Origin of the sequence: Shinella sp. HY16 (assembly GCF_028534175.1) — a bacterium.
GTDB lineage: Bacteria > Pseudomonadota > Alphaproteobacteria > Rhizobiales > Rhizobiaceae > Shinella.
The window spans coordinates 169,460-225,520 of sequence record NZ_JAHYXL010000006.1 but is presented as its reverse complement, the minus strand read 5'-3'; the positions used below and the strand labels follow the sequence as shown (position 1 = coordinate 225,520).

The 56,061-nt window shown below is 64.8% G+C and carries 52 protein-coding genes (2 of these 52 only partly in view); 36 read left to right on the top strand and 16 right to left on the bottom strand.

Going from position 1 to position 56,061, the window contains the following annotated elements:
• Together K0P03_RS32720 and K0P03_RS32715 are read left to right on the top strand one after the other, a co-directional pair.
• On the top strand, positions 1 to 1,194 hold the 3' portion of the coding sequence (locus K0P03_RS32720) for a four-carbon acid sugar kinase family protein (protein WP_272791865.1). The gene continues 75 nt to the left of window position 1, outside the view; 1,194 of the gene's 1,269 nt are visible here — the last part of the coding sequence; the start codon falls outside the window, past its left edge; the stop codon is at positions 1,192 to 1,194.
• Positions 1,191 to 1,838, top strand: a complete 648-nt coding sequence (locus K0P03_RS32715) for a class II aldolase/adducin family protein (RefSeq protein WP_272791864.1) — start codon at positions 1,191 to 1,193, stop codon at positions 1,836 to 1,838. Before K0P03_RS32720 ends, K0P03_RS32715 begins: the two co-directional genes overlap by 4 nt.
• A gap of 3 nt (positions 1,839 to 1,841) precedes the next feature.
• Here the strand turns inward: K0P03_RS32715 and K0P03_RS32710 are convergent, their stop codons facing one another.
• Both K0P03_RS32710 and K0P03_RS32705 read right to left on the bottom strand, forming a co-directional pair.
• Complete coding sequence (locus K0P03_RS32710; RefSeq protein WP_272791863.1) at positions 1,842 to 3,131, bottom strand: acetoin dehydrogenase dihydrolipoyllysine-residue acetyltransferase subunit; 1,290 nt, start codon at positions 3,129 to 3,131, stop codon at positions 1,842 to 1,844.
• A 24-nt stretch (positions 3,132 to 3,155) separates the two neighbouring features.
• Positions 3,156 to 4,013 (bottom strand): IclR family transcriptional regulator, encoded by an 858-nt coding sequence (locus K0P03_RS32705; RefSeq protein WP_023516672.1) that lies wholly within the window; start codon positions 4,011 to 4,013, stop codon positions 3,156 to 3,158.
• A 184-nt stretch (positions 4,014 to 4,197) separates the two neighbouring features.
• Here K0P03_RS32705 and K0P03_RS32700 point away from each other — a divergent pair, with 184 nt between their 5' ends.
• The 14 genes from K0P03_RS32700 to K0P03_RS32635 all read left to right on the top strand — a co-directional run bounded on the left by K0P03_RS32700 (position 4,198) and on the right by K0P03_RS32635 (position 21,601).
• Positions 4,198 to 5,211, top strand: coding sequence for an ABC transporter permease (locus tag K0P03_RS32700; protein ID WP_023516671.1), 1,014 nt, complete (start codon positions 4,198 to 4,200; stop codon positions 5,209 to 5,211).
• 4 nt (positions 5,212 to 5,215) lie between these two features.
• Positions 5,216 to 6,052 carry an ABC transporter permease gene (locus K0P03_RS32695; protein WP_050745117.1) on the top strand — a complete coding sequence of 279 codons (837 nt, stop codon included), beginning with the start codon at positions 5,216 to 5,218 and terminating at the stop codon, positions 6,050 to 6,052.
• Entirely contained in the window at positions 6,049 to 7,047 is a 999-nt protein-coding gene (locus tag K0P03_RS32690; RefSeq protein ID WP_430441965.1) for an ABC transporter ATP-binding protein, read from the top strand. Before K0P03_RS32695 ends, K0P03_RS32690 begins: the two co-directional genes overlap by 4 nt.
• Positions 7,044 to 8,078 (top strand): ABC transporter ATP-binding protein, encoded by a 1,035-nt coding sequence (locus K0P03_RS32685; protein ID WP_023516668.1) that lies wholly within the window; start codon positions 7,044 to 7,046, stop codon positions 8,076 to 8,078. The genes K0P03_RS32690 and K0P03_RS32685 overlap by 4 nt, the downstream gene beginning before the upstream one ends.
• The gene (locus K0P03_RS32680; protein WP_272791861.1) at positions 8,075 to 9,334 is read left to right on the top strand and encodes a CaiB/BaiF CoA transferase family protein; all 1,260 of its coding nucleotides are present in this window, start codon (positions 8,075 to 8,077) and stop codon (positions 9,332 to 9,334) included. The genes K0P03_RS32685 and K0P03_RS32680 overlap by 4 nt, the downstream gene beginning before the upstream one ends.
• A gap of 43 nt (positions 9,335 to 9,377) precedes the next feature.
• Entirely contained in the window at positions 9,378 to 11,330 is a 1,953-nt protein-coding gene (locus K0P03_RS32675) for a 3-hydroxyacyl-CoA dehydrogenase NAD-binding domain-containing protein (RefSeq protein ID WP_272791860.1), read from the top strand.
• A gap of 19 nt (positions 11,331 to 11,349) precedes the next feature.
• Entirely contained in the window at positions 11,350 to 12,786 is a 1,437-nt protein-coding gene (locus K0P03_RS32670) for an NAD-dependent succinate-semialdehyde dehydrogenase (RefSeq protein WP_023516967.1), read from the top strand.
• 270 nt (positions 12,787 to 13,056) lie between these two features.
• Positions 13,057 to 14,496: a CYTH and CHAD domain-containing protein gene (locus K0P03_RS32665; protein ID WP_272791859.1), complete on the top strand. Its 1,440-nt coding sequence runs from the start codon at positions 13,057 to 13,059 to the stop codon at positions 14,494 to 14,496.
• Between the two features lie 158 nt (positions 14,497 to 14,654).
• Positions 14,655 to 15,317 carry a TetR/AcrR family transcriptional regulator gene (locus K0P03_RS32660; RefSeq protein ID WP_272791858.1) on the top strand — a complete coding sequence of 221 codons (663 nt, stop codon included), beginning with the start codon at positions 14,655 to 14,657 and terminating at the stop codon, positions 15,315 to 15,317.
• A gap of 232 nt (positions 15,318 to 15,549) precedes the next feature.
• Positions 15,550 to 16,803, top strand: a complete 1,254-nt coding sequence (locus tag K0P03_RS32655; protein WP_272791857.1) for a sarcosine oxidase subunit beta family protein — start codon at positions 15,550 to 15,552, stop codon at positions 16,801 to 16,803.
• Between the two features lie 10 nt (positions 16,804 to 16,813).
• Positions 16,814 to 17,098, top strand: a complete 285-nt coding sequence (locus tag K0P03_RS32650) for a sarcosine oxidase subunit delta (RefSeq protein WP_272791856.1) — start codon at positions 16,814 to 16,816, stop codon at positions 17,096 to 17,098.
• On the top strand, positions 17,079 to 19,886 hold the full coding sequence (locus K0P03_RS32645) for a 2Fe-2S iron-sulfur cluster-binding protein (RefSeq protein ID WP_272791855.1): 2,808 nt from the start codon (positions 17,079 to 17,081) through the stop codon (positions 19,884 to 19,886). The genes K0P03_RS32650 and K0P03_RS32645 overlap by 20 nt, the downstream gene beginning before the upstream one ends.
• Entirely contained in the window at positions 19,879 to 20,427 is a 549-nt protein-coding gene (locus K0P03_RS32640) for a hypothetical protein (protein ID WP_023512000.1), read from the top strand. The genes K0P03_RS32645 and K0P03_RS32640 overlap by 8 nt, the downstream gene beginning before the upstream one ends.
• A 100-nt stretch (positions 20,428 to 20,527) precedes the next feature.
• Positions 20,528 to 21,601: a branched-chain amino acid ABC transporter substrate-binding protein gene (locus K0P03_RS32635; protein WP_371260119.1), complete on the top strand. Its 1,074-nt coding sequence runs from the start codon at positions 20,528 to 20,530 to the stop codon at positions 21,599 to 21,601.
• Positions 21,602 to 21,720: 119 nt separating this feature from the next.
• Here the strand turns inward: K0P03_RS32635 and K0P03_RS32630 are convergent, their stop codons facing one another.
• From K0P03_RS32630 to K0P03_RS32615, 4 genes are all read right to left on the bottom strand, one after another.
• A complete protein-coding gene (locus K0P03_RS32630) occupies positions 21,721 to 22,101 on the bottom strand; it encodes a c-type cytochrome (protein ID WP_272791854.1) in 381 nt (126 codons plus the stop codon).
• Positions 22,102 to 22,221: 120 nt separating this feature from the next.
• Complete coding sequence (locus K0P03_RS32625; protein ID WP_023512003.1) at positions 22,222 to 23,793, bottom strand: GMC family oxidoreductase; 1,572 nt, start codon at positions 23,791 to 23,793, stop codon at positions 22,222 to 22,224.
• Between the two features lie 80 nt (positions 23,794 to 23,873).
• Positions 23,874 to 24,404 (bottom strand): twin-arginine translocation pathway signal, encoded by a 531-nt coding sequence (locus tag K0P03_RS32620; RefSeq protein WP_050745104.1) that lies wholly within the window; start codon positions 24,402 to 24,404, stop codon positions 23,874 to 23,876.
• 56 nt (positions 24,405 to 24,460) lie between these two features.
• Complete coding sequence (locus tag K0P03_RS32615; RefSeq protein WP_023512005.1) at positions 24,461 to 24,856, bottom strand: VOC family protein; 396 nt, start codon at positions 24,854 to 24,856, stop codon at positions 24,461 to 24,463.
• A gap of 212 nt (positions 24,857 to 25,068) precedes the next feature.
• Here K0P03_RS32615 and K0P03_RS32610 point away from each other — a divergent pair, with 212 nt between their 5' ends.
• Positions 25,069 to 25,377 (top strand): ribbon-helix-helix domain-containing protein, encoded by a 309-nt coding sequence (locus K0P03_RS32610; protein WP_023512006.1) that lies wholly within the window; start codon positions 25,069 to 25,071, stop codon positions 25,375 to 25,377.
• A gap of 164 nt (positions 25,378 to 25,541) precedes the next feature.
• On the opposite strand, the gene K0P03_RS32605 is transcribed toward K0P03_RS32610, so the two are convergent.
• Genes K0P03_RS32605 through K0P03_RS32595 form a run of 3 tightly spaced genes read right to left on the bottom strand, consistent with a single transcriptional unit; the run spans position 25,542 to position 29,957 of the window.
• Positions 25,542 to 26,696, bottom strand: coding sequence for an FAD-dependent monooxygenase (locus tag K0P03_RS32605; RefSeq protein WP_272791853.1), 1,155 nt, complete (start codon positions 26,694 to 26,696; stop codon positions 25,542 to 25,544).
• 10 nt (positions 26,697 to 26,706) lie between these two features.
• Positions 26,707 to 28,704, bottom strand: coding sequence for a TonB-dependent receptor (locus K0P03_RS32600; protein WP_272791852.1), 1,998 nt, complete (start codon positions 28,702 to 28,704; stop codon positions 26,707 to 26,709).
• Positions 28,701 to 29,957, bottom strand: coding sequence for an MFS transporter (locus tag K0P03_RS32595; protein WP_272791851.1), 1,257 nt, complete (start codon positions 29,955 to 29,957; stop codon positions 28,701 to 28,703). Before K0P03_RS32595 ends, K0P03_RS32600 begins: the two co-directional genes overlap by 4 nt.
• 107 nt (positions 29,958 to 30,064) lie before the next feature.
• On the opposite strand from K0P03_RS32595, the gene K0P03_RS32590 reads away from it, so the two are divergent.
• From K0P03_RS32590 to K0P03_RS32545, 10 genes are all read left to right on the top strand, one after another.
• Positions 30,065 to 31,063, top strand: coding sequence for a helix-turn-helix transcriptional regulator (locus K0P03_RS32590; RefSeq protein WP_050745101.1), 999 nt, complete (start codon positions 30,065 to 30,067; stop codon positions 31,061 to 31,063).
• Between the two features lie 174 nt (positions 31,064 to 31,237).
• Positions 31,238 to 31,963 (top strand): pentapeptide repeat-containing protein, encoded by a 726-nt coding sequence (locus K0P03_RS32585; RefSeq protein ID WP_081870616.1) that lies wholly within the window; start codon positions 31,238 to 31,240, stop codon positions 31,961 to 31,963.
• Between the two features lie 189 nt (positions 31,964 to 32,152).
• A complete protein-coding gene (locus K0P03_RS32580) occupies positions 32,153 to 34,564 on the top strand; it encodes a TonB-dependent receptor domain-containing protein (RefSeq protein WP_272791850.1) in 2,412 nt (803 codons plus the stop codon).
• Between the two features lie 66 nt (positions 34,565 to 34,630).
• Positions 34,631 to 35,554, top strand: coding sequence for an iron-siderophore ABC transporter substrate-binding protein (locus K0P03_RS32575; RefSeq protein WP_272791849.1), 924 nt, complete (start codon positions 34,631 to 34,633; stop codon positions 35,552 to 35,554).
• Between the two features lie 73 nt (positions 35,555 to 35,627).
• Positions 35,628 to 36,596 carry a FecCD family ABC transporter permease gene (locus K0P03_RS32570; RefSeq protein ID WP_443020637.1) on the top strand — a complete coding sequence of 323 codons (969 nt, stop codon included), beginning with the start codon at positions 35,628 to 35,630 and terminating at the stop codon, positions 36,594 to 36,596.
• A complete protein-coding gene (locus K0P03_RS32565) occupies positions 36,596 to 37,579 on the top strand; it encodes a FecCD family ABC transporter permease (protein ID WP_443020636.1) in 984 nt (327 codons plus the stop codon). The genes K0P03_RS32570 and K0P03_RS32565 overlap by 1 nt, the downstream gene beginning before the upstream one ends.
• Positions 37,566 to 38,363: an ABC transporter ATP-binding protein gene (locus K0P03_RS32560; RefSeq protein ID WP_023514742.1), complete on the top strand. Its 798-nt coding sequence runs from the start codon at positions 37,566 to 37,568 to the stop codon at positions 38,361 to 38,363. The genes K0P03_RS32565 and K0P03_RS32560 overlap by 14 nt, the downstream gene beginning before the upstream one ends.
• 284 nt (positions 38,364 to 38,647) lie before the next feature.
• Positions 38,648 to 39,193: an RNA polymerase sigma factor gene (locus K0P03_RS32555; protein ID WP_050745095.1), complete on the top strand. Its 546-nt coding sequence runs from the start codon at positions 38,648 to 38,650 to the stop codon at positions 39,191 to 39,193.
• A 62-nt stretch (positions 39,194 to 39,255) separates the two neighbouring features.
• On the top strand, positions 39,256 to 40,206 hold the full coding sequence (locus tag K0P03_RS32550; protein WP_272791846.1) for a FecR family protein: 951 nt from the start codon (positions 39,256 to 39,258) through the stop codon (positions 40,204 to 40,206).
• Positions 40,207 to 40,257: 51 nt separating this feature from the next.
• The gene (locus K0P03_RS32545) at positions 40,258 to 40,542 is read left to right on the top strand and encodes a DUF2218 domain-containing protein (RefSeq protein WP_272791845.1); all 285 of its coding nucleotides are present in this window, start codon (positions 40,258 to 40,260) and stop codon (positions 40,540 to 40,542) included.
• A gap of 16 nt (positions 40,543 to 40,558) precedes the next feature.
• On the opposite strand, the gene K0P03_RS32540 is transcribed toward K0P03_RS32545, so the two are convergent.
• The gene (locus K0P03_RS32540) at positions 40,559 to 41,083 is read right to left on the bottom strand and encodes a MarR family winged helix-turn-helix transcriptional regulator (protein ID WP_245462284.1); all 525 of its coding nucleotides are present in this window, start codon (positions 41,081 to 41,083) and stop codon (positions 40,559 to 40,561) included.
• A gap of 126 nt (positions 41,084 to 41,209) precedes the next feature.
• On the opposite strand from K0P03_RS32540, the gene K0P03_RS32535 reads away from it, so the two are divergent.
• The 3 genes from K0P03_RS32535 to K0P03_RS32525 all read left to right on the top strand — a co-directional run bounded on the left by K0P03_RS32535 (position 41,210) and on the right by K0P03_RS32525 (position 44,312).
• Positions 41,210 to 42,742, top strand: coding sequence for an MDR family MFS transporter (locus K0P03_RS32535; protein WP_272791844.1), 1,533 nt, complete (start codon positions 41,210 to 41,212; stop codon positions 42,740 to 42,742).
• A 161-nt stretch (positions 42,743 to 42,903) separates the two neighbouring features.
• Positions 42,904 to 43,902: a DUF808 domain-containing protein gene (locus tag K0P03_RS32530; RefSeq protein ID WP_272791843.1), complete on the top strand. Its 999-nt coding sequence runs from the start codon at positions 42,904 to 42,906 to the stop codon at positions 43,900 to 43,902.
• A 59-nt stretch (positions 43,903 to 43,961) separates the two neighbouring features.
• Positions 43,962 to 44,312 carry a DUF2200 domain-containing protein gene (locus K0P03_RS32525; protein ID WP_272791842.1) on the top strand — a complete coding sequence of 117 codons (351 nt, stop codon included), beginning with the start codon at positions 43,962 to 43,964 and terminating at the stop codon, positions 44,310 to 44,312.
• A 13-nt stretch (positions 44,313 to 44,325) separates the two neighbouring features.
• Here the strand turns inward: K0P03_RS32525 and K0P03_RS32520 are convergent, their stop codons facing one another.
• Complete coding sequence (locus K0P03_RS32520; RefSeq protein WP_272791841.1) at positions 44,326 to 45,024, bottom strand: TetR/AcrR family transcriptional regulator; 699 nt, start codon at positions 45,022 to 45,024, stop codon at positions 44,326 to 44,328.
• A 165-nt stretch (positions 45,025 to 45,189) separates the two neighbouring features.
• Between K0P03_RS32520 and K0P03_RS32515 the strand changes: the two genes are divergently transcribed.
• The 3 genes from K0P03_RS32515 (at position 45,190) to K0P03_RS32505 (ending at position 46,839) form a co-directional block, all read left to right on the top strand.
• Positions 45,190 to 45,678 carry a RidA family protein gene (locus K0P03_RS32515; protein ID WP_272791840.1) on the top strand — a complete coding sequence of 163 codons (489 nt, stop codon included), beginning with the start codon at positions 45,190 to 45,192 and terminating at the stop codon, positions 45,676 to 45,678.
• Between the two features lie 191 nt (positions 45,679 to 45,869).
• Entirely contained in the window at positions 45,870 to 46,106 is a 237-nt protein-coding gene (locus K0P03_RS32510) for a hypothetical protein (protein ID WP_023512431.1), read from the top strand.
• 28 nt (positions 46,107 to 46,134) lie between these two features.
• Complete coding sequence (locus K0P03_RS32505) at positions 46,135 to 46,839, top strand: glutamine amidotransferase (protein ID WP_023512430.1); 705 nt, start codon at positions 46,135 to 46,137, stop codon at positions 46,837 to 46,839.
• 70 nt (positions 46,840 to 46,909) lie between these two features.
• Here the strand turns inward: K0P03_RS32505 and K0P03_RS32500 are convergent, their stop codons facing one another.
• Both K0P03_RS32500 and pdxR read right to left on the bottom strand, forming a co-directional pair.
• Positions 46,910 to 47,608: a phosphatidylserine decarboxylase gene (locus K0P03_RS32500; RefSeq protein WP_023512429.1), complete on the bottom strand. Its 699-nt coding sequence runs from the start codon at positions 47,606 to 47,608 to the stop codon at positions 46,910 to 46,912.
• A gap of 246 nt (positions 47,609 to 47,854) precedes the next feature.
• A complete protein-coding gene (pdxR, locus tag K0P03_RS32495; protein WP_272791839.1) occupies positions 47,855 to 49,297 on the bottom strand; it encodes a MocR-like pyridoxine biosynthesis transcription factor PdxR in 1,443 nt (480 codons plus the stop codon).
• 296 nt (positions 49,298 to 49,593) lie between these two features.
• Here pdxR and K0P03_RS32490 point away from each other — a divergent pair, with 296 nt between their 5' ends.
• A complete protein-coding gene (locus tag K0P03_RS32490) occupies positions 49,594 to 51,033 on the top strand; it encodes a catalase (RefSeq protein ID WP_023512427.1) in 1,440 nt (479 codons plus the stop codon).
• A 99-nt stretch (positions 51,034 to 51,132) separates the two neighbouring features.
• On the opposite strand, the gene K0P03_RS32485 is transcribed toward K0P03_RS32490, so the two are convergent.
• Complete coding sequence (locus K0P03_RS32485; protein ID WP_023512426.1) at positions 51,133 to 52,029, bottom strand: LysR substrate-binding domain-containing protein; 897 nt, start codon at positions 52,027 to 52,029, stop codon at positions 51,133 to 51,135.
• Positions 52,030 to 52,339: 310 nt separating this feature from the next.
• Between K0P03_RS32485 and K0P03_RS32480 the strand changes: the two genes are divergently transcribed.
• The gene (locus tag K0P03_RS32480; RefSeq protein ID WP_272791838.1) at positions 52,340 to 53,023 is read left to right on the top strand and encodes a calcium-binding protein; all 684 of its coding nucleotides are present in this window, start codon (positions 52,340 to 52,342) and stop codon (positions 53,021 to 53,023) included.
• A 129-nt stretch (positions 53,024 to 53,152) separates the two neighbouring features.
• Here the strand turns inward: K0P03_RS32480 and K0P03_RS32475 are convergent, their stop codons facing one another.
• A complete protein-coding gene (locus K0P03_RS32475) occupies positions 53,153 to 53,674 on the bottom strand; it encodes a copper chaperone PCu(A)C (RefSeq protein ID WP_272791837.1) in 522 nt (173 codons plus the stop codon).
• A 210-nt stretch (positions 53,675 to 53,884) separates the two neighbouring features.
• Between K0P03_RS32475 and K0P03_RS32470 the strand changes: the two genes are divergently transcribed.
• Positions 53,885 to 54,805 carry a cation diffusion facilitator family transporter gene (locus K0P03_RS32470; protein WP_272791836.1) on the top strand — a complete coding sequence of 307 codons (921 nt, stop codon included), beginning with the start codon at positions 53,885 to 53,887 and terminating at the stop codon, positions 54,803 to 54,805.
• 13 nt (positions 54,806 to 54,818) lie between these two features.
• Here K0P03_RS32470 and K0P03_RS32465 read toward each other — a convergent pair whose 3' ends face one another.
• Positions 54,819 to 56,061, bottom strand: the 3' portion of a protein-coding gene (locus K0P03_RS32465; protein ID WP_443020635.1) for a DUF882 domain-containing protein. Its footprint extends 8 nt past the window's final position; only the last 1,243 of its 1,251 coding nucleotides appear in the window; its start codon lies off the right edge, out of view — the gene reads right to left on this strand; its stop codon occupies positions 54,819 to 54,821.

Below are 56,061 nucleotides of genomic sequence, written 5' to 3'. Positions count from 1 at the left end.
GGTATCCACTGTCCCGTACTGTTCCGTCCCGAGGGCGAAATCCCGCCCGCGGCCGTGGTGATGGCCGGCACGCGGACGCGCACGGTGCCCGTCGCGGAAGCGCTTGCCGAACTGGGCCGCTTCACCGACGCGTTTCTGCAGGCCGGCTGCAGGCGCGTCGCCTACAAGGCCTGCGCCACGTTCGATTCCACCGAAGACGGCAATATCGGCCCGGCGGCGGACTACCTCGCCGATCGTGCAGGCCAGCGGCCGGTGCTGATGAGCGCCGGCTTTCCCCGCTTCGGCACAACGGTCCATCAGGGCTACATGTTCTATCGCGGCCGCCTCGTTTCCGAATCGATCAAGCGCTTCGACCCGCTGACCCCGATGTCCGACCCCGATCTCGTCCGTTTCCTCGGGCGGCAGACGCCGCACCGGATCGCGCTCCTCAACCATGCCGCCCTTCGCAGTGGCACCGATGCGGCACGCACCGCCATCGAGGCTTTCGCGGCCGAGGGAATGGGCCACGTCTTCCTCGATACGACCGATGACGGCGACGTCGAGACTGCGGCCGAGGTCGCCGCATCGATGGACCGCGTCGTCGTCGCCAGCGACCCCCTGATCATCGCCTATGCGACCCGCCTCGGCCGTGCCATGCGGCCAGGCACGATGCCCGCACCGCGGCATGTCGATGGCTCCACGGCCGTGCTTGCCGGAAGCGTCGGGCCGATCGTCCTGGCGCAGCTTGCGGCTTTTTCAGCCGAGCACCCCTGCCTGTCGCTGGATCTGCTCGATCCGGCCGGGGAGGAGGGGCTTGTCTCTACAGCGCTCGACTGGGCCGCGAGGCGGATCGGCACGGCGCCCCTCGCCATTTCGACGGCAACCGGACCGGAAGGTGTTGCCGCGGTACAGGCCGCCTTCGGCCGCGTGGAGGCGGCCCGCCGGGCGGAGCGCATCCTTGGCGCCATCGCGAAGGGATTGTGTGATCGCGGCGTCCGACGGTTTGTCGTCGCGGTCGGAGAAACGTCGGGCGCGGTTGTCGATGCGCTCGGCATTACCGCCGTTCGGGCCCTGCCGGATGGCCCGCTCGGAACCGGCTTCTGCGTCTCCACCGGGCCAGTACCCCTTTCGCTATACCTCAAACCCGGCAAGCTGGGCGCCGACGACATCCTGCTCAGGGCCGTCGAGGCGATGAACCAAGGAAGTGCACGATGACGAACGAAGCGGTAGCGAGGATGGCCCTGGTCGAGGCGAGCCGGCGATCGGTGGCGATCGGCCTCAACAGCGGCACGGTCGGCAATTTCAGTCTGCGACACGGCGAAGGGATGCTGATCACGCCGACTGGCATCGCGCCCGACACCCTTGCGCCCGAGCAGATCGTTGCGATGGATCTCGACGGAGCCTGGATCGGCGACTGGCGGCCGTCCTCGGAATGGGCCATTCACGCCAGGCTCTACGCCACGACGAATGCGGGCGCCGTCGTCCACACCCACCCCGATCACTGCGTCGCCCTTGCCGCGCTGCGCCGGGCGATCCCGCTGTTCCACTATATGGTCGCCGGCTTCGGCGGCAGCGAGATACCCTGTGCGGACTACGCCTGCTTCGGCAGTGCCGCGCTTGCGGAAACGGTGGTCGCCGCCATGGGCACGACCTACTCCGCCTGCCTGATGGCCAATCACGGAGCAGTCACGATCGGCCCCGATGTCGGGACGGCTCTGGCGCGCGCGGAAAAGCTGGAAACGTTGGCGCGCCAATACGTGCTCGCCCGGTCGATCGGAGAGCCCGTTCTCCTGACGCAGGCGGAACTCGTCGATGTGCGCACCCGCTACGGCACCTATGGTCAGCAGGCGAAACGCTGACCGTCAGCCGCTTCTGCGGACTTCGCCGAGGATCTTCATTACCAGCGCCGGATATTCGAGATGCGGCATGTGCCCGCACGCATCGACGGCATGCAGGCCGACATTGCCGGGAAGGCCCACCGTGGCACTAAAGGGGAGAATACGGTCCTGCCGGCCGAAGACGATGCGCACCGGCTGGGACAGGCGAGCGAGATCGTCACGGATGGAGATCGACTGTGTTCCATCCGGGAAGAACCGCTCGGCAAAGGCCCCCATCGCCGCCGTCAGGCTCGTGTCGTCACGCTGCTGCACCACCGCCTGCAGGAAAGCCGGCGAGATGACGGCGGCATCGTGCACCAGAAGGTCGAGCCAGGGCTTCAGGCTCTCCCGCTGCCGCGCGCGTAACACGCCCGCAACGAAGGCGCCGTTGATCTCAGGCCCGAGGCCTGCGGGAGAGACAAGGCAGAGACCGCGGATATCCAGCTGCCCGCGGCTTGCCAGCCGCGCCGCCAGCGCCCCGCCGAAGGAATGACCGGCCAGCACGAGCGGGCCGTCATGCTCTGCCGCGACGGTCGCCTCGATGGTTGCCGCCATCCGGTCGAGGTCGTCGGGGATCGCATGCGGCGAGCGGCCGTGCGCAGGAAGGTCGACCGCCAGCGCCGGCCAGTCCGCGCGCGCGCCGGCGAGCATGCCGCGCCAGTTGTTGAGGTCTGCGCTGAAGCCATGGAGAAGCACGACAGGCAGGCCGTCGCCCTTGCGCAGCCAGGTCGCATTCAGCGGCGCGGGACTGCCATCCTTTCGGACCGCGGGCAGAACGGCGGGCATTTCGATTGTTGCCGGCCGGCGGGCATCGCCGACCCTCGCAACGACGTCTGTCTTCTGGATCCGCCCGCCCGGACCGGTACCGGTGAGGCCATCCAGCACGATACCATGTTCGCGCGCGATGCGGCGGGCGAGGGGAGTGGGGTTGGGGCCGCGCCCGCTTCGCCGCGCGCCCGGCAAGAGAATGGCTCGGCTCGCCTCGGTCACGGCTTCCCCGGTCTCGACTTCCTGTATTTCCATCCCGCCGTAGGCTTCGCCATCGCCATAGATGCGGGCGACATCCGCCCCGACATCCACCTCGATCTCGCTTTCAACAAGGGTGTGAATGACGCCGGACGCAGGGGATTCGACCTCGACGGCGGCCTTGTCGTTGTCGATCTCGAAAAGCACCTGCCCCTGCCGAACGGTTTCGCCCTCTGCAACAAGCCAGCGGGCGATACGGCCGCTCGACATTTCGAGACTGACCTTCGGATAGACGACATGGGTGGGCATTGGGGGATCCCTTGAGGCTTGAGCCTATTCGGCCGAGGTTTTCCAGGTGGGCGGTCGTTGCGAGGTGGGGAACGGATCGGGCTCCCCGGCAAGCCGCGCGCGCAGGCGGCGCGTAAGCCGGAGCAGCCCGGGACCGACGGTTTCCCGGCAATGGTTGCGCGACAGGATATCGACAATCCCGCCGCAGGTGAGGGCGACGAGGGGCGAGCCATCCGTCGGCCGGAAGGCGACGCCGACGGCATTGATGTAACTGTGCCAGCTACCGAACGCGCTGATGAACCCGTCGCGCCGGTAGTCCTCGATGGCGTTCGTCACAAGACGGTCGAGTTCCTCGGCCCTTTCGGGCTCGGCCACGACCAGTTGCCCGACGACGGACTGGCGAATGTCCGGTTGCATTTCGGCAAGATAGGCAAGGCCCATGGCCGTGCGGTAGATCGGCAGGCGCGAGCCGACATTGAGGCGCAGCGAAACCGGGCTCATCGAGCGGCAATTGGCAAGATAGACCATTTCCAGCCCGTCGCGCGTGCCGAGCGCCACGGCCGCTCCGGTCTGGTCCGCCAGCTCCTGCATCAGGGGCCTTGCCATATGGATGACGGCGCTGGAGCTGAGCGCCGAGTAGCCGAGGGACACCGTCGCGGGCCCGATGCTGTAGCGGCCGAGCATGTCGTCGTAGTGGAGATAGCCGAGGCCGACGAGCGTCGAGGTCAGGCGCGAGACGGTTGCTTTCGGCAAGCCCGTCCGTTCGATAAGGTCCTGGTTGCCGAGCGTGGCGTCGTCGGCGGTGAACGATCGCAGAATTTCCAGCCCGCGCGTCAGCGAAGCGGCGGAATTCCCGCCCTCCGCGCCTTCGCTGCCGTCTGCCGGTTTGGTCCGTTTACGCATGTCTTGCCTTTCGTGTCAGCGCTGCTGGAGCCATAGCGGATTTTCGCGATCTGTCGATCTACCGTAAATGGAATATAATTTCATTTATGTTGACGTCCGCTGCGCCTGTTGTCAATAATGCCTGCATCGATCTCCCCATACGCCAGTCGGCGCGGGATGGCACACGGGTTAAAGGACGCGATTTGTGACACGATACATTCTGCGACGCCTGGTCGCGATGCCCTTCCTGGTTCTCGGCATCGTGACGCTCGCCTTCCTGCTCACGACCGTGACGAAGGGCGACCCGCTGACGGCGATCGTGTCGGACCGGCAGATGAACGATCCGGTGGCAGTGGCCGCCGCGAAGGCGCGCTGGGGGCTCGATCGCAGCCTGCCGGAACGCTACGTCATCTATGTCGGCAATCTTCTGTCCGGCGACATGGGCACCTCCTTCATCACGCGCCGGCCCGTCGCGCAGGACGTGTTCTTCCGCCTGCCGGCCACGATGGAGCTCGTTCTTGCCGCGATGGTCATCGGTTCGGCGATCGGCATCACGCTGGGCGTTCTAGCGGCCTATTTCCGCAATACGGTCATCGACCATGCGGCGCGTTTCTTCGCCCTGTTCGGATCGTCCATTCCCGTCTTCTGGCTGGGACTGGCGCTGCTTTATGTCTTCTCGGTCAAATGGGGCGTCCTGCCCGGCCCCGGCCGGCTGGATCCGCGGGCGACCCCTCCGGCCTCCGTCACCGGCTTCATGACCATCGACACGCTGATCGCCGGGAACGTAAGGCTCTTTCTGGACGCGCTGTGGCATCTGATCCTGCCGGCCTTCGTGCTCGGCTGGGCCGTCGCAGGCACCATATCGCGGCTGGTGCGCGCCAACATGCTGGAGGTGCTGGACCGGGAATTCATCCTGACGGCGCGCGCGAAAGGGGCAGGAGAGCTTCGTGTCGTGGTGCGCCATGCGCTGCGCAACACGCTGGTGCCGACGCTGACCGTCATCGGCTACTCCTTCGCCTACCTGCTCACAGGAGCCGTCCTGACCGAGACGATCTTCTCCTGGCCGGGCATGGGGTCCTACGCGGTGGAGGCGGCGCGCGGCCTCGATTTTCCCGCCATCATCGGGGTCACCATCGTCGGGGGCGTCGTCTTCCTGCTGACGAACCTCATCACCGACATCGCCTATGTCATCGCCAATCCGCGCGTGCGCCTGGGGTAAGAACATGATCGCTGCGACCCTCGTTTCTTTCCGCCGGCCGGCATGGCTGTCGATCCCGCTCGCCATCGGCATCGCGATCGTGGTCTTCTGGCTCGCCGTCACGCTGCTCGCGCCGCTGATGAGCCCCTATGCCCCGCTCGACATGGTCGGCCGGCGGCTCCAGGCACCGAGCTGGAGCCATTGGTTGGGGACCGACGCGCTCGGGCGGGACGTCCTGAGCCGAACCCTCTACGGCGCACAGCACTCGATCCCGATCGCCATCGTCGTGGTCGCTCTCTCCGTCACGATCGGGGCCATGCTGGGCGCGATTTCCGGGTATGCCGGCGGCCTGCTCGGCTCGGCGATCATGCGGCTCGTCGACGTCACCCTGTCCTTCCCCCCGATGCTCCTCGCCATGGCCGTGGCGGCCTCGCTGGGCCCCGGCCTTGAAAATGCGACCGTCGCCATGGTGATCGTCTGGTGGCCTGTCTATGCCCGCCTGATGCGTGCGCAGGTTCTGGAGATCCGGGAGCGCGAGCATGTCGAGGCTGCGGTCGCGGCAGGTGCCGGCAAGGGCCGCATCCTCTTCAAGCACATCCTGCCGCTCTGTTGGACGCCGGTGCTGATCAGCGCGACGATGGATCTCGGCCAGGTGATCCTGCTTGCCGCCTCGCTCAGCTTCATCGGCCTCGGCGCCACGCCGCCAACGCCGGAATGGGGTTCGATGATCTCCGACGGTGCAGCGCAGTTTTATTCCTGGTGGGTCGCCCTCGGGCCGGGCCTTGCCATCCTGACCATCGTGCTCGGCTTCAACTTCATCGGTGACGGCCTGCACGACTACTTCGACCCGAAGTCGAAATGAGGCGCACCATGCAACAGGAACCGCTCTTTGCCGTTCGCGACCTTCGCGTCTCCTTCACCCGCCACGGGCAATCCTTTGAGGCCGTGCGCGGCATCAGCCTCGCGGTCGATCACGGCGAAGTGCTGGGCATCGTCGGTGAATCCGGCTCCGGCAAGTCGGTCGGCATGCTCTCCGCCCTCGGGCTGCAACCGAAGACCGCCTCCGTCAGCGGGTCGGCACGGTTCAAGGGGCGCGAGCTGGTCGGCATGCCCATGGCGCAATTGCGTGCCCTGCGCGGCTCACGCATCGCCATGATCTTCCAGGATCCGCTGTCCTCGCTCAATCCCGTGATGACGGTCGGCGCGCAGATCGCCGAAACGATCCGACTGCACAATGCCGGCGTCTCGAAGAAAGCTGCCATGGATCGCGCAGCCGAACTGCTCGCCCTCGTCGCCATTCCCCAGCCCGACCGGCGCATCCACCAGTACCCGCACGAATTTTCCGGCGGCATGCGCCAGCGCGTGATGATCGCCATGGCCGTGGCCAACGACCCCGATCTCCTGATTGCCGACGAGCCGACGACCGCCCTCGACGTGACCGTGCAGGCGCAGATCATGGACGTCCTCACGGACCTGCGGCGCAGGCTGAACCTGGGGCTCGTCCTGATCACCCACGATCTCGGCGTGCTCGCCGGGCATGCCGACAGGGTCGCTGTCGTCTATTCCGGCGAGGTCGTCGAACAGGCGAGCGTCGGTGCCCTCTTCGCGCGGCCGGCCCATCCCTATACGCGAGGTCTTATCGCCTCGATCCCCAACATGGCAGAGGAGAAAGAGCGGCTTTTCTCCATCGACGGCGCGCCGCCGCCCCTCGGCAAACTGCCTGGCGGGTGCGCCTTCCATCCCCGCTGTCCGCAGGCGCAGGATATCTGCAAGCATATGCCGCCGCCCGTCCGCACGGAGGGCGACCACCGGGCGGCCTGCCATTTCGCCACCCTTCCTGTCGGGAGCGCTGCATGACCGGGCCGGACCCCATCCTCTCCGTCAGGGACCTCTCGAAGCGCTTCTCCGTCACCGGCGGGCTGATCTTCGAGCGCGAAATTGCCCAGGTCAACGCTGTGACCGGCGTGTCCTTCGACGTCAAGCCCGGCGAAACGCTGGGGCTGGTCGGTGAATCCGGCTGCGGCAAGTCCACCCTCGGCCGCTGCATCCTGCGACTGATCGAGCCTTCCGGCGGGCAGACCCTGTTCCGCGGCCGCGATATCAACGCGGCGAACCCCGCCGAGATGCGCGCGCTGCGCCGCAAGATCCAGCTGGTCTTCCAGGATCCCTACGCATCGCTGCATCCGCGCATGCGCGTTGCCGAAAACATTGCCGAGCCGCTGCGCATCAGCGACCTCTCGCAGGCCGGGCGCAAGGAACGGGTCGCCGAGATGCTCGACCTCGTCCGCCTCAACCCGGAACACGGCCAGCGCTATCCGCACGAATTGTCCGGCGGCCAGCGCCAGCGCGTGGTGATCGCCCGGGCACTGGCATTGAAACCGGAACTGCTCGTGCTCGACGAGCCGGTCTCCGCGCTCGACGTCTCCGTGCAGGCGGGTGTGCTCAACCTCCTCAAGGATATCCAGCGGGATTTCGGCACGGCCTATGTCTTCATTGCGCATGACCTGTCCGTCGTGCAGCACATCTCCCACCGGGTGGCTGTCATGTATCTCGGCAAGATCGTCGAGATTGCCGAAAAGCGCCGGCTCTACCGGGCGCCGATGCATCCCTATACCCAGGCGCTGATGTCCGCCGTGCCGCTCGCCGACCCGGCGCTGGAACGCAGCCGCTCGCGCATCGTGCTGAAGGGTGACCTGCCGAGCCCGCTCAATCCGCCGTCCGGGTGTCGCTTCCGCACGCGCTGCCCCATCGCCCAGAAGGTCTGCGCGGAGGTGGAGCCGCCGCTGAACGAACGAGAGGAAGGCCATTCGGTCGCCTGCCACTTTCCGAATGCCATGGAGACCGGTTTGTCGGCTCGCGAGAAGAGCGGGCCTGGAGGAATGGAATGACGCAATTGAGATTGCCGCTCGAGGGTATCCGTGTGCTCGACCTGACACGCGTTCTTGCAGGACCATGGACAACCATGAGCCTCGGGGATCTCGGCGCCGAGGTCTGGAAGATCGAGAACATCAAGGGCGGCGACGACACGCGCGCCTGGTCCGTGCCGAACTTCAAGGGGGTCAGCACCTACTATCTGTGCGCCAACCGCGGCAAGCAGAGCATCGCGCTCGACCTGAAGACACCGGAAGGCCGGCAGATCGTACTCGACCTTGCGGCCAGAGCCGATGTCGTGGTGGAGAATTTTCGCGCCGGCACCGTGGAGCGACTGGGTATCGGCTACGAGGATATCCGGAAGATCAATCCGGGCGTCGTCTACTGCGCGATTTCCGGATACGGCCAGACAGGTCCCGAGCGTGATCGGCCGGGCTACGATTTCATCATGCAGGCGGAAAGCGGCCTGATGTCGATCACGGGCGAGGAGGATGGCCCCCCCAACCGGCTCGGTGTCGCCTTCACCGATGTGGTGGCCGGCATGGTCGCCACCCAGTCGATCCTCGCCGCGCTCTACCAGCGCCGGGATACGGGCACCGGGCAGTATATCGACGTCGCGCTGCTCGATGCCACGCTCAACCTCTTGATCAACGTCGGGACCGGCTATCTCAACGCCGGCGTGGAGCCGGTGCGTTACGGCAACGCGCATCCGACGGTCGTGCCCTACCAGATCTTCGCAGCAAGCGACGGCACGTTCGCGCTTGCCGTCGGCAATGACCGCATGTTCGTCGATTTCTGTGAAAAGGTTATCGACCGGCCGGACCTTGCCCGCGATCCGCGGTTCGTGACTTCTCATCAGCGCGCCGTGCACAGGGAGGAGCTGCTACCGCTCCTCGCAACGATCATCGCCGGGGAAACCTGCGAGCACTGGCTTGCCGCCTGCCTTGCGGCGAGCGTGCCGGCCGGACAGGTGAAGTCCGTGTCCGAAGCACTCCAGAGCCCGAGCGTGACGGAGCGGGGCGTCGTACAGCGCCTCGAGCATCCGGAACTCGGCATGGTCTCGCTGATCCGGCCCGCGCACGGACTTGCCGCACAGGCACATGCCGATGCCAAGGCGCCGCCGCTTCTCGGCGAGGATACGCGTAGCGTGCTGCGCGACGTGCTGGGTTTCGAGGAGGCGCAGATCGAAAGCCTGGTCCGCGCCGGCGTCGTCACCTGCCACGATATCAAGAGCGCGCCGTCGCCTCTGCCCGCCCAAAGCGCGATCGCATAGGCGCGCGGCCGCACGATACGAGCCTGCAACACCGGGAAACAAGATGACCGTCAACATCGATATCGACGGCGGGATCGCGATCGTCACGATCGCAAATCCGCCGGTCAACGCCATCAACGCGGCCGTGCGGGAACGGCTGCTGACCCTGGCCCAGGCGTTCGACAAGGACCCGGCGATCCGGGCCGTCATCCTCACAGGAGCCGGCGCCCTCTTCGTCGCGGGAGCCGATATCACCGAATTCGACCGCCCTGTGGAGCCGCCGTTCCTTCCCGATGTCGTCGCCCGGATCGAGCGGGCGGCAAAGCCATGGGTTGCGGCGATCCGCGGTGCGGCGCTCGGCGGCGGCCTGGAACTGGCGCTCGGATGCCGCATGAGAGTTGCGACCGGAACCGCCCGCTTCGCCCTGCCGGAGGTCAATCTCGGCATCATTCCGGGTTCCGGCGGCACGCAGCGCCTGCCGCGGGTGATCGGCATTGCCGAGGCGATCCGGGTCGTTGCGGAGAACCATACATTGGACGCCGCAGAGGCGATACGGCTCGGACTGGTCGACGCCATGGTCGAGGAACCGCTGCTGCCGGGCGCCATTGCCTTCGTGCGCATGGCGCTCGACAAGGCCCTGCCTCTGCCAAGCCTCGATCGTCCGCTATCCGAACCGGCGCAGGAGATCTGGACGGAAGCGGAACAGAGGATCGCTTCGCGCGTGAAGGGTGCTTCGGCGCCCCTGCAGGCACTAGAGGTCCTCAAATGCGGGGTCGAGCAAGGTACCGCGGCCGGCCTGGCGCGCGAGCGGGCGACCTTCCTCTCGCTGCGCGGAAGCGAAGAGGCCGCCGCCCTGCGCCATCTCTTCTTCGCCGAGCGCGCAGCGATGCGACCGGCGGATATCCGCGGGACAGCGCCGAGACCCGTCGACACCGCCGGCGTCGTCGGTGGCGGAACGATGGGCAGCGGGATCGCCGCCGCACTTCTCAATGCCGGTCTCTCCGTCGTGCTTGTCGAGCAGGACGCTGCCGGCGTTTCACGGGCACGCGAAACGCTCGCAAACCTTTTCGAGGCATCGCAGCGCCGGGGACAGACAACGGGCGAAGAGGTGGCCGAGCGGTTGGGCCGTCTCGAAACGAACATCGGCTATGGTGGCGTGGAGCGCTGCGACGTCGTGATCGAAGCCGTGTTCGAGGAGCTCGCCGTCAAGCGTGCCGTCTTCGCCGAGCTGCGGCGCTTCTGCCGGCCGGATGCCATTCTTGCGACCAACACCTCCTACATCGACCCGCGGCTGATCGCGGAAGGCCTGCCGGAACCGGAGCGTTTCCTGGGCCTCCATTTCTTCAGTCCGGCGCATGTCATGAAACTCCTCGAAATCGTACCGACACCGGAAACGGCGCCGGACGTGCTGGCGACGGCCTTCGAAATCGCCCGGCGCCTCGGCAAGATCCCCGTGCGCGCGGGCATCTGCGACGGCTTCATCGGCAACCGCATCCTCCGAAGGTTCCGGACGGAAGCGGAGGCGCTGGTTCGCGATGGCGTCGGCATCGCCGCCATCGACGCGGCGATGCGCGGCTTCGGCTTTGCCATGGGGCCATTCGAAATGCAGGACATGGCGGGCCTCGATATTGCCTTTCTCCATCGCGAGGCAGCCCGCAAGCGGGGCGAACCCGTACCGGACATGCCGGGCGATCTGCTGGTGCGGGCGGGGCGCAAGGGCCAGAAGACCGGTGGTGGGTGGTACGACTACGCGCCCGGCGACCGCCGCCCGCAGCCCTCCGCCGAGGCCGCGCGGATTCTCGCACCACTCATGGGGCCGCGAACGGACATGCCCGGCGAGGTAATCGTTGCCAGACTGATGGCCGCGATGGCACAGGAGGGACAGGCGATCCTCGCAGAAGGCATCGCCGCAAGCGCCGCCGATATCGACCTCGTCGAAGTCCACGGCTATGGCTTTCCGCGAAGGCGCGGCGGGCCGATGTTCCAGCTCGGCCGCGCCGATGCGAACTGCGTATGATACGAATGAGGATTTTACGATGACGACCTATCCCGACACATTGCTTTTCATCGACGGTGTTTGGCGGCCGGCCTCCGGCGGACGGACCATTCCGGTTCTCAACCCGGCGACGGCCCAGCCGATCGGCACCGTCGCCTGGGCGGATCGGGCGGATCTCGACGAAGCGCTGGCGGCCGTCGACCGCACCTTCCCGCAGTGGAGCGCGACATCGGCTTACGAGCGCGCGAGGCTGATGCGCCGCGCGGCCGACATCCTGCGTGAGCGCGCCGACGAGATTGCCGTCACGATGACGCTGGAGCAGGGCAAGCCGGTATCGCAGGCACGGATGGAGACGCTGGCCGGCGCCGATATCATCGAGTGGTTTGCCGGCGAGGCACAGCGCGCCTACGGACAGGTCATCCCCTCCCGCGCACCGGATGTGCTGCAGATCACCCTGAAGCGGCCCGTCGGGCCTGTCGCCGCCTTCACGCCGTGGAACTTCCCCATCAACCAGGTCGTTCGCAAGCTTTCCGCAGCGATTGCCGCCGGCTGCACGATCATCGTCAAGGCGCCCGAGGAAACTCCGGCATCGCCCGCGGCCCTCATCAAGGCCTTCGCGGACGCGGGTATCCCGGCCGGCGTCATCAATCTCGTCTATGGTGTTCCGGCCGAGATTTCGGAATACCTCATCCCGCATCCGGTCATCCGCAAGATCAGCTTCACGGGGTCCACGCCTGTCGGCAAGCAGCTCGCCGCGCTTGCCGGCGCACACATGAAGCGCGCCACGATGGAACTTGGCGGCCATGCGCCCGTCATCGTCGCCGAGGATGCGGACCTCGACCTTGCCGTGAACCTGATGGTCGGCAACAAGTTCCGCAATGCGGGGCAGGTCTGCGTTTCGCCCACGCGTTTCCTCGTCCAGGAGAAGATCGCCGATGCCTTCACCGAGCGCTTTACGGCCGGGGCGAAGGCGGTGCGGGTCGGCAACGGCCTTGATGCCGATATCGAGATGGGGCCACTGGCGAACGATCGGCGCATCCCAGCGCTGGAAAGCCTGATCGGCGACGCCGTCGAACACGGTGCGAAACTGACGACCGGCGGCCGTCGCATCGGCAATGAAGGGTGGTTCTTCGAGCCGACGGTGCTGGCCGACGTGCCGGTAGCGGCGCGCATCATGAACGAAGAACCCTTCGGCCCCGTCGCTGTCGTCAACCGCTTCGGTGATCTCGGAGAGGCGATCAGCGAGGCGAACCGCCTGCCCTATGGCCTTGCCGCCTTTGCCTTCACGCGCAGCAGCGCCACCGCGACGCGCCTCGGTAACGAGGTGGAGGCCGGAATGGTCTCCATCAACCATCTCGGCCTCGCCCTGCCCGAAGTCCCCTTCGGCGGGATCAAGGATTCGGGCCATGGTACGGAGGGAGGCTCGGAAGCGCTGCAGGCCTATCTCGATACCCGGCTCGTGACCCGCAAGGGCTGACACGCCGGTCCTTTCGTGCAACCGATGGGAGGAGGATTCCACTTCCTCCCATCGGCAAAACGGATGGTTCGGATCAGCCGGGGTGTTCGCTGACATGCCGCCGCGGAGCGGGTCGCGAGGCTGCGTCTACTTCATGTCTCTTTCGCCGACTTGCCTCTCGAGCACAGGGCCGTATCCTGACGTGCCTTTGCTTTGCGCCATCGGGCCCCGAACCGCTTTGAAGCGGTCCGCCTTCCGCCGGCCGGCTTCAAGCAACAGCGGGAGACGAGCATGCCGGAGATCGAGCTGAAGCTGGACGTCACATCGGAGGATTTCGAAGCTCTCCTCGCCTCACGACTGCTCGGTGAGCCGGTCGGCTCCATCAAGCGGCACGAGACCTATTTCGACACCGCCGAGAACAGCCTCGAAAAGGCGGGATTTTCGCTTCGCATACGCCGGACGGGGACATCACTCGTCCAGACCATCAAGGCAACCGGCCCCGCCGCCCCCCTGTTCATCCGGCCGGAATGGGAAATGTCCGTGGCCTCGCTGGAGCCGGTCCTCGACGAAGCAGCGCCCCTGGCCTCGAGGTTCGGAACGATCGTCCCTGCGCTCTGCCCCCTGTTTGAGGTTGATATCGTCCGCCAGACCTGGACCGCGACCGAGAATGGGTCCCATATCGATGTTTCTGCCGATCGCGGCGAGCTGATCGCGGGGGAACGGCGGCTCGCCGTTTGCGAACTGGACCTTGAGCTGAAAGGCGGCAAGCCGGCCGACCTGTTCCGGCTGGCACGGAAGATCGAAGCGACCATACCGGTTGCGATCGGCGTCCAATCCAAAACCGAACGCGGCTATCGCCTTCTCGATGCGGCCCCCGTTGCCATCAAGGCCGACCCCATTCACCTCGAAACAGGCCACACCGCAGGGCACGCCTTTCGCGTGATCGCCGGATCCTGCTTTCGCCAGTTCCGGCTCAACGAAACAATCCTGCGTCGCCGGCACAGCGCGCAAGAGGCCCTTCATCAGGCGCGGGTCGCCTTGCGGCGGCTGCGCACCGCGTTCTCGGTGTTCAGGCCCCATCTCGGGGGCGAGGCGGAGCGATTGTCCGACACGTTTCGCTGGCTCGCCCGCCTGCTGGGCGACGCCCGCGATCTCGATGTGCTGATGGCGAAGACGACATCGCACGCATCCGACGCAAAACTCCGGCAGGCACAAAATACCGCCCAAGAAGCCGCGCTCGCCGCGCTGTCGTCGCCCCAGGCCCGGGTTCTCATGATCGATTTCAACGAGTGGCTCCAGTCCGGGGATTACTTGCAGGCATCCGCACTCGGCGAGCCGGTGGCCGATTTTGCCGCGCGTGCTCTCGATAAGCTGCGAAGGAAGCTGAAGAAGAATGGTCGGGACCTCGCCGGCTTGACCGATGACGAACGGCACCAGATCCGCAAGGACGCCAAGAGGTTGCGCTATGCCGCCGAGTTCTTCGGCTGCCTGTTCGACGACAAGCGCGGGCAGCGCCGCCTCGCACATTTCTCCGACGCAATGGAGCGCCTGCAGGATCAGCTCGGTGCCTTGAACGACCTTGTGACCGGCCCGCAGATCGCGGCAAGATATGGTCTTATTACACTGGAGGAAGGCGAACAGGCGTATCGGCCGCGTGACAAGGCGAAGCTGATCGGGCGTTCGCAGGCCGCGCTGGACGACTTGCTCGATGCAAAGAAATTCTGGCGCTGAACTGTTCGAGGCGATACGGCAGTACCGGGAGCCCTCAGCGCTTCCCGCAGCGGGCTCTGCCAACAGGGTAGATTCTTGTCGCGAACTTGATATCCCTCTTGCCGTGCGCAACATCCCGCGCTCGCCGTCGGACACCGGGCTTGCCAGAAGGAGACGCCGTGAGCACTGCGAGCCCCCCGAGGACAAAAGCGTCTGCCGGAAAGCAGGCGGCCGGCCGCATGACGCGGGAGGCCTGGATCGAGGCGGGCATTGCAGCGCTTGTGGAAGAGGGCATTGCCAATGTGAAGATTCAGGTCATGGCGAAGACACTCGCCGTGTCGCGGTCCAGTTTCTACTGGTTCTTCGCCGATTTGCAGGAGCTGCACCGGGAGCTTCTCGAACACTGGCTGCGCAAGAACACAAGTCCGATCATCGAACGAGCGCTGCGCCCCGCGCCCACGGTCACGAAGGCCGTATGCCACATCTTCGAATGCTGGGTGGATCCCGGCCTCTTCAGCCCCCGCCTCGACGCCGCAGTCCGCTCCTGGGCACAGGTGGATGGGTCGGTACGCAACGTCGTCGATCAGGCGGACGACCAGCGCGTCGATGCTGTCGCACGCATGTTCCAGCGCTACAGCTACCCGGAGGACGAGGCCTTCATCCGCGCGCGCGTCCTCTATTTCACGCAGATCGGCCACTACACGCTCGGCATGCGCGATGACCGTGAAATGCGGCTGCGCCTTCTGAGGCCCTATCTCCTCAGTTTCACGGGCCGCACGGCTTCGGACGAGGAGGTCGAAGCCTTCGAAACCTTGATGCGGCGCGTTCAGCCGGATGGCTGAACAATGGACATGTTTGTACGCTTCGCTATTTACGGCCTTTAAGGCGATCCTCCGCATGAGGTTCGCCAAAGTGTGCATTCCATCGCAATCTTCTGGACATTAGTGTACAGAGAGAATACGCATAGGATCCGTCGAGCAGGGATGGCTCGGGGGGCGGTCTTTCAACCATGGGGCAGCGCATGAAGCAGCACTCAGCCTTGTTGTCGCAGGGCCGCGCATGGGGCGGCGCGCGATGACACGACACTACTCCGCATTCTCGCTTCTCAAGGAAGGCCTCAAGGGGCAGAAGGGCTGGCAGCAGGCCTGGCGCTCGCCGCAGCCCAAGCCGCGCTACGACATCCTGATCATCGGCGGCGGCGGACATGGCCTTGCGACAGCCTATTATCTCGCCAGGACGCACAATATCCGCAATGTTGCGGTCATTGAAAAAGGCTGGCTGGGCGGTGGCAACACCGGGCGCAACACCACCGTCGTACGCTCGAATTACTTCTTTCCCGAAAGCACGGCGCTCTACGACCTTGCGCTCCGTCTCTACGAAACGCTCGGCCGGGACCTCAACTACAACATCATGCTCTCCCAGCGCGGCATCATCACGCTTGCCCATAGCGAAGCGGAGATGGAGATGGCGGCGCGGACGGTTAACGCCATGCAGATCAACGGCACCGATGCCGAACTCTTCGAAGCGGAAGACGTGCGGCGCGTGCTGCCGCTCCTCAACGTCTCGCCCGCGGCGCGCTATCCGGTTTTCGGCGGCGTCTGGCAGGGCAGGGCAGGGACGGCGCGCCACGATGCGGTCGCCTGGGGTTACGCCCGCGCCGCCGACAGGCTGGGCGTCGATATCATCCAGTCCTGCGAGGTGGAGGACTTCCTGATCGAGGGCGGGCACTGCCGCGGCGTCAGGACGAGCCGCGGCGAGATCCGCGCCGAACGCACGGGCATGGTCGTCGCCGGCCATTCCTCGCATCTTGCGGCCAAGGCCGGTTTCCGCCTGCCGATCACCTCCTATGCCTTGCAGGCCTGCGTTTCCGAGCCGATCAAGCCGGCGCTCGATACGGTCGTGCTCTCTCCCGGAACCGGTACCTATGCCAGCCAGTCGGACAAGGGCGAGCTCGTCATCGGCGGCGCGCTCGACCGGATCCCGTCCTATGGGCAGCGCGGCAACCTGCCGGTGCTGGAAGACGTCGTCGCGGGCCTTCTGGAAATGTTCCCCTCGTTCCGCCAGCTCCGGCTGATGCGGCAATGGGCCGGCATCGTGGACGTGACCCCGGATTCATCGCCCATCCTCGGGGAGAGCCCGCTGCCCGGCCTCTTTCTCAACTGCGGCTGGGGAACGGGTGGCTTCAAGGCCATTCCGGCCGGCGGCACGCTGCTCGCCCATCTCCTGGCGACGGGCAAGCACCACGACATCAGCCGCCCCTTCGATCTCGACCGCTTCGCACGCGGCCGCCTGATCGACGAGGCCGCCGGCTCCGGCATCGCACACTAGGAGGCGACCCATGCAGCTCTTTCCCTGCCCCTTCTGCGGCCCGCGAAGCGAGAGCGAATTCCACTTCGGCGGCGATGCCGGCAATCACCGCCCCGAAGGGTTCCGCGCCGTGACGGACGGCGAATGGAGCAGCTATCTGCACGCGCGTAACAATCCGCGCGGACAGGCAAGCGAGATCTGGATGCACATGACCTGCGGCGAGGTCTTCCGCATGGAGCGGGACACCGTAAATCACCGCGTGGCACAGTCCCTCGCGCTGGGAGAGGGAGACGGCAATGACGGCATGGCGCACTGAGGGCGGCTCCGCCATCGACCGTTCACGGCGGCTGCGCTTTTCCTTCGATGGGCGCGCGGTCGAGGGTTTTGTTGGCGATACGGTGGCTTCGGCGCTGCTGGCCGGCGGGGTCTCTGTGCTCGGCCGCAGCTTCAAGTATCACCGCCCTCGGGGCCTCTGGGGCGCCGGCGTCGAAGAGCCGAACGCCCTGGTCGACATTGCCGGCGGTATGCCGAACACGCGGGCAACGCAGGTGCACGCCGTGGATGGCATGGCGGTGCGCAGCGTGAATGCCGATCCGAGCGCGCAGAAGGATCGCCACGCCTTCCTCGATGCCTTCTCGCGCTTCATTCCAGCCGCCTTCTACTACAAGACCTTCATGTTCCCGGACTGGCACCTCTTCGAGCCGCGTATCCGGCAGATGGCGGGCCTCGGGGCGCTGGACGCGGCCGTACAAGGCCCCGCCTTCGCCGAGCAGGTGAACCACCATTGCGACATGCTGGTGGTCGGCGCTGGCCCGGCAGGTCTGCTTGCCGCCCGCAAGGCGCTGCATGCCGGCAAACGCGTCGTCCTGTGCGACGACGGCCGGGAGGTCGGCGGCAGCCTGCTTTTCCGCACTGCGACCATCGAGGACAAAGCCGGCCTCGAATGGGCGGCAGACGTGGCTAGGGAACTGGCCGAGGCCGGAGCTCTCGTGCTGACCGGAACGACGGCCTTCGGCATCTACGACCATCATCTGGTCGGCCTTCACCAGAAGGGGGAAGATGGCGCAACGGACCGTCTCTGGCGGGTCCGCGCCGGATCGATCGTGCTCGCCACCGGCGCCATCGAGCGGCCGCTTCCCTTCGGCAACAACGACCTGCCGGGCATCATGTCCGCGGAAGCCGCCCTTGTCTATCTTCGCCGTTTCGGCGTCGCAGCGGGGCGCAAGGTCGTGGTCGCGACGAACAACGGCCTTGCCTACGAGACGGCGAAGGCCCTGGCCGCAGCCGGGGCGGAGGTGACCGTCGTCGATTATCGCGCCGATGCACCGTCACCCGCCTGCCTCCGCGTTCTGGCGGGACGCACCGTGCTTTCCGCCAGCGGCCGCGGTGCCGTCCGTGCCGTCCGGCTTTCCGACGGCAGCATGCTGGAAGCGGATGCCGTGCTTGCCTCCGGCGGCTTCACGCCGACCGTGCACCTTTACTGCCAGGCGCAGGGCAAGCTCGACTGGCGCGACGACATCCTCGCCTTCGTCCCCGGCCGGCCGGTCGAGGGCGTTGCGGTTGCGGGGGCCGCCGCCGGTGACTTCGGCCTTCCCGCAGGCCTGACAGAGGGCGCTGACCGGACGCTTGGCATCGTCGCGGCCTGGCCGAAACCGGGCGCGAAGGAACGGGTCTGGATCGATCTTCAGAACGATGTCACCGCCAAGGACGTGGAACTCGCCGTGCGGGAAAACTTCGTCTCCGTCGAGCATCTGAAGCGCTACACGACGCTCGGCATGGCGACGGACCAGGGCAAGACCTCCAACGTCAATGGCCTGGCGCTGATGGCGGAGATCACCGGCCGCCGCATTCCCGAGGTCGGCACGACGACCTACCGCCCGCCCTTTGCGCCGGTCCCGCTCGCGTCCTTCGCGGGCGCCCGCTCCGGCACGCGCATGAACCCGCTCCGCCGCCTGCCGCTGGAAAGGCAGCACCGCGCCGAGGGTGCCGTCTTCCGCGACTATGGCGGCTGGCTGCGCCCCGCCTATTATGGCGGCGGCGCCGCGGAGGCGCGCATTCAGGCAGAAGCAAAGGCCGCCCGCCAGGGTGTCGCGCTCTTCGACGGCTCGCCGCTCGGCAAGATCGAGGTGATCGGCCCGGATGCCGCCACTTTCCTCGATTTCATCTACTACAACACCGTGTCGACGCTCCCGCCCGGCCGCTGCCGCTACGGGTTCATCCTCACGGAAGGTGGCAACATCTATGACGATGGCGTGCTGGTGCGGCTCGACGAGAACCGTTTCGTCGTTTCCTGCTCCTCCTCACACGTGGCCGGCGTACACGCCCTGCTGGAGGAGTGGCGTCAGGACCGCTTCGACAGGCGACGGGTCTTCATCCACAACGCGACGGCCGAAATGGCGACGCTGACCGTCACCGGACCGCGTGCACGAGCGCTGATGGAAACCATCGGCTTCGACGTTCCGCTTGATGATGCGGCCCTGCCGCACATGGCCGTGGCGGCCAGCGTATTCGAAGGCGTCGCCGTACGGATCGCCCGCGTCAGCTTCACCGGCGACCGTTCCTACGAGGTTTCCGTGCCCGCCGAGCATGCCGCGACACTCTGGGCGCGGCTGCGGCGGGAAGGCGAGGCCTTCGGCGCCACCTTGCTCGGCCTCGAAGCCCTCATGATCCTGCGTGCCGAAAAGGGCTACATCGTCATCGGCAAGGACACCGACGGAACGAGCCGCCCGATGGATTTCGGTCTCACCGCGCCGCTGGAGCGCAAGAAGGTCGAGTTCATCGGTCGCCGGTCGCTCATCACAGAGGACGCCGCGCGCCTGGATCGACGGCAGTTCGTCGGCCTCGAAGCCATCGACGGCAAGGGCGTGCTGCCGACCGGGGCGCACGGCATCGAACGGGAGGCGGGCAGCCTGCGCAGCACGGGCTATGTCACCTCCAGCTATTTCAGCCCGGCGCTGCAGACGCCGATCGCTCTGGGGCTGATCGAGCGCGGTCGTTCCCGTATAGGTGAGATCATCGAGCTGCAGCATCTGCGGGAGATCAGACGCGCCCGCATCATCTCCCCCTGCGCCTTCGACGCGGAAGGAAACCGCCTCCATGCTTGACGTGTCCGCGAAATGGCGCCCCGAACCGGACTGGACGCTTGCCCGTCTCGCCGGCCCCAACCTCACGATCGGGACTGTCGCCGGACTCACGCAGCGCCTCGTCAGCGGTGATGTCGAGCGGTTTCTCGCCCGTCATGATCTCGGCAAGGATATCGGCGCGCTGGGGCTTGCTGTTGGCGAGCGCTATGTCGTGCGTGTTGCCCGTGATCGGTTGCTGGTCGTCGGGATCTCGTCTGGGGAGCTGGCGGACGGATGGCACGACGAGGGCTGGGCCGCAACGACCGTCAGCGCCGCCCTCCGCGTCATCGAAGCGAAAGGAGACGGTGTTCGCGACCTCCTCGCGCGGGGAACGGCCCTCGACCCGGACAATGCCGGGCCTTGCGCCGCCATGTCGTTTGCAGGGATGATGGCGACGATCTACCGGCACGCCGACACCGGGAGCCTGCGGATTCATATCGACAGGGGGCTTGCTTCCTATCTCTGGGAGTGGCTCGAATGTCAGCCTCTTCTGGGTGGGAACGGAGAGCCCGTCCCGAGTTGATGTTTTATTGTGAAAAGAACGACCCGCACTGGTGCGGGCGAAAAAGGGAGTTGAGACATTGAAGAGCCTTCTGATTATCGGCACGGCCCTCGGCCTGCTCATGAGCACCGCCGCGCGGGCGGAAGACCTGACATTCGCCGTCGCCGGCCCGCTGACCGGGCCGCTCGCCACGATCGGTGACCAGTTCAAGCAGGGTGCGCAGGCCGCCGCCGACGCCATCAACGCCAAGGGCGGCGTGATGGGCCGCCAGATCAAGCTGCAGTTCGAGGACGACCAGTGCGATCCGAAGCAGGCCGTTTCGGTCGCAAACCGCATCGCCGCCAGCGGCATCCAGTTCGTCGATGGCCACGCCTGCTCCGGTTCCAGCATTCCGGCATCGGCCGTCTACGCCGAGAACGGTACGCTGATGATGAGCCCGGCCTCCTCGAACCCGGTCATGACGGACGATGCGGCCGCCAAGGGCTGGACCAACATCATGCGCCTCTACACCCGTGACGACGCCCAGGGCGCTTTCATCGGCCCGTGGATCGCAAAGCAATATACCGGCAAGAACGTCGCAGTGCTGCACGACAAGACGGCCTATGGCCAGGGCGTTGCAGATGCCGTGCGCGCCACGATGAATGAAAACGGCCTCAAGGAGGTTCTTGCCGAAGGCATCAATGCCGGTGAGAAGGACTACAATGCGCTGGTGACCAAGCTGAAGGACGCCAAGGTCGATGTCGTCTATTTCGGCGGCTATCATCCGGAAGCGGGCCTCATCCTGCGCCAGGCCGCCGAGCAGGGCTACAAGTTCCAGCTGATCATGCCGGACTCGATTGCCTCACCGGAATTCTGGCAGGTCGCAGGCCCGGCCGGCGAAGGCACGATGTTTGTCTTCCCGTCCGATCCGCAGGCCAAACCCGAAGCGAAGGAAGCCGTCGAGAAGATCCAGGCCGGCGGCTTCAAGCCGGAAGGTTTCACCCTCTTCTCCTACGCCGTGATCCAGGCCTTTGCCCAGGGTATCGAACGTGCCGGCTCGGACGATCCGACCAAGGTCGCCGAAGCCCTGAAGAACGGCCAGCCGATCGACACCGTTGTCGGAACGGTCACCTTCGACGAGAAGGGCGATCTGAAGAACGCCAGCTACGACATCAACCGCTGGAGCAACGGCAACTACGCGCCGATCGCACAGTAAGGGCACCACCGTCGGATGGCGCCGCCATCCTTCAGGAAAGCGACCTCCGCAACGAACAGGCCCGGTCACGCGCCGGGCCTGCTTGCTGAATGCATGGCCCCGGGAACCGGCACATCCCTTTACCGGGCCGGTCCAAGGGAGCGAAGATAGGCGATGACGTCATCGGCGTCACCGGGCTTCAGTCCGGAAAACGCCATGCGTGTTTTCGGGATCATTTTCTTCGGTCCGGCCAGATAGGCGGACAGCGCCGCCTCGTCCCATCTGAGCCCCTTCTCGCCTTCCGCCTTCATTGCCTCGGAATACCTCCCATAGTCGCTAAGGGAAGCCGCCGGACGGTCGATGATACCGACCAGATGGGGACCGACCTTGTTCACCGGCTGTTCGGCGCTGTGGCAGGCGGTGCATTTCTTGAAGACCGCAGCGCCAGCCTCTGCCGAGCCTTCGGCGGCATTGGCAGCAATGGGGAGCAGCAGGGCGGTTAGAAGGATGACGTTTTTCATGCTCGATCCACGGTGACGGCAAAAAGCGGCCGGCGGAAGCCGGCCCAAGGTGGCGCGGCCTCAGGAGCCGCACGCGATCACCGGCCGCCCGCAGGCGACCGGGGAGGATCGCGGTTTTGCTCAGATCGAGCCGGCACCCATTTCCTTGGCGATGTAGTCCGCCTGGCGGATGGCGAGCGTGACGATCGTCAAGGTCGGGTTCTCCGCTGCTCCCGTGGTGAACTGGCTGCCGTCGGAGACGAAGAGGTTCTTGATGTCGTGCGTCTGGCCCCACTTGTTGACGACGCCGTCCTCAGCCTTCTCGCTCATGCGGTTGGTGCCGAGATTGTGCGTCGAGGGATAGGGCGGCGTCGGGAAGCTGCGTGTCGCGCCGACCGCAGCGTAGAGCGCTTCGCCCTGTTTGTAGGCGTGGTTACGCATGGCGACATCGTTCGCATGGTCGGTGAACCAGACATCCGGGATCGGCATGCCGTACTTGTCCTTCAATTCGCCATGCAGCTTCACGGCGTTCTGTTCCTGCGGCATGTCCTCGCCGACGATCCACAGGCCCGCCATGTTGGCATAGCTGTCCATGGCCGAGGCAAAGGAACGGCCCCAGCCGCCGGGATCGAGGAACGCCGCCATGAACGGCACGCCGAGCGCCAGCGTCTCCAGTTCGTAGCCGCCGACGAAGCCGCGCGAGGGATCGTGTTTGGCCTCGTCGCGGATGATGCCGGCCATGGTGGTGCCGCGGTAGAAATGCACCGGCTTTTCGAACACGGCATAGACCGAGCCGGTCGTATGCCGCATGTAGTTCTTGCCGACCTGGCCGGAGGAGTTGGCGAGGCCATCAGGATATTTGCTCGATGCAGAATTGAGCAGAAGGCGCGGGCTTTCGATGGAATTGCCGGCGACGCAGACGATGCGGGCCTTCTGGCTCTGCAGCTTGCCGTCCTTGTCGGCATAGACGACAGCCGTCACCTTGCCGCTGTCGTCATGCTCGATCTTGACGACATGGGAATTCGGCCGCACTTCAAGCTTGCCGGTCGCTTCCCCCTTCGGGATCTCGGTATAGAGCGTCGACCATTTGGCGCCCCATTTGCAGCCCTGGAAACAGAAGCCGGTCTGCTGACAGCTCATGCGGTCGTCGCGATCGGCCGAGTTGATTGCCATGTTGCCGGTGTGACATTCCTTGTAGCCGAGCTTGTCGGCACCGGCTTTCAGGATCTTGAAGTTGTTGTTGCCCGGCAGGCCTTCGATGCCGTTGGTGCGCGTCACGCCCATCTTGTCTTCGGCCTTGGCGTAGTAAGGCTCCAGCTCGGCCAGTGTCAGCGGCCAGTCGAGCAGGTTGGCGCCCTCGACCTTGCCGTAGTGCGTCAGGGTCTTGAACTCGTGCTCCTGGAAGCGCAGCGAGGCGCCGGCCCAGTGCGTCGTGGTGCCGCCGACGGCCTTGACGATCCAGGCCGGCAGGTTGGGAAAGTCTTTCGAGACACGCCAGCCACCGCCCGTCGTGCGATGGTCCAGCCAGGCGAGCTGGGCAAAGCTGTCCCATTCGTCGTTGATGAAGTCCTCGTGTTCGATACGCGCGCCGGCCTCGAGCACGACGACGTCGATGCCTTTCTGCGCGAGTTCGTTGCCCAGCGTACCACCGCCGGCACCCGAACCGATGATGACGACCACGCTGTCGTCGTTGAGATCATAAGGAGCTGCCATGGTTTCCTCCCGAAACATGGGCGATCGGCGCCATGCGCCTTGCAGCCGCGCCTCCTCCGGCGCCGGCCGTCAGATCGCCGTCAGAGCCATTCGATATCGTCGAAGCCGCGGGCGATGTAGCCGCCCTTGGAATAGGATTCGCCCTCGTAGCCGAAATGCGGCCAGAGCTCCTTCTGGTTGTAGAGCGAGACCACGAGATCGCCGCGTACCGCCTGGAAGAAGGGCGTCGTCTCGATCTGCTTGAGGATATCGACGCGGTCGTCCTCCCAGCCGAGTGCGCGGTAGCCGCCTGCGCCGGCGCGCTTGTCGAGATCGGCGATGCCAGCCTCTATCAGTTCCTTGTGCTTGGCGTCTGTGCCGGCCTTGGTGTCATGGCCCTTCACCGCGATGGCGTAGAACCGGTCGGCTATCGAATCGTGCGGGTAGATGTCGCGGGCGAGCTTGATGAGGGTCGCCATGGTGTCCGGCTTCAGCGCCGCCGTCTCCAGCCCCCAGGCCTTGTCGGGGCTGAGCACCGCATTGCCGGTGATGATCAGCGCGGCGCCGATCGTGCCGCGCTTTAAAAGCTCGCGCCGGGAGAGCCCAGGGCGCTGCTCGTAGATGGTCGTCATGTCGCATTCCTCCCGTTGCATTGGAACGGGCGACCCTCCTCCGGCCGCCCGCCCGTTCATTTGAAGCGGCCGTGCCGTTGCAAAACCTCGATCTTGTAGCCGTCAGGATCGGTGACGAAGAAAAAGCGGGCGAGCAGGCCGCCGTCACGGTTGAACTCGACGATCTTGCCGGTCGTGAAGCCGAGGGCGGAGATGCGGGCGTGCTCGCCGTCGAGATCGGAAACGGAGACCGCAAAATGGCCATAGCCGTCGCCGAGATTGTAGGCCTCGGAGCGCCCCTTGTTGATCGTCAGCTCGAGTTCGAAGTCGCTTTCGGCATTGCTCATGTAGACGAGCGTGAAGGTCTCGAAGTCGAGCCGGTCGGCCACGTCGAGCCCGAAGGCCTTGTTGTAGAAGTCCACGGACCGGCCTTCATCCAGAACCCGGATCATGGAATGGATCGACTTCGCCACGCTGTTCTTCTCCTCTTTGCAGTTCGTATCGTGAGGAGATTTTGCGCCGGGATTCACCGCGGTGGGTAGCAGCCCATTACCGCATGAGGATTTTCATTTCTGGAGTTTCCTTCGAAGGATTTTTCGCCAAGCCGGCGTCACCCGGATGATTTGACCAAAGCCCGGGGTCACCGCATAATCGCGGCCATAAAAACAAGACTGGAGGATATACCATGTGTGAGGTCTTTGCGGGCCAGGACCCGCAACGCTACCGGCCCGTCAACCGCTCGGTGCGGATCGGCGGACATTCGACCAGCATCCAGATCGAGGCAGCCTTCTGGGACCTGATCGACGAGATGGCCGCAGGCCAGGGTCTGTCGACATCCCGCTTCCTTTCGACGCTCTACGACGAGGCGCTTGAGATCAACGGTTCGGTGTCGAATTTCGCCTCGCTGCTGAGGACGAGCTGTCTCATCTACATCATGGGCGGCGCCGGAAAATGCGACGGCGCACCCCAGTTCCATATCGTCGCGGCGGAGTAGCACCCCGGGACAAGTTCCAGGACGGTGAAGAAGGGGTGGCCGCAGCCTCCCCTTCGTCGCCTGCCCGAAGATGCGGTCGAAGACCTCCCCGAAAGGACCTGCCGGCCGCAGGTTCATCTCGATGCCGGCGAAGGCATCGATAAGCCCGCTGCGTCTCTGCCTGATCAGTCGAGCGCGAGAGGTGGCGCCGCCAAGCGGCTGGAGGTGAACCGGATGAAGGGCCGCGAGAGCATGATCGGCAGGATCCAGGATTGCAGGCGCATGCCCAGGGTGCTCTGCGGGATATAGTGCCCGCCGATCTTGCGCGAAACGGACTGCATTCGCGTCACAAGCGGCCGCATGCGGGCCTCGTAGCTGTCCAGGGCCTCCGTATGGGTCTTGCGGGCGAGCTCGGCAGCAAGGATGTAGGCACCGGCCATGGCAGTGGAAGTGCCCTGGCCGGCAAGGAAGGTCAGGCACCAGGCGGCGTCCCCGAGCAGGGCGATCCGCCCCGCCGACCATGTCGGCATCTCGATCTGGGCGACCGTGTCGAAAAAGGCCTGATCCCAGTCGATGGCAGATCTCAGCGCGGAGGCCACCGGTTCCGGCCAATGGCCGAACGCCTTCTGCAGCACCGTGCGCCGCGCTTCGGGATCCAGCCGGTCGGTCCGTTCGTCGCGCCAGCAGAACAGCGTGGCGGCGGTGCCGTCGCCGACGGCATAGAGGCCGCCTTGATGATCGACATCCATCATGCCGACAAAACTGGCCCCGAGCGGCTCTTCGAGCGAAACGCGCCAGGCGCTGGCACGGTAGCCGAGCGGTCGGAGAAAATCCTCATGGGGACCGAAGGCGAGGGCACGAACCGTGCTGCGATAACCATCCGCGCCGACGACGAGATCGAAGCGCTCTCGGCTGCCGTCGAAGAAGGTGGCATCGACGCCGCTCCCGTCATCCTCCAGCGCGGTGACGGTCGTCTCGTAGCGGATCGGACACCTACCCTCCACGGCTTTGCTCAGGATCTCGTGGAAATCGCTTCGCATGATGGCGAGGAGCCTCCCCTTCGCCGCCTTCGCCAGAGTGCGGTAGTCGTAGGAAAAGAGCTTCCGGCCGCGGCGGTCGAGATGGTGCGCGGGGCCGAGCGGCATAGCCTTCGCGCGAAAGGCCTCGACGAGACCGAGCCGTTCGGCGACCTGCCAACCGTTGATGTGCAGGCCGATGGAATAGCCGCCGGTACGGCCGTGTGCGGCCTTTTCCACGACGACCGGTTCGATGCCGTGCCGCAGCAGGCAGGCGGCGAGGGTCAGGCCCGCAGGCCCACCGCCGACGATGAGGATGCGCATGCCGGGCTCCTCAGAACGTCATGTTGATACGGCCGCCGATCGTGCGGCCCTGTCCGAGCTGGTAGAGATTGCCGAGACCGGGATACTGGAAACCGTAGGTCGTGTAGGTCTTGTCGAAGACGTTGGTGACGAAGGCCTCGGCGGTAACCTTGTCGTCCAGCTCCCATTTCACGCCGAGATCCACCAGGGCATAGCCCTTCTGGCCGATCGTGTTCGTCTCGTCGAAGTAGTGCTCGCTGACATAGGTGAGGCCGGCATAGGGAACCAGCGCACCGCGACCGCTCTCCAGTTCGAAGCGATAGTCGAACAGCAGGTTGGCCGTGAACTCCGGGGCATAGGGCACGGTATTGCCGGTAAAATCGGTGCCCGGCGCTACTGGATTGTCGTAGTCTGTAAAGCGTGTGTGGTTGTAGGCAAGGCCCGCCGTGATGCCGAGTTCTTCCGTCGGCTTCGCACGGACCTTGAGGTCGATGCCCTTCGCCGTCACCTCGCCGACATTCTGCAGGTATTGCCATGGCTGAACGTCAACGAACATCTGGTAGTCCTTGGTGACGTTGTAGTAGGCGGAAAGCTGCACCTCCATCAGACCGGCCTCGTCGCGGTATTTCAGCCCCACCTCGCCGTTGTAGGTGTGCTGCGGATCATAGGTGAAAGCGTTGTTGGCGGATGTCACGTTTCGGGTGAAACCGCCGGCCTTGAAGCCGGTGCTGAGAAGGCCGTAGACGCGCCATTCGTCGGTCAGGCCGTAGCTCACGCCGAGTTTCGGTGAAAGGGCGGTGAACGCATTGTCGTCGCTGAAATTCACGCCGCCCACCGCCTCCGCACTTGCCCTCTCGTAGTCGAGGCGAAGGCCGGGCGAGACATCGAGGCGGTCGGTGGCATGCCAGGTCACATCGCCGAAGAGCGCGTAGGAATCGATCTTTTGCCGCGATGTCTGGCTGGCGACCGGCACGGCCCGCGTGAAGTCGAGATGCTGGTAGTAAAGGCCGGCCACATAGTCGACGGGGCTGCCCTGGTCAGGGTTGGAAGCGATACGCAGTTCCTGGCTCAGCGTCCATTGCTTTTCCGGCGTGTAGGTGCCGAAGACCGTGCGGTCGAGATCGCTCTTCTGGTAACCGGTCAGCGCCGTGACGGTGGCAAAGCCGAGATCGTAGGCGGCATTGATGCCGAAATTCCAAGTGTCGAGATCGTATTCCGACGGTGCATCGAAGGCGATGCGGTCCTCCAGCATCGATTCCAGGACGAAGTATTCTTCGGTCGAGGAGACCTGGCCGCGACCACCGCTGATGGTCACGTCCCAAGGGCTGTCTGTCGGAGCATACCGCAGGCGGACCTGCCCGTTGACATCCCTCGTGCCGCCGACATCCGCGCCGGTGGTGGTCATGTACATGTCCTTGGTGTCCAGCAGCGAGAGATTCACGTCGCCATAGAGCACATCCTCGATCAGCGGCGTGCTGGCATGGAAGGTGCCGCCAGCGCCTTCATTCGTCAGGTTGGCGTCGAAGCCGAACCGTGCCTCGTTGTCCGGCTTGCGGGTGACAATGTTGATGACGCCACCGATCGCGCCGCGGCCATAGAGCGAGCCCTGCGGACCATAGAGCAGCTCGACGTTTTCAACGCCGCCCGGTAGGGCGCGGGTAAGGTTGAAACTGTCCTGCGGCAGGCCGTCGACATAGACCTGCGTGCTCGGATTGTAGAAATCGAGCGAGGCCTGGCCGCGAATGGTGAAATTGGCATAGGCGCGGCTGGACCGCGAGCGGATGTTGACGTCCGGGAAGATACGATCGAGATCGGCGACGGTGTCGATACCGCGCGAAAGCAGTGCGTCCGCATTCGCGATATCGGCCGTGGACGGCAGCAGGAAGTAGTCCTCGCTGCGCTTGGTGGCGGTAATGATGATCGGCTCGAGCGTCGATGCCGTGGCGGTGTCTTCAGCCAGTACGCTAGTCGGCGAGAGACTGACGGCGAGAGCGAGAAGGGAGACGCCGGACAGGCTGTGACGCATCATGGTTCCGATACCTTTTCTGGAAGTGCAGGGCCCCGCGCCGTCCGGATGGAGGCGCCGAGCGTACGGGGAGCGAGGAGAAGGGCGGCGAGGATGAAGACCGCCGAGGCGGCAAACAGCCAGCCGTAGCCGAAGGCGCTGGCGAGCAGGCCGGCAACGGAGGACGCGGCAATGGCGAGGATCGCATCGACGCTCTGCAGCGCGGCGAAGTCGGTCGCCGTCTGCTCCGGATTGCACCAGTTCATCATGGCCGCATAGAGCGCAACGAAGGAGAACGCGACCGCGCCAACCTGCATGAGCAGAATACCGAGAGCAAGCACCGGCGTGGCCAGGCCGGTAAACTCGGCAACACCGAGCGCCAAAAGCAGGAGGACATTGAGCACGGCGGCGATCCCGATCGCGCGGGGAATGCCGGCCGCCTGCACGAGGAGGGCGCCGAGCGAGGAGGCGATGAAACCGGCAACCGCACCGCCCGCGCCGCGCAGGATCCCGATCGTGTCGAGCGCAATGCCCTTGTCGACGAGATAGGGCCCGGTGAGTGCCTGCCCCATGCGAAGACCGATCTGGTAGACCGCGAGGAAGACGAGCCCCTGCATCAGGGTGCGGTTCGCGATCGTCTTCCTGAGGCCCACCGTGCGCACCGCCGGAGCCGTCTTGTTTCTGGGGGCGGCAAGGCCGCCAGACAGCAAGACGGGAATGGTCAGCAGCAGGACGAAACCAGCCATGGCGGCCATGGAAACCGCCCAACCGGCATGCTGGTAGACGACGAGCCAGAGGCCACCGCCAATGAGGAAGCCGAGATAGGCGCCGGCCGTCGAGGCGCCGCTGGCAAGTCCGCGCGTTGCCGCATCCGAGGCCCGGACGGCAAGGGAATCGGTCGCGACATCCTGCGTCGAGGCGAAGACACCCATGACGAGCAGCACGGCGGCAAGAGCCCCCATATGGGTCTGCGGCGGCAGCACCGTCGCAGCAAGGAAGCACAGGATGATGCCGAGCTGGCAGGAAAGGATCCAGATGCGTTCGCTGAGGAAGCGGTCGACCAGCGGCGCCCACAGGAACTTCAGCGCCCAGGGCAGAAACAGCACTGCCAGATAGCCAATCTGGTCGAGCGGCATGCCGGCATCCCGCAGCACCACGGGCAGCGCAGTCTGCACCATCGATCCGGTTACCGACTGGGCGGCATAGAGACCGGCCAGGAGGCCGAGCACGGCCCAGCTCGCCGAGCGTCCGGCGAAATTCACAACAGCAGTCGACATCACCCCTCGCAATGTATTTCACGCCCTCACTAGGCCGATGCACAAAACTTGACTATTGTAATCAGGTTCAATGTTATTGCGATCCGGTCCATTATTTGGTGGGGTAGATGAATCTCCGTGTGGAACAGCGCGTTCTGGCGCAGTCCGATCAGGACGACGTGGTCGTGCTTGGCCCGAGCCCGGCCGATCCGACCTTTTCCGACACCTCGACAGAGGGTGCCTACAAGATCCTCGGCGTGCGCCCGGGCCTTACCATTTCCGTCTTCGACATGGTGATCGGGGCCGATTTCGTCGGCCGTTTCGCCACGGAGCCCTGCGTTGCGATCGATTTTCTCTTCGAGGCCTCGGGGCAGGGGTGGCTTCTGGGAAGCGACGCCGAGCAGCGGCTGTCATCCATTCCCTATCGGCCGGGGCGCATCTACATCATGGCCGCGCCGTACGGATCCGTCGGCCTCTACGACGTGCCCGTGGGCACGCGCTTCAAAGGCATGGACATCCGGGTCGATATCAGCCTCTGGCAGCGGCTCGGCGCCGGCGACCTCCTTGCCAATCTCGACGAACACCACGCTTTGCACATGGCATCGGGCAACGGCACCTGGGTCGGCGTGCTGCCGGTGCCGCCGGACCTGCTCGCCGTGGCGCGGGCGCTCTTCGACAGCGCCATGGTGGAAGGGGACGATCTCGCCTTCGAGGCCCGCGCCCTCGACATCATCAATGCCTCGATCGCCGCGATGCGCCGCACGCAACCGGCCCAGACGATTCCGCCGCGCGACCGCCGCCCGCTGCAGCGCGCCCGTGACCTGCTGATTGCCGAACTCGCCCGCCCCTGGACGCTCGAAGAGCTCGCCCGCGAGGTCGGACTGACGCAGAAGCGGCTGAAATCCGGCTTCAAAAGCCTCTATGGCTTCGCCGTCTACGCGTTCCTCAAGGAGCAGCGGCTTCTGGAAGCGCGCCGGCTGATCGAACAGGGAGAGATGAACGTGACACAGGCGGCGATCGCCGTCGGCTACAGCAATCCGAGCCACTTTTCCCAACTCTTCCTGCGCCGTTTCGGCATGCAGCCGTCCCGTGCGCTCGCCGCGCGCCGTGGCGAAGGAGAGGCCTGACGGCGTTCCTTGCGGCAGGGTTCGCCGGAACGACGCGAGCAGCGAGGCGCCAGAGTTCGGCGAACTCGGCAGCCAACACGCTCCGATCTTGCATCCATCCGTGCGGTTAGCTGATGACATCCGGCTCCCGATTGCCATATTTAGGGAACGGCCCGATTGGACACGGCCATTGCAATGGGAGTTACATCAGTGAGTGGACTGCAGAAGGGTATGCTTCTTGGCTTCTTCGCGGCATGTCTGGTGATGGCCGCAAGTCTTCCCTTCCGCTATGCCGATGCTGCGGATTGCCGGGCGGATCCCGAGCCGGAAGTGGACTGGAGCGCCTGCAGCAAGAAGAACCTGATGCTGGGTGGCAACGATTTCGCCGGGGCGAACTTCCGGGATGCCGATCTCAGCTACACCGACATGCGCGATACGAACCTGACGGCGGCCGTTCTGGAAAAGGCGACCCTGATCCGGACCTGGTTCACCGGCGCACGGCTGGACAAGGCGAGTTTCGCACGGGTGGAAGCCTATCGCTCCAGCTTTCAGAAGGTCATCGCGAAGGGAACGTCGTTTGCATCCGCGGAACTGCAACGCGCCGCATTCGATGGGGCGGATCTCAGCTATGCGAGTTTCGAAAAGGCCGATCTCAGCCGCGCGTCCTTCGACGAGGCAATCCTTTCGGGCGCAAGTTTTACCTATGCGAACCTGTCTCGCGCCGACTTGAGCAAGGCGCGCATCGAGGGCACGATCGGCCTGGACAAGGCCTTCATGCTGCTGACGCGGATCGAGGGGCTCGATCTTTCCCGTGCGACCGGCCTCGACCAGTCACAGATCGATATCGCCTGCGGCAACGGTGAGACCAGGCTTCCGACGGGTCTCGCGACGCCGGCAAGCTGGCCGTGCCCGAAGGACTGAGACCCGTCTTCTCCGCCTGCCCATTGTGACGCCGCCAGACCAACCGAAAGGCGCGATGGTGTTTTTCAGGAAAATCGGCCACGCGGAGTCCCAAATCGGAAAGCTTGATCGTCAGACCCAATGAGCGGGGTTTCATCCGCTGTCTGGACGGACTGCGGCGCCTTGAACGCCGCACGATTGGGGGTTTTGATGAAGAAGAACGTTTCCACCAGGGTGGGGCTGCGGGCCGCCTTGCTGGCCGGTACGGCCGCTCTGGTGTTCAGCCCGGCAGCGCCGGCGATCGCACAGGCACCCGCGCAAGCGCAGGCGGCCAAGCGGTCGATCTTGGTGCCGGCCGGCCCGTTGACGCCGGCCCTGAACAGCCTCGCCGCCCAGACAGGCCTCCAGATCCTCTATGACGCATCGCTGGCACAGGGCAAATCGACCAAAGGCGTGCGCGGTAACCTGACGCCCGAACAGGCGCTGAACGCCATATTGACCGGCACCGGCGTGGATGCGCGCTTTGCCGGCAGCAGCCAGGTAACGCTGAGCCTCGACCCCGCGGCCGCAGGCCCGGCGGAAGAGGGAGCCACCCTTCTCGAGACGATCACGCTCTATGGCGCGCGCGAGGCAACCACGCTGAACGACACGACCGCGAGCGTCGGCATCGTGAATGCGGAAGCGATCGAAAAAGGCCAGATCCGCCACACGCAGGATGCCTATCGCCGCCTCGCCAACGTTTTGGACAGCGCGACGGTCAATTCCGGTTTCGTCATCCGCGGCATGAGCTCCGAAGGTTTCGTTCCTGGCGGAGCGCCGGTCGGTTTGCTCTATATCGATGGCATTCTCCAGACCCGCTACAATTCCCGTTTCGGCGCAAGAAACCTTTGGGACGTCGAGCAGGTCGAGGTCTATCGCGGCCCGCAATCGACGCTTTCCGGCCGGGCCGCCATGTCGGGCGCGGTCTACATCAAGTCGAAGGACCCGACCTTCGACAAGGAAGTCGAACTCTCGGGAACCATGGGCAGCAACGACCTTGCGGGCTCGGCCTTTGTCCTCAACACGCCGCTTGTCGAGGACCAGATCGCATTGCGCATTTCCGGGGCGTTCGAGCGCTCCCATACGGACGTGTCCTATTCGAACTTCAAGAACTATGCGGGTTTTGACGATCTTACGACCGACATCAGCGGGACCATTCGCGCAAAGATGCTCATCACCCCGTCGGAAATGCCGGACACCCGCGCCCTTCTGACCTACGCCTATTCCAAGGACCGCCCGAACGACCGGCTGGTCGGGCTCTACGATGGGCGTGGTGATTTCAACAACAATCCCGACACCTATACCGAATTCCGCTGGACCGAAGTCCACAATATCGGCCTCGAGATTACACACGACTTCTCCGATACGCTGCGTTTCACCTCGCAGACCGGTTTCCAGTACGGCATCAACACACGAAGCTCCATCGATGCAGGCACGCCCGGCATCGCAACCGGGATCTGGGGCACGGACGACGATTCGATCTTCACCCAGGAGCTGCGGCTGAACTACGACGGCGATCGCTGGAAGTGGGTTGCCGGCGTTTTCGGCAGCCACCAGATCTTCGAGGGGGCCTCGCGTTTCATCGCGGAGCCCTATCCCGATCTGATGCCGGGCACGGTCTACCAGCTCGACGACAAGCAGAACCGCAGGACCACGAACCTCGCCGTCTTCGGCGAGGCGACCTATGAATTCGCGCCGACCTGGTTCGTGACCGCCGGAGGGCGCCTCGACTATCTCAAGGAAAAGAACACCGAGTTGAATTCCGCCGTCCTGCACGGAATGGATCCGGCCTTCTCCGGCGGTCCGGCGTCCTTCGACGAGGTGAACTTCGTACCCAAGCTGGGGCTCTCCAAGGAATTCGGCGAAAACCAGCGGGTCGGCATCACCTATACGCAGGGCTTCCGTTCGGGGGGCTCCTACGTCAACCGCAGCGACCCGGCCTTCCCCCTCGTGTCGTATGATCCGGAATATTCGCAGAGCTACGAGCTGTCCTACAAGGGCACCCTGCTGGATGACAGGCTCGTGCTCAATGCCAATCTCTTCTACACGAAGTATGAGGACCAGCAGGTCGAGATCCGGCCGCCTTCGGACATTCCGGGCTACCGTATCACGGAGAACGCCGCATCCTCGCGCGCATGGGGCTTCGAAATCGAACCGACCTTCCAGGTGACCGACCAGTTCTCGGCCTTCGCGTCGATCGGCTACCTGAACACCAAGTTCCTGGAGTTCGACCACGGCGGCCTGGGCGACCAGTCCGGAAAATCCTTCCCCGAGGCGCCGGAATGGACCTACGGCTTCGGTGGGCGTTACGAGTTCGAGAATGGCGTCTATGTCGGCGCCGATGCCAAATACACGACGGACTACAATTCCCGGTTCGGCACGAAGGGCATGTACAAGATCGACTCCCGTTTCCTCGTGAATGCCCAGGCCGGCTTCAAGAAAGACAATTGGGAGGTCACGGCCTTCGCGGAAAACCTGACCGACGAGAAGTATTTCACCATCGTCGACCCGGATGCCGCCTTGCCCTTTGGCCAGGTCGGCGCGCGGCGGTCCTTCGGCCTCAACATCCGCACCAAGTTCTGATCTCCGATTGCGGGGCGCAAGCCCCGCAATCTCCGTCTTCCGTATCCATCCGAAATGGTATCCGCCTTGCGCTCCTGTCTTGCCGTCCTCTTCCTCGCCGTCTCGTTCTCGCTGGCCAATGCCGCCTGCCAGGGGAGGGAGATAACGGAGGGCGTCTACAATCCACCGCTCTGCATACCGGCCGAGCCCAGAAGGATCGTCACGCTCGACCCGCTCCTGACGCTCGGCCTGCTCATCGAGCTCGAGGCCCCCGTCGTCGCCACGCCCTATATGGGCATTCAGGACACCGGGATACTCGCGTTCATCAAGCAGTCGAACCTGGTCGATCTCGGCAATCCGAGGGAGCCGAGCCTCGAGCGGGTCGCCGCCCTGAAGCCCGACCTCGTCATCGGCAGCGCGGAAGCCCATGCTTCCATCTATGAGACGGTATCGAAGATCGCGCCCACGGTGTTGCTCCATCATACGGACTGGAAGGCCTATCGCCAGCGCGTCGCCGACATCACCGGCCGCGAGAGCGTGGCCGGCGAGGCGCTGGCCGCCTACGAAAAACGCGCCGCCACGATCCGGGCACGCATGAAGGACAAGGACCTGACAGTTTCCACCGTCCGTTTGGCGCCGGACCGCTTCGTCGTCTTCCTCGACGGTCCTTTCGCCTACGCGCCCTTCGCAGTGCTGCGCGAGGCTGGCGTCAAGCGCACGGCCTATGAGACGGTGACGGACGGCACGATCGTCAAGCGGCCGGACTGGGAGGAACTTGCCAATCTCGACGGCGACATCCTCCTCTATGTCTCCGCCAGCGGCTTCGAGAGCGGCCCGGACGATGCGCTGGAAAAAGAGGTAACGGAAAACCCGCTCTGGCAGCTCCTGCCCGCCGTGCAGAACGGCCGCGCCCATCGGGTAGACCGGGTGGCCTGGCAGAGCTTCCACGGGATTGCCTCTGCCAATCGCATCCTTGACGATATCGAGCGCTACGTTCTTGCAGACCGATGAGCCCGGACAAGCCCACCGCGATTGCGCAGCCGGCCGGCCGGCCAAGCGCGATGGAAGCAGGCTCCTTGTCCTCATCCTTCTCAGCGGCCTGCTCCTCACGACATCGATGTGGGCGGTGACGCTTGGCACCAGGCATATCTCACCGTCGTCCGTGTGGAACGCCATCGTCGCTTTTGACGGGTCGCGTGAACATCTGCTGGTGGCGACGATCCGTCTGCCGCGGGTTCTGGCCGGCCTGCTGGCGGGCAGCGCACTGGCGGTTTCGGGCGCGATCATGCAGGCGGTGACGAACAATCCGCTCGCCTCGCCGGGACTGCTCGGAATCAATGCCGGCGCCGCCTTCGCCGTCGTCCTCGTCATGACCCTTTTCGGGGCAGGCACCGGCGGCGCCTACATGTGGTTCGCCTTTGTCGGCGCCGGCAGCGCGGCGCTGCTGGTCTTTGCGATCGGCACCTTCGGTCCGACCGGGCATTCACCCGTCGGCCTCGTTCTCGCCGGCGCCGTTGTCGCCACCTTCCTGACGGCCCTGACCAGCGCCGTTCTCATCTTCGACCAGAGCACGCTGGACGCCGTTCGTCTCTGGACCGCCGGTTCCCTGTCCGGCCGGACCATGGCGCAGACCACCGCGGTGGCTCCCTATATCCTCTTCGGCCTTGCCGCGGCGCTTCTCCTCGGACGGCACCTGGTGACCATGGGCCTCGGTGTCGATGCGGCCCGCGCACTGGGCCAGAACCCCATTGTCTGGAGATCGATAGCCGTTGCCGTGGTCATCCTGCTTGCCGGCAGTGCCGTCTCGCTCGCCGGCCCCATCGGCTTCGTGGGGCTCGTGGTTCCGCATATTGCGCGGCTGACGATCGGTATCGACTATCGCTGGATCCTGCCCTTCAGCGCGCTCGGCGGCGCATTGCTCGTGGTCGCCGCGGATACGGCCGGGCGCGTGATCTTCGCCAGCCAAAGCTTTCCCGTCGGGGTGACGGTGGCGCTGATCGGCGCGCCATTTTTCCTGTGGCTGGCGCGAAGCCGGGCGGGAGAGGCGACGTGATGCGCCTCGCCACACTTCTTGCGGTTCTCCTTGCCGGGCTGGTCGCCGCCAGCCTGGCCTTCGGGGACATATCCCTGTCATGGCGCGAGCTCATGGAAACGATAGCAGGGTCGGCAGATGCGACCCCGCAGAACGGGATGATCGTCTTCGATCTGCGCCTGCCGCGCATCCTGCTTGCCCTTCTCGTCGGCGCGGCGCTGGCGACGGCCGGCACGATCGCGCTCGCGATCATGCGCAATCCGCTCGCAGAACCCGGCGTGCTTGGCATCAACAGCGGCGCCGCCGCTGCGGTGATGGGTGTCATCGTCCTCATGCAGGAGCCGCCGGTAGCCCTGCTGCCGCTGGCCGGCTTCCTTGGCGCGGCCATCATGGCCGCCGCCGTCTATCTCCTGTCGTGGCAGCGGGGCACCTCGTCGCTGCGCATCATCCTGATCGGCATCGGCCTTGGTTCGCTTGCAAGCGCCGCCACCACCTTCCTGTCGGCCTTCGGCGAGATTGGCGATGTGCAGCGCGCGATGATCTGGCTCGCAGGAAGCGTCTATGAGGCCGACATGGTGAAGGTGCGCCTCCTGTTCTTCTGGCTGCTCGTGCCGCTGGCGCTGGCCTGGATGTCAGCCGGCGAGCTCGATCTCATCCGCTTCGGCGACAATGCAGCCCGCAGCCTCGGCCAGCGGGTGGATCTGGTTCGAGGCCTCATGATCGTGCTGTGCACGCTCCTGTCCGGCGCAGCTGTTGCCGCCGCGGGACTGATCGGCTTTGTCGGCCTCGTCGCGCCGCATATCGCAAGCCGGCTGGCAGGGCCGTCCCATGCGCGGATCCTTCCGATTGCCGCCCTGAGCGGGGCGATCCTCGTTGTCGCATCGGACCTTCTCGGCCGGCTGGTCATCGCCCCCGCCCAGCTTCCCGCCGGGATTGTGACCGGCCTCATTGGGGCTCCGTTCTTCGCCTATCTCCTATGGGGGCGCCGTCATGTCCGGGGATGAACAAGCCGTCCCGGCCAAGCTTGCCGGACATCACGTCTCCATCGCCTATGGCATGCAGTCGATCGTCGAGGACCTTGGCCTGCTCGTGCCCGAACGCCGCTTCACGGCGCTTGTCGGGCCGAACGGCAGTGGGAAATCCACCATCCTGCGCACCTTTGCCGGCCTCATGGCGCCATCCCGCGGAACAATCCTGCTGGATGGCCGAAACATCGACAAATTGCCGACAAAGGAGATGGCGAAACGCATCGGCGTGCTCCTGCAGGGGCCTGTGGCGCCGGAGGGGCTGACGGTGCGTGATCTGGTCCGCCAAGGGCGCTATCCGCACCGTGCGTTCTTTGGGCGCTGGTCGGACGAGGATGAGGCGGCCTGCGAGGAGGCCTTGATGCTGACTGGCACGACGATCCTCGCCGGCACGCCGCTCGACAGGCTTTCCGGCGGCCAGCGGCAGCGTGCCTGGATTGCCATGACATTGGCGCAGCGGGGTGAGGTGCTCCTGCTCGACGAACCGACGACCTATCTCGACCTCGCCCACCAGATCGAGCTGATGAACCTGATCACGGTCCTCGTGCGCGATCACGGCAAGACCGTTGTTGCGGTGCTGCACGATCTCAATCAGGCCGCCCGTTATGCCGAGCATATCGTCCTGTTGAAGGGCGGCAGGATCAGCGCCGCCGGCCGGCCCGACGACGTGCTGTCGGAGGAAGCGATTGCCGATGTGTTCGGCGTGCGGTCCGTGATCATCCGCGACCCCGTTGCGGGAACCCCTCTCTGCGTACCACTCTGACGGGCGATGGCAATGTTGCAGGATTGCCACGCTTCCCGGCTTTTCGAAGCAGTGACCAGCTTGCGAGTTCGCCGCCGCCACGAGGATTCTCGCAACGAAATCAGGCATAAAGATGAGTTTTTTTGTCTTGATTTAATCGCCGTATATTTTCCAGCTCTGAAACATTCTAAGCTATTGCACTTGCAGGGATTTTGCAGAGCAGATAGCCATTTCTCCATCGCTGCGGGCATGTTCAGATGCTCCGGGCGCTGCTTCGTCCTCTTTGGATCAGGAACAGAGTGCTGATGCCGAGCTCCTCCTCCCCAGCCTGGGATATCCTTGACAGCAACGACCTGCTGAACCGCGCGATGGAGGCCCACTACGCCGACATAACCACAGCCGTGCGGCGCAAGGGGCACCCCCTCTCCACCGCCCGGGACGTGGTGCACGACCTTTACGTCAAGCTCGCGGCCCAGCCCGATGTCCTGCGCAACAAACGCTCGCTCAAGGCTTTCCTCTGCCGTTCCGCCATCAATCTGGGCATCGACCGGCTGCGGCGGGAAAACATGGAGGCGCGGCTGTTCTCCGGAACCGAGCGGGAGGCCCTTTCGGTCGCCAGCCTGGGCCCGGCGCCGGACATGGCGCTCGAGATCGAGGCGCGCGTCGCCATTCTCCGGGCAGCCATCGCCGAATTGCCGGAACGGCGCCGCGTCGTGTTCATCCTCCATCGGCTGCACCATCTCTCGCCGGACCAGATCGCGGTCAGGCTCAGGATTTCCCGCAACATGGTCGACCGCCACCTGCGCCGGGCCTTCGCCCATTGCCTCGACCGTCTTCTTTCGATCGACTAAGAGTCCCGAAAAGGCGACGCCAATCGTCTACTTGGCAGGACGAAACGCTCCGGGAGAAGCCGATGCCGGGCAACCGTGCCACGCAAGCGCAGCGAAAGCGCAACAGAGAGGCGGCAGACTGGCTTCTGCGCAATGGCGATCCGGCGCAATCCCCGGAAGAAAGGGCGCGCTTCCAGCAATGGCTCGATGATCCCGAGAACTGTCGTACCTACCGGGCTGCCGAAAGGTTGCTGGGCGACGCACGGACGGCCATCCAGTCGGACCCGGCGCTGCGGAACATCGAGGCCAGGCCGCGCAGCCTTGCCAAACCTGCCGCCACATCGCTCGCGCTCCTTGTCTGCGCCGCCGCTGCGTTTCTTGCGCTGGACGGGCCCATGCGGCTACAGGCCGATGCCATTGCGGGGACCGCGGAAATGCCGGTCGTTGCCCTTGAGGACGGATCCACGGTGCAACTGAACGCCACGTCGGCGATTGCCGTCGATTTCACCGCGAACCGCCGAACCGTCCGCCTCCTGCGCGGCCAGGCCTTCTTCCAGGTCGCACACGCGCCGGAGCGGCCGTTCACCGTCGAGGCCGGGACGACACACGTCACGGCGCTCGGTACGGCCTTCGACGTGCGCTACGGCACTGCCGATACGGAGGTTACGGTTACCGAAAATGCCGTTCTCATCGAGACGGGTGACGCAGCGGCCTCGTCCTTGCGCGTCTCGCAAGGCGAACAGGCCACCTATGACCGCGACACCGGCCGGATGAATGTCCAGCCGGTTGATGGTGTCGTGGCTCTTGCCTGGCAGCGCGGGCAGATCGCAGTGGAAGATGCGCCTCTCTCCCACGTCATCGAGGAGATGAGCCGTCATTTCTCCGGCCGAATCGTCCTTGCGGGCAGCGCGTTGGCGCAGCGCCGGGTGAGCGGCACCATCACCGTCTCCGACACGGATGCCGCCCTGTCGTTCATCCGCCAGGCTCTGGGAGTAAGGGTAACCCGGCTTGGCCCCCTGATCGTGATCCGCTAGCGGCCGGCGCTCCGGGCGGGCGGCTCACCACATTGGAAATGGAAGAAAAGCATGATCGAATCCACCGCGCATGTAAAAACCGCTGCCGGCGCCAAATATCTGGTCCAGATGTGCAAGCACTTTGCCCACAAGGTGGACGTCGTCTATTCCGATACGCATGGCGAGTGCCGGTTCGATGGCGGGGTTGCTCTCTTCGACGCGGATGCGGACGGGCTACGCCTGTTCGTGAAGGCAAGAAACGAAGAGAGCCTCGCCTGGGCGCAATCCGCCATCACCTCGCATCTCCTGCGCTTCGCCTTCCGGGAGGCCCTTGAAGCCCCCGAATGGCGTCGTTGAGACTGGCGGCCGGCGGTTATTTGCCCGCACTCTCCGCGTCAAAATCTTTCGCCTGTGCCTCGAGCCGTTCGATGAAGCGGGTGTAGAGATTGGCAAACGTCGCCATCTCCTCCTCCGTCCAGTCGTACAGCACCTTTGACAGCACCTCTTCCTTGACGCCGTTCACCTGATCGAGCCAGTGCATGCCGGCCTTCGTCAATGTGACGATGGTACGCCGGCCATCGTCCTGCGAGGCGGCACGGCGCACGACGCCGCGCTTGACGAGATCCGCCACAATGCGGCTCGCGCGCGAATGGTCGATCCGCAACTGCTCGGCAAGCGCGCCGACTGTAACTTCCTGCTCGAGACCGAGACGCCGGACCAGGGACAGGGCGTCGAGATGCGAAAGCTCCAGCCCCGCGCCGACACGCGAAATGGCAAGGCGCCCAATGTAGCGCCGGCCGGTCATGATCCGCATCCGCCCCATCGCCGCACCGATACGGGCAAAGGCGCTGGTGCCGGCAGGACCGGCCTTCTGTTCGTCATCGTTGCTCATGCCCATGGGTTAGCAGATTTCCATCGATGTCAAAACATATTTGTGCCTTTATCACATATGTGCAGTTGACATATACGTGACAAAGGCACACAAATTCCCCGCTTAAATAGATAGAGAGATCACGTTACCGCCATGGATGCCCGTCTGCGCTCCGACAAGGATACCGATACAGCCTACGCGTCGCTCGTGCCCGATCCGCGCCGCCGGATGCTTGTCGTCTGCCTCTTGATGACGGGCATCTTCATGGCGGCACTGGACAACCAGATCGTCTCGACCGCGCTGCCGACCATCGTCGGCGAGTTCGGCGAGCTGGAGCGCTTCGGCTGGGTGGGCTCGGCCTATCTGCTGGCGACCAGTGCCGTGATGCCGGTCTATGGCAAGCTGGGCGACCTCTTCGGCCGCAAATATGTGATGATGACCGCGATCTTCATCTTCGCACTGGGGTCGCTTGCCTGCGGCCTTGCGGTCTCGATGAACACGCTCATCGCCGCCCGCGTGCTGCAGGGTCTCGGCGGCGGCGGCATCATGGTCTCCATCTTCTCGATCAATGCCGATCTCTTCGAGCCGCGCGTGCGGGCCCGCTACCAGAGCTATTCGAGCCTGATGCTGATGGCAGCCGGCGCCGTCGGCCCGACACTGGGGGGCGTGCTCTCCGACCTCTTCGGCTGGCGCTCGATCTTTCTCGTCAATCTGCCGATCGGCATCATCGTGCTCACCGGCCTCGCGCTGATCCTGCCCTATCGCAAGCCGATCCGCCGGCCAAAGATCGATTTTGCGGGCGCGGTCCTGCTTGCCGCGGTGGTATCGAGCATTGTGCTCTGGGCCGACAGCCGGGAGATCTTCGGCTCGCTGGTGTCCGCCGAAAGCCTTGCAGTGATCGCCTTCGGCGCGGTCTGCCTGATCGCGTGGATCCATGTCGAGCGCCGCGTGCCCGAGCCGATCGTTCCGCTCGGCCTGTTCCGCAATCCGACCGTCAATCTCCTCCTGATCGTCTCGCTGGTGAGCGGCGCGATCGGCATCGGTTCGGTCAACTACATCGCGCTCTTCCTGCAGACCACCACCGGCCTCTCCCCCTCGCAGGCCGGCCTCCTGTTCATGGCGCTGACGGCCGGCATCGCTGCCGGCTCGCTGACGGCGGGGCGGTTGATCTCGCTGACAGGCCGTTACAAGATCTTCTCCGTCGTCAGCACGGCGGGCGGGCTGGTGACCTTCCTCCTCTTCACGACAATCCATCCCGGCACGCCAGTCTATCTCATCGGCCTTTTGATGCTGCTGCAGGGCCTCAGCGTCGGTTTCGGCCAGCAGGTCCCCGTGATCGACGTGCAGAATGCCGCGAATGCCGCAGATCTCGGCGCAGCCACCGGCGCTGTCACGCTGACCCGCATGGCAGGCGCATCGATCGCTATCAGCATCTACGGCGCCACACTCGCCGCCTTCGTCACCGGACAGGGGCATAGCATTCCCGGCGTCGCCAGCATCGAGGGACTGACGCCGGCCGAACTCGCCATGCTACCCGAACAGGTCCGCGCGCTGGTCGCAACGGTCTATACGGATGCCTTCCAGCCCGTGTTCCTCAGCATGGCCGGCATGATCGCGCTCGGGCTGCTGGCCGCACTCTCCCTCAAGAATGTCCGGCTACAGGCAAACACCGCAAAAGCCGGGTGACACCGAGGGCGGAACGGCACCCTGTTTGCGCGGTGTCCATACCATGGACGCCGCGGACGGCGGCAGCGCTTCTCCGACAATGAGCGTATTTTTGCTTTTTCCAGGCCTGCGAAGAGGCTATTGCTCGATCCGACCAGTCCCGTCGAAGATGGAGGTTTTTCGTGAGCGTCGGCCTGATTGCCCTTCTCGATGATGTGGCCGCCATTGCCAAGGCTGCCGCAGCCTCGCTGGATGACGTCGCCGCACAGGCCGGCAAGGCCGGTGCCAAGGCGGCCGGCGTCGTCATCGACGATGCCGCCGTGACACCACGCTACGTCACTGGTTTTTCGCCGGCACGAGAGCTGCCGATCATCGGCAAGATCGCGCTCGGCTCGCTAAAGAACAAGCTTCTCTTCCTGCTGCCCGCAGCCATCGCGCTCAGCCTCGTCGCACCTCAGGCGATCACGCCTCTCCTGATGGCTGGCGGCCTCTTCCTCTGCTACGAGGGTGCGGAAAAGGTCTACGAGCTCGTCTCGCCCCATGGCGCCCATCATCATGAGGAGCAGCTCGACCCGGCAGGGGCCGATGCGAAAGCCTTCGAGGACGGCAAGGTCGCCGGCGCCATCCGCACCGACTTCATCCTCTCTGCCGAGATCATGGCGATCACGCTCGCCTCCGTGCCCGATGCCGGCCCCGTCATGCAGGCACTGATCCTCGCGCTCGTCGGCATCGTCATCACGGCCGGCGTCTATGGCGTCGTCGCGTTGATCGTGAAGGCGGACGATGTGGGTCTCTGGCTCGCCGGCCGCCCGTTGCGCACGCCGATCGACAGGACCTTTCGCCTCCTCGGCCACGGCCTCGTCAAAGGCATGCCCTACCTCCTGAAACTGCTCGGCGCGGTCGGCACGGCGGCGATGATCTGGGTCGGCGGCGGCATCCTGGTGCATGGTGCGGAGATGTTCGGCTTTTCGGCGCCCGCCCATGCGCTGCACGATGCCGGCGAAGCCGCGGCGCGCGCCCTTCCGGCCATCGACGGCCTCGTTTCCTGGCTGGTCCAGGCCGCCGGTTCCGGTATCATCGGGCTCGTTGCCGGTGCCATTTTGATCCCCATCGTCAGCAGGGCCATTGCCCCTTTCTGGCGCTGGTTGAGTGGCCGGCTGCGCAAGCTGCATACGGCCTGACGGCCCGCGTATTCCCGTCCTGCCCATAAAGACCGGGGCGGGTTCGACCAGGAGGATGCATGACAGGACACCGCATATATTCCGTCAGCGTCGCGAGCGTTTATCCCCACTATGTCGCGAAGGCAGAACGAAAAGGCCGCACGAAGGCAGAAGTCGACGAGATCATCTGCTGGCTGACCGGATACAGCCCCGCGGCCTTGAACGAACAGCTGACAAACAAAACCAGCTTCGAGGACTTCTTTGCCCAGGCGCCGGGAATGAACCCGGCCCGCACCTCGATAAAGGGTACGGTCTGCGGCGTCCGCGTCGAGACGATCGAAGAGCCGACCATGCGCGAAATCCGCTATCTCGACAAACTCATCGACGAACTCGCGAAGGGCAAGGTGATGGAGAAGATCCTCCGCGGCTGAGCGCCTACCGCTTTCATCTTTTCAGGGCAAGGCCATCCAGCAGGAAGTCGAGGCCCTTCCGGAAAGTGCCGTCCCAATCGCTGTCGAGCAGAAGGCGGGAGCGCTCGATCGTCGGATAGTGTTCGCTGAGACGGGAAAGCCGCTGCTGGCCGGCAGCCATGTCAGCGGCCGAAAGGTCGAAGCTCGCCCGGGTGATGGTTGCACCGAGTACATAGTTCCAGAGAGACCATATCGCTGCGTTCAGCTCGGTCTCCGGGACGCCGGCTTTCGACAAGGCCTTGCCGAGGCGTTCCAGCCGGCCGAGGATGTTCGGACCAAGCGCCCGGCGCGGCAGGAGCGCGGCCGACCAGGGATGGCGCAGCATGACCGCGCGCCAGTCCTCCAGCATGTGGACCACCTCCGGGCGCCAGCCCCGCGCCTCATCGACCTCCGATATGCCGCGGCAATCGAAGACGGCGTCGAGCACGAGGTCGAACACGGCCTCCTTGTTCTCGACATGCCAGTAGAGGCTCATCGCCCCCGCGCCGAGGCGATCGGCCAGGCGGCGCATCTTTAGTCCGTCGACCCCTTCGGCGTCCAGCAGGTCTATCGCCGTTGCCACGATCCGTTCCAGCGAAAGCGGCGGCTCCGCCTGCGGTTCCCCACCCGGCCGGGACGGTGTTGCCTTCCGCACGGATTCCTTGCTCCGCGTGCCGCTACCCTTGGCCACCATCCGTTTCCCTTGCCGATCAGACCGACGATTTAAGCCGGCCCCAACAGAATGTCGATCCCGCCGGGTTGACTCGTACGATGTACGGGATCATTTAATCGTACGCCGTACGAGTCAATAGCGCGAGTACGGTGCTGAAGTTCAATCCTGCGGGCCGCGGAGAAAATGATGTCGCGCGCAATCCAGCAACTGGTTCTTGGAGGACTAATCATCATGACCATGGGCACCCCTAGGGCAACGGCCGCGCGCGAAGCGGCGCGCGCCCTGACCATCGTCAATCCGAAAGGGCTCTACGACCCGACACCGAACGGCTACAGCACGGCGGTGATCGTGCCTGCAGGCGCTCGGCTGGCCTACATTTCCGGCCAGGGCGGACAGGACGGCACCGGGACTCTGTCGCCCGACTTTGCCGTCCAGGTCAGGCAGGCCTACGCGAACCTGGGAGCGGCCCTGGACGCACTCGACGCCCGGCCCGACCAGGTCGCCAAGCTCACGATCTTCGTCGTCGATCACGACATGTCCAGGCTCGGCGTGCTCACCGAGAACGTCAAGGCGATGTTCGGCGACACCTTGCCCGCACAGACCCTGGTCCCCGTTCCGAAACTCGTCATCGACCCGATGCTCTTCGAGGTCGAAGCCATCGTTGTTCTGGATTAGCTGCAGGGCTTTGGACCGACCCCGGAAGCAATCGCTCGAATTGTCGGTCAACGGCTGCGTGCGGCGCCGGCGCGACGGTCTCCAGCCGGCCCAGACCGCGTGAGAAATCCGGCCCTGTAACAACGGCCCCGTTTTCCTTCTTTTGACAGCGTCAACACAGCACACGCTGTGTCATTGAAAGGAGAACGATCATGGCAGAGAAGGCAGTATTCTATCACGCGGGCTGCACGGTTTGTGTCGATGCGGAGCAGCGCTTCGTCGGTGCGCTCGACCCCGCCCGGTACTCCGTCGAAACCGTTCATCTGGGCCTGGCGAGCGAGCGCGTTGCGGAAGCCCGGAATGCAGGCGTCAAGTCGGTCCCCGCCCTCGTGATAGGGGACGCCGTCTATCACATCAACCACGGCGCAGACCTGTCCGTACTCGGCTGATGTTCTGGACATCGAGGGAGCGCCATCCATGCTGAAGACGGCAGTCGTCATCCGCCACGTCCATTTCGAGGATCTGGGTACATTCGAGGCCGTGCTGACGGCGGCGGGGTACCGCATCTACTACTACGATCTCGGCATGAACGAGCTGTGGACCGTGGATCCCGCAGTCCCGGACCTGCTGGTCATTCTGGGAGGGCCGGTCGGCGTTTATGAAGCCAGGGCCTATCCTTTCCTCGAGGAAGAGCGGCAACTTCTCGAAACGCGCCTTGCCGCCCGGCGTCCGACGCTGGGTATCTGCCTGGGCGCCCAGCAGATCGCAGCAGCGCTCGGGGCGAGAGTGGCCCCGATGGGGCACAAGGAGATCGGTTTTTCCCCCCTTGCGGTCACCGAGGACGGGCGGCTCGGCCCGCTTCGGCATCTGGAAGGCGTTCCCGTGCTGCATTGGCACGGAGACGCCTTCGAGATCCCGCAGGGTGCGACAAGCCTTGCCACGACCGCACTTTGCGCCACCCAGGGCTTCGCCGTCGGGCCGAACATCCTTGGACTGCAGTTTCACCCCGAGGTCGATGCCTGCGCCGGTATTGAGCGCTGGTTGATCGGCCATGCCGCTGAACTTGCGGCAGCAGGCATAGATCCCCGTGTCTTGCGGGAGGATGCCCGGCGCTGTGGCCCGGCGCTGCGCGAAGCCGCACGAAAGATGTGCACCGAATGGCTTCAAGGTACGACAGGCTGAAAGCGCGCTCCAAACACCGGGAAGGGGACTGGGCGAACATGCCGGTCCCCTTTTCGAACGACCTGGCGGGTCAGCCGGTTCTGTACCCTCTTTCAGGAGGCACGCCCCGCAACTTGCCCAGCACGGTTTCCCCCACGACGGCCGTCTGGCCGACGGTGACGAGGAGGATCGCATCAGCGGGGAGATAGACGTCGAGGCGGGAGCCGAAGCGGATGAGGCCGAAACGCTGGCCGACCTCCACCGTGTCTCCGGGTGCGGCCCAGTGAACGATGCGCCGGGCGATCAGGCCCGCGATCTGCACCACCGCGACGGCGCCGTAGGGCGTCTCGATCGCAATGGCATTGCGTTCGTTGTATTGGCTGGCCTTGTCGAGATCGGCATTGAAGAATTTTCCGGGCGTATAGGCGATCCAACGGATCCGCCCCTCGACGGGCATGCGGTTCACATGGCAGTCAAAGATGCTCATGAAGACGGAGACCCGCAGCATCGGCACCCTCGGGAGATCAAGCTCCGGCGGCGGGAGGACTTCGGCGATCATGCTGATCCGCCCGTCCGCCGGTGACACGACGATCCCGTCTTCTAAAGGTGTCGTTCTCTCCGGATCGCGGAAGAAGTAGCAGACCCACAGCGTAACCAGGCCGGCGCTCCATGCCAGGGGCGTCCAGATAAAGCTTGCGGCAACAGTGGCAAGGACCCCTGCCACAATGAACGGGCGCCCGGCGCGATGAATGGGCACGAGGCCGTTGCGGATCGACAGGGCGATATTCATGCGCATGTTCCTGCGGCCATGCCCGAGGCTTCGCGATCATCAAAGCGATCGGGCACTGCACCCGGCACCGGCTCCGCCCGCCTGCCACCACGACCCGCAACAAGGCACGCCATCTTGAGAAAAGCTGACATTCGAAGACTCCATCACATGCGGATGGCTCTATTCATCGGGCGGCCAGGCAGGCAGGGACGGATTGGAGAAGTCCGCTAGGCCGGTCGAATGACGGGCAGGGACCGGCTATGCCGTTCATCCAACGGGTTTCGCACGCGAAAGAATGTCCATGGCACGGAGCATTTCCCGATTGTCGAGACTGGCAAAACCAAGCCGGAACGCTTCCGCGGGATTGGCCGTATCCAGCACGAACTGAAGGCCGGGCATGACGGAAAGACCCAGCCTTGCGGCGTTGGCAGCCCAGGTCTCGGCGCTGAGGCCGCGCCGGAGCCGCCACCAGATCGCAAGCCCGCCGGCAGGCAGCGTGAACTCTCCATCATCGGAAAACCGCTCTTCGAGCATTCGGGCCATCTGGTCCCGCCGGGCGTGGTAGATCCGCCGGGCCTTGCGGGCATGCCGCTTGATCGTTCCGTCTGCCAGAAGGTCGGCAAGCGCATGCTCCAGCGGCCAGTCGCCCTGCCGATCCAGGGCTTCCCGCCTGTCCGCCATGCGCAGCAGGATCTGCGGCGGGGCGACCGCATAGCCGAGGCGAATGCCGGGGGCCAGCAGCTTCGACAACGAGCCGAGATAGATGATGGGCAGGTCTTCATCGGTTCTTGCGGCCAGCGGCAGGATCGGCCGCCCGTCGAAACGGTATTCGTTGTCGTAGTCGTCCTCGATGATGAGCAGGCCATACCGCCGGGCAACGTCCATCAGCCGCATCCGCCGCGCCGCGCCCAGCGTTGCCGTCGTCGGATATTGATGATGCGGCGTGACGTAGACGGCGCGGAGGCTGGCATTCGTCTGTGCCAGCGTCTCCAGGAGATTGACGTCTATGCCATGCGCATCGACCGGAACGCCGACGACATCCGCACCGGCGGCCCGGAAAGCGGCCCAGGCGAGAGGATAGCCGGGGCTCTCCACCGCAATGGCAATGCCGGGCTCCGCGACAGCGGAAGCTGCAAGAAACAAGCCCATCTGGCTGCCCCGCGTCACCATGATATCGGCTGCTGCCGCCGTCAGCCCGCGCTCGTCACGCAGGTAGTGCGAAAGGGCATCCCGCAAGGCTGCATTGCCCCGTGGATCGCCATAGGCGCTACCGGAAACAAAGGCGGCGCTGTTGAGCGCGCGGCGGATCGCCTGCCCAAAGGCCGTCGTGGGGACGAGGCGGACGTCGGGATAGCCGTCGGACAGGCGGAGGATGCCGGGAGCGGCCGGCCGGGCCAGCCCGGTAACAACACCCTGCGGCGGCGAGGCGCGCGGCGGCATCGCCATGTCGGGCAGATCCATCGCCACGAATGTCCCGCGGGAAGGCTCCGTTACCAGCCAGCCCTGCATGGCCAGTTCATGATAGGCAGCATCAACGGTGTTGCGATTGAGCTTCAGGTTCCTTGAAAGCGCGCGCGTTCCCGGCAGGGGCGCCCCGGGCTTCAGCCGGCCACGCTCGATCTCGTTGATGATCGTCCGCACCAAAGCCAGGAACACCGGCTCGCGGCCCTCCGGTTTGACCTCGATGGCAAGCACCGTTCCTTTTCCCATTCGGCCTATCTACTCTTGCTGCGCTCAGGACAGAACTTAGGCGTTGCCCATGGTCTCCAGCAAGCCGGCACGGACAACAAGGCAGAAATTGGTGAAGCTTTCCATCGCTTTCCCACAGTGCGGCCGCACAATCGCCAGTGTGCCTGGTAAATACACCAGAACAGGGCCCAGCAAACACATTCATAACTTCAGCCTATATATCCGGTAAGCAGAATGTCTTTTTAGTTTCCCCTCGACGGCTCTAGTAATCCTACCCGGTCGGCCGACCAAAACCCAATTTTTGGAAGGTGAAACACATGTCAAAGCTGACAACGTCGTTCGGCGCTCCGGTTGCCGACGACAACAACATCCTTACGGCAGGCCCTCGCGGGCCGCAGCTTCTACAGGATGTCTGGTTCCTGGAGAAGCTCGCACATTTCGACCGGGAGGTGATTCCCGAGCGTCGCATGCATGCCAAGGGGGCCGGCGCTTTCGGCACCTTCACGGTCACGAAGGACATCTCGAAATACACCCGCGCAAAGCTGTTCTCGCAGATCGGCAAGACGACGCCGATGTTCGCACGCTTCTCGACGGTTGCCGGCGAGCGCGGCGCCGCGGATGCCGAGCGGGATATCCGCGGCTTTGCCCTGAAATTCTACACGGAGGAAGGAAACTGGGATCTGGTGGGCAACAACACGCCCGTGTTCTTCATGCACGATCCGCTCAAGTTCCCAGACTTGAACCATGCGGTCAAACGCGACCCGCGCACGGGCATGCGCAGTGCGGAAAATAACTGGGATTACTGGACGCTCCTGCCTGAGGCGCTGCATCAGGTCACGATCATCATGAGCGACCGGGGGATTCCGAAGAGCTGGCGGCACATGCACGGGTTTGGAACCCATACGTTCAGCTTCATCAACGCCCATCAGGAGCGCCACTGGGTCAAGTTCCATTTCCGCACGCAGCAGGGCATCCAGAACCTGACCGATGCAGAGGCCGCCAACCTGATCGGCCGCGACCGCGAAAGCAGCCAGCGCGATCTCTTCGACAGTATCGAAAACGGCGACTTTCCGCGCTGGTCGCTCTACATCCAGATCATGACGGAGGATGAAGCCAATGCGTGCGCCATCAATCCGTTCGATCCGACAAAGGTCTGGCCGAAGGCGGACTATCCGCTCATCGAAGTCGGCGTCATGGAGCTCAACCGCAACCCGGAGAATTTCTTCGCCGAAGTCGAACAGGCGGCCTTCAGCCCAAGCACGATCGTACCCGGCATAGGCTTCTCACCGGATCGGCTTCTTCAGGGCCGTCTGTTCTCCTATGGAGACACGCAGCGTTACCGGCTCGGCGTCAACTATTCCCAGATTCCCGTCAACGCGCCGCAGTGCCCCTTCAGCAGCTACCACCGTGACGGTGCGATGCGCGTCGACGGAAATGGCGGACGGCGCCTTTCCTACGAGCCGAACAGCCATGGCGCGTGGCAGCAGCAGCCCGATTTCTCCGAACCGCCGCTCAAGCTGCACGACGCCGCCTGGCGTTGGAACCATCGGGAAGACACCGACTATTATTCGCAGCCCGGCAACCTTTTCCGGAAAATGTCGGCGGAGCAGCAGACCGTTCTCTTCGAAAATACGGCGCGTGCCATCAACGGCGCATCCACGGCCGTAATCCAGCGCCACATCGACAACTGCAGCAAGGCGGATCCGGCCTATGGCGCCGGCGTGGCGGCCGCAATCACGGCACAGTCCCGCACCTGATGCATTCGACAGGGCCGGGCACGCCCATGAAGGTGCGCCCGGCCTGCCATGTGAGCCCACGCCCTTCCCAAGTGGCAGGCTTGCGGGATGCCTCGCCATTCAGGCTGCGCCTTCCGCCTCCTTCGCGATCGCAGCGATGGTTTGTCCGAGGCTCAAAAACTCCGTTTTCCGCGGATCAGTCTGCCGCCATACGAGTGCGACCCGACGGGAATAGGCGGTGCCACGCATCGCCCGCCAGGTGACGGGGGCCGTCCTGCTCAGGGAGAGCGCCGGCAACAGCGTGCATCCTTCGCCGGCGGCGACCATGTATTTCAACGTTTCGATGCTCGTTGCCTGTCGTCTTCCGGGATCAATGAAGGAACAGGTGTCGAGCGCCTGATCCCGCAGACAGTGCCCTTCGCTGAGGACGAGCCGTTCTCCCGCACCCAGATCCTCCCAACCCGGCCCGTCCGCATGTCCGGCGGGGTGTCCGTTCGGGCAGGCCAGATAGAACGGCTCGGTGAAGATATCGGTATGCTCGAGCGCGCCGGCGACCGGGAGGGACAAGAGCACCGCGTCGAGCTCCCCGGCCAGCAGCATTTCCGTGAGGTCCTTGGTCAATCCCTCGCTGAGAAGAAGGGTGGTATCGGGATATGCCTGCCGGAGCGCCCCGATGATGCGCGGAAACAGATAGGGGCCGAGTGTCGAAATGGCTGCCAGCTTCAGCTCGTGCCCGAATGGTTGCTCCGAACGAACCGCCATGTTCGTCAGGATCGATGCTTCCTCCAGAACCCGGCGCGCCTGCCGGATGAAGTCCTGCCCCGAAGACGTGATGAGGATGCGTCTGGTCGTGCGCTCGAAAATGTTGATCCCGACGAAACTCTCGACTTTCCGGACCTGCGAGGACAGCGCGGGCTGTGAGACCCCGCACTGCGCGGCGGCCTTCCCGAAACTGCCGCGATCGGCGATCGACACGATATATTCGAGGTCGCGAAGGGAGATTCCCGAGAAATTCATATGCCTACCTGTAGCGCCATACTTCACCCGCAGCGACCAATGACAGGTTCCACTGCTTCGCAGCGACAATCGGCATTAAATCGGAAAGCAGCGAGTGCCGGATCGAAGCGGGCCGATAGGCCGGGTTGCCTTCATTCCGGCGCGGCCGGAGCAGTCTACCGGCGCCTGCCGGCCGGTGGCCAAAGTCTACACCAGTCCTGATACGCCAACGCGACAATCAAAAAATTGAATCTCCATGGAATAAGCCGCCACGTCCCTCGTTACTCCACCGCAACAGGGCAATCGTGCCTGCGTATAAAGGAGCTTCGAGATGGTCACGAAACGTGGAAACGACGATGACAACCGGATGTTAGGCACGAGCCAGCAGGATTATCTCTACGGCCGTTCGGGCGACGACGCACTCTACGGCTATGGCGGCGACGATTTTCTCTATGGCGAGGAAGGCAACGACCGAATCGTTTCGGGGAACGGCAATGACAAGCTGTGGGGCGGTGAGGGCGACGATGTCCTGCACGCCGGCAACGGCAACAACTGGCTGAGCCTGGCCGAAGGCAACGACCACGCCGTTACCGGCAAGGGCAACGACGATATCAGTGGCGGCGAGGGCAATGACGTGATCCGCGCCGGGGCCGGAAACGACAAGCTCTACGGCGGCGAGGGGGACGACAAGCTCCTAGGCCAGGCCGGCAACGACCGCATCATCGCCCATGAGGGCAATGACGTCCTCAACGGCGGCAGCGGAAACGACACGATGACCGGGGGCGAGGGCGCCGACATCTTCGTCTTCAACGGCGGCCGCGACATCGTCACCGACTTCGAGAACGGCGACGACCGTATCGACGTCTCCTACTACAACAGCTTCGACAGCTATGCCGATATCCGCGACGCGGCCAAGCAATCCGGCAACGACGTCGTCATCCAGGCAGGCGACGACCATCTCGTCATCGAGGACACGCGGCTCGGCGAGCTCTCCCGGGACGACTTCATCTGGTAAAAGTGCATTCGCACCGGCACGTAACATCCACGCGCCGGGCCTGCCTGCAGCCGGGATCGGCAGAAATCCGGCATTCAAGCCCGGATTGAAATGCGAGGATGTCAGGGCCCAGGGCACTGACCCCCCGCGCTAATCCGGGCCCGATGCCATGCCATTTCCAGGTCCGGGATCTGCCTGTCCGTGATGATGCCGTGTGAGTTCGGCCTGCGCCCTGACGACCGCCGCCGTGACAGCGAGGCGCGTGCCGTCCTCGAAGGTCAGCGTGAGACGGTATGACGGAGGCGCCTCTCCAGTCACCCGGTCGGCGAGGAGAAGGCGAAGGCCAGTCGGTTTCATGCGCAGTTCCGCATGGGCAGGAATCGGGACAAACTCTTCAGCCGCCACCATGCCTTCCGGCGAAGGAAGAACCGCGGCGGACCGGAACGCCTCGCTTGCGACGCCGATGAGGCGCTTTTCTACGCTCGTTCCGTTCCAGATCGTCAGGAACCCCTCCGCCCTACCAGACGCGGCGTCGGCAACAAGGAGTTCCGCGTGTTCGACCACCAGGCTTGCGGGCGGGTTTTCATGGGGAAACCGCCCGGTCGCCGCATCGGCCGGGAGGGTCGGCGACAGGGAAACGAGAACCCCTGTTGCCACCATTTTCAAGCGCATGTCTTGCGTCTCCAGCTCCAACCATCGAGCCGTTATAGGCGGCTTCGCGTCACAATAGCGGCGGCCGCCAGCGCCGATATGCGGCATTTGGACACCACCTTGGTGCACGGCGTCCTCTGGCCAGTCCACTCATGGCACGGTTGACGACAGCCGGAACCCGCGCCAGTTTCCGTCAATGCCACCACGAACGGGAACGGGGATGTCGAGACCATGAGCAGTGATACCGGGCATGCCCATTCGGACGGCGACCACGATCATGCAACCGAGGTGACGCAATCGAACGAGCGGCGGATCCGCCTCGTCTTCATCCTCACTGCCAGCTACGCCCTCGTGCAGGCCGTCGGAGGCTGGCTTGCGGGGTCACTCGCCCTGATCGCGGACGCCGGACACATGGTCTCGGATTCGGCAGCCCTCCTGCTGGCCTTGATCGCCTATCGTGTCGCGCGCTGGCCGGTCGATGCGCAGCGGACCTACGGGTTCCACCGCGTGCGGGTTCTCGCCGCCCTCGCCAACGGCGCGACACTGCTTCTGCTGGTGGTCTGGATCGCGTGGGAGGCCGTCCAGCGTATCAACGAGCCAGCGGAAATCCTCGCCGGCCCCATGCTTGTCGTCGCGGCCATCGGCCTCCTGGTGAACCTGATCGGCGCCTATGCCTTGTGGTCGGGCAACAGCAGCGACAGCAATTTGCGCGGGGCGCTTCTGCACGTCATCGGCGACCTGTTGGGATCGGTCGGCGCGATCGCTGCCGCGGTCGGCATCATGTTGACCGGCTGGAGTGTGCTCGATCCGATCCTGTCGGTGCTCGTCGCCGGCCTCGTCATCCGGTCGGCCTGGGGGCTCGTTTCCGATTCCATCCGCGTCCTCCTGCAGGCAACGCCGAAAGGCATCCGTGCGGACGAGATAGAAGCAGGCTTGCGGAGCCTTCCGGACGTATCCGAAGCCGGCCACTTTCACGCCTGGACGCTGACCGACGAGGGCATCGTCGCAACCGTCCATGTCAGTCCCGCCGAGGGCGTCGATCCCTTATCGCTGCCGCCGGTGGTCTCTGCCTGGCTCAAGGCGAAGGCCGACATCGATCATGTCACGGTGCAGGTCGATCCGCCGGGTGCGCTTGTCGCCCGGCACGAATGACCGGATCACGCCATCAGCCGTCCCATCCGAATCGGTTCTCGTCGAACGTCGTCTGCTGGTCGGCGGGCTGGGCCTGTCGTCCCAGCGGCTGCCGGATGTCCTCAGCGCTTGCCACGATCCGCCGCAGGCTGGACGGAAGGCGCAGCTGCTCCAGTTCCTTGGCTGGCGCCAGCGCCCAGTCGAAGAGCGCCGCTTCGGAAACAGCCCATTCCGCCTGCGTGCCGGAAGGGCCTGAACCCGTGAGGCTGGACTCGGCGGCAGTCGGCTGCCGCAGAAGGCCCGTGCCCTGCACGACCCTGAAGGATGCAGACGGAACGAACGCAGCGGTGTTCACGGGCAGCACGCGCTCGACGGCTGCAGCCCGGAACGTCGGGAGCGGCGCGGTAATCGTCGCAAGGTCGAAGAACGGTGGGTCCTCGGCAACCATCTGGCGCGTGGTCTGCAGCTCGAGTGCCTCTTCGGCCCGGCCTTTGCGGGTCGGCAGCATGGCGGTGAGCAGCGTGTTTTCGGACGCCGCGGCCTCGCCCTTGAATTTCGATTTTCCGGCGGTGCTGGCGGCGATGACGGATGTCGCCTTGACCCGCCGCTTGTAGTCCGCCATCGCCAGGTCATAACCCGGCAGAGCTCGGCCGTCGGCAGGCAGATGCAGCGTCTTGCCGTTCGGGAAAATGCGCGCCAGCTCCTGGCGCGACATTCGCGGCCAGGCCCGGACACGGCCGACATCGAGATGCACGAAGGGCGAGCCGGAGGTCGGGTAGTAGCCGACGCCACCGATCTGCAGCTGCATGGCGACCTCCCGCAGCCGCGCAAGCTTGACGCCGGGAATGTAGAAATCCATCGCCTTGCCGAGCGTGTGCTGGCTGTTCTTTGCGACGCCCGTATTGCGCGAGCGGCCGCGCAGCATGTTGTTGGTGGCCGGCGAACGATAGGCCGAGACGATGTTGACGTAATCCTTCGCGCCGGTGCGCTGATAGACTTCCCAGACCAGATCCAGCAGGCGCGGATCCATGCGGGCCGGTTCGTTCCGGCGCCAGTCGCGCAGAAGGCGGTTGACCTGTGCGAGCCCCTTCGGGTCGTACTTGCCATTGCGCTTGTAGGTGATCGTCGCACGCTCGCCGGTATGGGTGAAGAACAGCTTGAGCGAGCGGACTTCTGCAAAGGCGGCGGAGGGAGCAGCGGTCAAAGCCGTGGCGGCGGCGATCGCACCTGCCTGTACAGCCCGGCGCGTGGCCTTGCCAAAACCATTCCTTGCGACG

What these genes read in the sequence shown, in the direction of transcription:
- K0P03_RS32585 (WP_081870616.1), top strand. Translation starts at nt 31,238, where the DNA reads ATGGGAGTTACATCAGTGAGTGGACTGCAGAAGGGTATGCTTCTTGGC.
- K0P03_RS32680 (WP_272791861.1), top strand. Translation starts at nt 8,075, where the DNA reads ATGACGCAATTGAGATTGCCGCTCGAGGGTATCCGTGTGCTCGACCTG.
- K0P03_RS32580 (WP_272791850.1), top strand. Translation starts at nt 32,153, where the DNA reads ATGAAGAAGAACGTTTCCACCAGGGTGGGGCTGCGGGCCGCCTTGCTG.
- K0P03_RS32620 (WP_050745104.1), bottom strand. Translation starts at nt 24,404, where the DNA reads ATGACGACCATCTACGAGCAGCGCCCTGGGCTCTCCCGGCGCGAGCTT.
- K0P03_RS32655 (WP_272791857.1), top strand. Translation starts at nt 15,550, where the DNA reads ATGACACGACACTACTCCGCATTCTCGCTTCTCAAGGAAGGCCTCAAG.
- K0P03_RS32550 (WP_272791846.1), top strand. Translation starts at nt 39,256, where the DNA reads ATGCCGGGCAACCGTGCCACGCAAGCGCAGCGAAAGCGCAACAGAGAG.
- K0P03_RS32650 (WP_272791856.1), top strand. Translation starts at nt 16,814, where the DNA reads ATGCAGCTCTTTCCCTGCCCCTTCTGCGGCCCGCGAAGCGAGAGCGAA.
- pdxR (WP_272791839.1), bottom strand. Translation starts at nt 49,297, where the DNA reads ATGGGAAAAGGAACGGTGCTTGCCATCGAGGTCAAACCGGAGGGCCGC.
- K0P03_RS32630 (WP_272791854.1), bottom strand. Translation starts at nt 22,101, where the DNA reads ATGAAAAACGTCATCCTTCTAACCGCCCTGCTGCTCCCCATTGCTGCC.
- K0P03_RS32540 (WP_245462284.1), bottom strand. Translation starts at nt 41,083, where the DNA reads ATGGGCATGAGCAACGATGACGAACAGAAGGCCGGTCCTGCCGGCACC.
- K0P03_RS32505 (WP_023512430.1), top strand. Translation starts at nt 46,135, where the DNA reads ATGCTGAAGACGGCAGTCGTCATCCGCCACGTCCATTTCGAGGATCTG.
- K0P03_RS32515 (WP_272791840.1), top strand. Translation starts at nt 45,190, where the DNA reads ATGTCGCGCGCAATCCAGCAACTGGTTCTTGGAGGACTAATCATCATG.
- K0P03_RS32590 (WP_050745101.1), top strand. Translation starts at nt 30,065, where the DNA reads ATGAATCTCCGTGTGGAACAGCGCGTTCTGGCGCAGTCCGATCAGGAC.
- K0P03_RS32520 (WP_272791841.1), bottom strand. Translation starts at nt 45,024, where the DNA reads ATGGTGGCCAAGGGTAGCGGCACGCGGAGCAAGGAATCCGTGCGGAAG.
- K0P03_RS32710 (WP_272791863.1), bottom strand. Translation starts at nt 3,131, where the DNA reads ATGCCCACCCATGTCGTCTATCCGAAGGTCAGTCTCGAAATGTCGAGC.
- K0P03_RS32525 (WP_272791842.1), top strand. Translation starts at nt 43,962, where the DNA reads ATGACAGGACACCGCATATATTCCGTCAGCGTCGCGAGCGTTTATCCC.
- K0P03_RS32560 (WP_023514742.1), top strand. Translation starts at nt 37,566, where the DNA reads ATGTCCGGGGATGAACAAGCCGTCCCGGCCAAGCTTGCCGGACATCAC.
- K0P03_RS32610 (WP_023512006.1), top strand. Translation starts at nt 25,069, where the DNA reads ATGTGTGAGGTCTTTGCGGGCCAGGACCCGCAACGCTACCGGCCCGTC.
- K0P03_RS32625 (WP_023512003.1), bottom strand. Translation starts at nt 23,793, where the DNA reads ATGGCAGCTCCTTATGATCTCAACGACGACAGCGTGGTCGTCATCATC.
- K0P03_RS32600 (WP_272791852.1), bottom strand. Translation starts at nt 28,704, where the DNA reads ATGATGCGTCACAGCCTGTCCGGCGTCTCCCTTCTCGCTCTCGCCGTC.
- K0P03_RS32485 (WP_023512426.1), bottom strand. Translation starts at nt 52,029, where the DNA reads ATGAATTTCTCGGGAATCTCCCTTCGCGACCTCGAATATATCGTGTCG.
- K0P03_RS32475 (WP_272791837.1), bottom strand. Translation starts at nt 53,674, where the DNA reads ATGCGCTTGAAAATGGTGGCAACAGGGGTTCTCGTTTCCCTGTCGCCG.
- K0P03_RS32640 (WP_023512000.1), top strand. Translation starts at nt 19,879, where the DNA reads ATGCTTGACGTGTCCGCGAAATGGCGCCCCGAACCGGACTGGACGCTT.
- K0P03_RS32595 (WP_272791851.1), bottom strand. Translation starts at nt 29,957, where the DNA reads ATGTCGACTGCTGTTGTGAATTTCGCCGGACGCTCGGCGAGCTGGGCC.
- K0P03_RS32685 (WP_023516668.1), top strand. Translation starts at nt 7,044, where the DNA reads ATGACCGGGCCGGACCCCATCCTCTCCGTCAGGGACCTCTCGAAGCGC.
- K0P03_RS32695 (WP_050745117.1), top strand. Translation starts at nt 5,216, where the DNA reads ATGATCGCTGCGACCCTCGTTTCTTTCCGCCGGCCGGCATGGCTGTCG.
- K0P03_RS32480 (WP_272791838.1), top strand. Translation starts at nt 52,340, where the DNA reads ATGGTCACGAAACGTGGAAACGACGATGACAACCGGATGTTAGGCACG.
- K0P03_RS32510 (WP_023512431.1), top strand. Translation starts at nt 45,870, where the DNA reads ATGGCAGAGAAGGCAGTATTCTATCACGCGGGCTGCACGGTTTGTGTC.
- K0P03_RS32470 (WP_272791836.1), top strand. Translation starts at nt 53,885, where the DNA reads ATGAGCAGTGATACCGGGCATGCCCATTCGGACGGCGACCACGATCAT.
- K0P03_RS32715 (WP_272791864.1), top strand. Translation starts at nt 1,191, where the DNA reads ATGACGAACGAAGCGGTAGCGAGGATGGCCCTGGTCGAGGCGAGCCGG.
- K0P03_RS32605 (WP_272791853.1), bottom strand. Translation starts at nt 26,696, where the DNA reads ATGCGCATCCTCATCGTCGGCGGTGGGCCTGCGGGCCTGACCCTCGCC.
- K0P03_RS32665 (WP_272791859.1), top strand. Translation starts at nt 13,057, where the DNA reads ATGCCGGAGATCGAGCTGAAGCTGGACGTCACATCGGAGGATTTCGAA.
- K0P03_RS32535 (WP_272791844.1), top strand. Translation starts at nt 41,210, where the DNA reads ATGGATGCCCGTCTGCGCTCCGACAAGGATACCGATACAGCCTACGCG.
- K0P03_RS32545 (WP_272791845.1), top strand. Translation starts at nt 40,258, where the DNA reads ATGATCGAATCCACCGCGCATGTAAAAACCGCTGCCGGCGCCAAATAT.
- K0P03_RS32670 (WP_023516967.1), top strand. Translation starts at nt 11,350, where the DNA reads ATGACGACCTATCCCGACACATTGCTTTTCATCGACGGTGTTTGGCGG.
- K0P03_RS32675 (WP_272791860.1), top strand. Translation starts at nt 9,378, where the DNA reads ATGACCGTCAACATCGATATCGACGGCGGGATCGCGATCGTCACGATC.
- K0P03_RS32635 (WP_371260119.1), top strand. Translation starts at nt 20,528, where the DNA reads ATGAGCACCGCCGCGCGGGCGGAAGACCTGACATTCGCCGTCGCCGGC.
- K0P03_RS32645 (WP_272791855.1), top strand. Translation starts at nt 17,079, where the DNA reads ATGACGGCATGGCGCACTGAGGGCGGCTCCGCCATCGACCGTTCACGG.
- K0P03_RS32705 (WP_023516672.1), bottom strand. Translation starts at nt 4,013, where the DNA reads ATGCGTAAACGGACCAAACCGGCAGACGGCAGCGAAGGCGCGGAGGGC.
- K0P03_RS32690 (WP_430441965.1), top strand. Translation starts at nt 6,049, where the DNA reads ATGAGGCGCACCATGCAACAGGAACCGCTCTTTGCCGTTCGCGACCTT.
- K0P03_RS32565 (WP_443020636.1), top strand. Translation starts at nt 36,596, where the DNA reads ATGCGCCTCGCCACACTTCTTGCGGTTCTCCTTGCCGGGCTGGTCGCC.
- K0P03_RS32490 (WP_023512427.1), top strand. Translation starts at nt 49,594, where the DNA reads ATGTCAAAGCTGACAACGTCGTTCGGCGCTCCGGTTGCCGACGACAAC.
- K0P03_RS32555 (WP_050745095.1), top strand. Translation starts at nt 38,648, where the DNA reads ATGCCGAGCTCCTCCTCCCCAGCCTGGGATATCCTTGACAGCAACGAC.
- K0P03_RS32500 (WP_023512429.1), bottom strand. Translation starts at nt 47,608, where the DNA reads ATGAATATCGCCCTGTCGATCCGCAACGGCCTCGTGCCCATTCATCGC.